55 protein-coding genes (2 of these 55 cut by a window edge) are annotated in these 55,580 nt (G+C 65.3%); 27 read left to right on the forward strand and 28 right to left on the reverse strand.

Annotated features, from left to right (window positions below; translation table 11 throughout):
- Together pdxR (YQ44_RS16230) and YQ44_RS16235 are read right to left on the reverse strand one after the other, a co-directional pair.
- Positions 1-970: the 5' portion of a MocR-like pyridoxine biosynthesis transcription factor PdxR gene (gene pdxR / locus YQ44_RS16230; protein ID WP_071324274.1), read on the reverse strand. 518 nt of this gene lie to the left of the window's left edge; the window shows 970 of its 1,488 coding nt (coding positions 1-970); it begins with the start codon at positions 968-970; its stop codon lies off the left edge, out of view.
- On the reverse strand, positions 967-1,908 hold the full coding sequence (locus YQ44_RS16235) for a hypothetical protein (protein ID WP_071324275.1): 942 nt from the start codon (positions 1,906-1,908) through the stop codon (positions 967-969). The genes pdxR (YQ44_RS16230) and YQ44_RS16235 overlap by 4 nt, the downstream gene beginning before the upstream one ends.
- Positions 1,909-2,071: 163 nt before the next feature.
- On the opposite strand from YQ44_RS16235, the gene YQ44_RS16240 reads away from it, so the two are divergent.
- Both YQ44_RS16240 and YQ44_RS16245 read left to right on the forward strand, forming a co-directional pair.
- The gene (locus tag YQ44_RS16240) at positions 2,072-2,539 is read left to right on the forward strand and encodes an META domain-containing protein (protein WP_071324276.1); all 468 of its coding nucleotides are present in this window, start codon (positions 2,072-2,074) and stop codon (positions 2,537-2,539) included.
- Positions 2,540-2,594: 55 nt separating this feature from the next.
- Positions 2,595-3,305, forward strand: coding sequence for an HAD-IA family hydrolase (locus tag YQ44_RS16245; RefSeq protein WP_071324277.1), 711 nt, complete (start codon positions 2,595-2,597; stop codon positions 3,303-3,305).
- On the opposite strand, the gene YQ44_RS16250 is transcribed toward YQ44_RS16245, so the two are convergent.
- Genes YQ44_RS16250 through ssuE form a run of 5 tightly spaced genes read right to left on the reverse strand, consistent with a single transcriptional unit; the run spans position 3,262 to position 7,740 of the window.
- The gene (locus tag YQ44_RS16250; RefSeq protein WP_071326552.1) at positions 3,262-4,092 is read right to left on the reverse strand and encodes an ATP-binding cassette domain-containing protein; all 831 of its coding nucleotides are present in this window, start codon (positions 4,090-4,092) and stop codon (positions 3,262-3,264) included. The two genes, YQ44_RS16245 and YQ44_RS16250, sit on opposite strands and share 44 nt — an antisense overlap.
- Positions 4,093-4,109: 17 nt before the next feature.
- Positions 4,110-4,901, reverse strand: a complete 792-nt coding sequence (ssuC, locus tag YQ44_RS16255) for an aliphatic sulfonate ABC transporter permease SsuC (RefSeq protein ID WP_071324278.1) — start codon at positions 4,899-4,901, stop codon at positions 4,110-4,112.
- 1 nt (position 4,902) lies between these two features.
- Positions 4,903-6,063 carry an FMNH2-dependent alkanesulfonate monooxygenase gene (gene ssuD, locus YQ44_RS16260; RefSeq protein ID WP_071324279.1) on the reverse strand — a complete coding sequence of 387 codons (1,161 nt, stop codon included), beginning with the start codon at positions 6,061-6,063 and terminating at the stop codon, positions 4,903-4,905.
- A 33-nt stretch (positions 6,064-6,096) separates the two neighbouring features.
- Complete coding sequence (locus tag YQ44_RS16265; RefSeq protein ID WP_071324280.1) at positions 6,097-7,095, reverse strand: sulfonate ABC transporter substrate-binding protein; 999 nt, start codon at positions 7,093-7,095, stop codon at positions 6,097-6,099.
- Positions 7,096-7,119: 24 nt separating this feature from the next.
- Positions 7,120-7,740 carry an NADPH-dependent FMN reductase gene (ssuE, locus tag YQ44_RS16270; RefSeq protein ID WP_071324281.1) on the reverse strand — a complete coding sequence of 207 codons (621 nt, stop codon included), beginning with the start codon at positions 7,738-7,740 and terminating at the stop codon, positions 7,120-7,122.
- A 262-nt stretch (positions 7,741-8,002) separates the two neighbouring features.
- On the opposite strand from ssuE, the gene YQ44_RS16275 reads away from it, so the two are divergent.
- The 6 genes from YQ44_RS16275 to YQ44_RS16300 all read left to right on the forward strand — a co-directional run bounded on the left by YQ44_RS16275 (position 8,003) and on the right by YQ44_RS16300 (position 13,895).
- Positions 8,003-9,217, forward strand: a complete 1,215-nt coding sequence (locus YQ44_RS16275) for an acyl-CoA dehydrogenase family protein (RefSeq protein WP_071324282.1) — start codon at positions 8,003-8,005, stop codon at positions 9,215-9,217.
- 21 nt (positions 9,218-9,238) lie between these two features.
- Entirely contained in the window at positions 9,239-10,066 is an 828-nt protein-coding gene (locus YQ44_RS16280; RefSeq protein ID WP_071324283.1) for a MetQ/NlpA family ABC transporter substrate-binding protein, read from the forward strand.
- Between the two features lie 3 nt (positions 10,067-10,069).
- Complete coding sequence (locus YQ44_RS16285) at positions 10,070-11,461, forward strand: LLM class flavin-dependent oxidoreductase (RefSeq protein ID WP_071324284.1); 1,392 nt, start codon at positions 10,070-10,072, stop codon at positions 11,459-11,461.
- 75 nt (positions 11,462-11,536) lie between these two features.
- Complete coding sequence (locus YQ44_RS16290; RefSeq protein WP_071326553.1) at positions 11,537-12,340, forward strand: hypothetical protein; 804 nt, start codon at positions 11,537-11,539, stop codon at positions 12,338-12,340.
- 65 nt (positions 12,341-12,405) lie between these two features.
- Positions 12,406-13,332, forward strand: coding sequence for a subclass B3 metallo-beta-lactamase (gene bla, locus YQ44_RS16295; RefSeq protein ID WP_071324285.1), 927 nt, complete (start codon positions 12,406-12,408; stop codon positions 13,330-13,332).
- An 83-nt stretch (positions 13,333-13,415) separates the two neighbouring features.
- Entirely contained in the window at positions 13,416-13,895 is a 480-nt protein-coding gene (locus tag YQ44_RS16300) for an META domain-containing protein (protein WP_071324286.1), read from the forward strand.
- 123 nt (positions 13,896-14,018) lie between these two features.
- On the opposite strand, the gene epsC is transcribed toward YQ44_RS16300, so the two are convergent.
- Positions 14,019-14,972 carry a serine O-acetyltransferase EpsC gene (gene epsC / locus YQ44_RS16305; RefSeq protein WP_071324287.1) on the reverse strand — a complete coding sequence of 318 codons (954 nt, stop codon included), beginning with the start codon at positions 14,970-14,972 and terminating at the stop codon, positions 14,019-14,021.
- Positions 14,973-15,162: 190 nt separating this feature from the next.
- On the opposite strand from epsC, the gene YQ44_RS16310 reads away from it, so the two are divergent.
- On the forward strand, positions 15,163-16,338 hold the full coding sequence (locus YQ44_RS16310; protein WP_071324288.1) for a multidrug effflux MFS transporter: 1,176 nt from the start codon (positions 15,163-15,165) through the stop codon (positions 16,336-16,338).
- A gap of 104 nt (positions 16,339-16,442) precedes the next feature.
- On the opposite strand, the gene YQ44_RS16315 is transcribed toward YQ44_RS16310, so the two are convergent.
- Positions 16,443-16,757: a hypothetical protein gene (locus tag YQ44_RS16315; RefSeq protein WP_071324289.1), complete on the reverse strand. Its 315-nt coding sequence runs from the start codon at positions 16,755-16,757 to the stop codon at positions 16,443-16,445.
- Positions 16,758-16,837: 80 nt separating this feature from the next.
- A complete protein-coding gene (locus YQ44_RS16320; RefSeq protein WP_071324290.1) occupies positions 16,838-17,278 on the reverse strand; it encodes a carboxymuconolactone decarboxylase family protein in 441 nt (146 codons plus the stop codon).
- A gap of 104 nt (positions 17,279-17,382) precedes the next feature.
- On the opposite strand from YQ44_RS16320, the gene pdxR (YQ44_RS16325) reads away from it, so the two are divergent.
- Positions 17,383-18,849: a MocR-like pyridoxine biosynthesis transcription factor PdxR gene (gene pdxR, locus YQ44_RS16325; RefSeq protein WP_071324291.1), complete on the forward strand. Its 1,467-nt coding sequence runs from the start codon at positions 17,383-17,385 to the stop codon at positions 18,847-18,849.
- On the opposite strand, the gene YQ44_RS16330 is transcribed toward pdxR (YQ44_RS16325), so the two are convergent.
- From YQ44_RS16330 to trxC, 5 genes are all read right to left on the reverse strand, one after another.
- Positions 18,818-19,411, reverse strand: coding sequence for a DUF1287 domain-containing protein (locus YQ44_RS16330; RefSeq protein ID WP_071324292.1), 594 nt, complete (start codon positions 19,409-19,411; stop codon positions 18,818-18,820). The genes pdxR (YQ44_RS16325) and YQ44_RS16330 overlap by 32 nt on opposite strands.
- A 64-nt stretch (positions 19,412-19,475) precedes the next feature.
- Complete coding sequence (locus YQ44_RS16335; RefSeq protein ID WP_071324293.1) at positions 19,476-19,811, reverse strand: DUF6616 family protein; 336 nt, start codon at positions 19,809-19,811, stop codon at positions 19,476-19,478.
- Positions 19,812-19,835: 24 nt separating this feature from the next.
- On the reverse strand, positions 19,836-20,582 hold the full coding sequence (locus YQ44_RS16340; RefSeq protein WP_071324294.1) for a HEAT repeat domain-containing protein: 747 nt from the start codon (positions 20,580-20,582) through the stop codon (positions 19,836-19,838).
- A complete protein-coding gene (locus YQ44_RS16345; protein WP_198043985.1) occupies positions 20,579-21,088 on the reverse strand; it encodes a MarR family winged helix-turn-helix transcriptional regulator in 510 nt (169 codons plus the stop codon). The genes YQ44_RS16340 and YQ44_RS16345 overlap by 4 nt, the downstream gene beginning before the upstream one ends.
- An 89-nt stretch (positions 21,089-21,177) precedes the next feature.
- Positions 21,178-21,630 (reverse strand): thioredoxin TrxC, encoded by a 453-nt coding sequence (gene trxC, locus YQ44_RS16350; RefSeq protein WP_071324296.1) that lies wholly within the window; start codon positions 21,628-21,630, stop codon positions 21,178-21,180.
- A gap of 194 nt (positions 21,631-21,824) precedes the next feature.
- Here trxC and YQ44_RS16355 point away from each other — a divergent pair, with 194 nt between their 5' ends.
- The gene (locus YQ44_RS16355; RefSeq protein ID WP_232250921.1) at positions 21,825-23,240 is read left to right on the forward strand and encodes a coniferyl aldehyde dehydrogenase; all 1,416 of its coding nucleotides are present in this window, start codon (positions 21,825-21,827) and stop codon (positions 23,238-23,240) included.
- Between the two features lie 22 nt (positions 23,241-23,262).
- On the opposite strand, the gene YQ44_RS16360 is transcribed toward YQ44_RS16355, so the two are convergent.
- Positions 23,263-23,868, reverse strand: a complete 606-nt coding sequence (locus tag YQ44_RS16360) for a LysE/ArgO family amino acid transporter (RefSeq protein WP_071324298.1) — start codon at positions 23,866-23,868, stop codon at positions 23,263-23,265.
- Between the two features lie 214 nt (positions 23,869-24,082).
- Between YQ44_RS16360 and YQ44_RS16365 the strand changes: the two genes are divergently transcribed.
- Entirely contained in the window at positions 24,083-24,973 is an 891-nt protein-coding gene (locus tag YQ44_RS16365) for a LysR family transcriptional regulator ArgP (protein ID WP_071324299.1), read from the forward strand.
- A 107-nt stretch (positions 24,974-25,080) separates the two neighbouring features.
- Positions 25,081-26,088 carry an alpha/beta hydrolase gene (locus tag YQ44_RS16370; RefSeq protein ID WP_071324300.1) on the forward strand — a complete coding sequence of 336 codons (1,008 nt, stop codon included), beginning with the start codon at positions 25,081-25,083 and terminating at the stop codon, positions 26,086-26,088.
- 110 nt (positions 26,089-26,198) lie between these two features.
- Here the strand turns inward: YQ44_RS16370 and YQ44_RS16375 are convergent, their stop codons facing one another.
- The 7 genes from YQ44_RS16375 to YQ44_RS16405 all read right to left on the reverse strand — a co-directional run bounded on the left by YQ44_RS16375 (position 26,199) and on the right by YQ44_RS16405 (position 31,427).
- Entirely contained in the window at positions 26,199-26,828 is a 630-nt protein-coding gene (locus tag YQ44_RS16375; RefSeq protein WP_071324301.1) for a phasin family protein, read from the reverse strand.
- Between the two features lie 271 nt (positions 26,829-27,099).
- Complete coding sequence (locus YQ44_RS16380; RefSeq protein ID WP_071324302.1) at positions 27,100-27,441, reverse strand: DUF2628 domain-containing protein; 342 nt, start codon at positions 27,439-27,441, stop codon at positions 27,100-27,102.
- Positions 27,442-27,468: 27 nt separating this feature from the next.
- A complete protein-coding gene (locus tag YQ44_RS16385; protein WP_156894883.1) occupies positions 27,469-27,840 on the reverse strand; it encodes a VOC family protein in 372 nt (123 codons plus the stop codon).
- A gap of 73 nt (positions 27,841-27,913) precedes the next feature.
- The gene (locus tag YQ44_RS16390) at positions 27,914-28,519 is read right to left on the reverse strand and encodes a pyridoxamine 5'-phosphate oxidase family protein (RefSeq protein WP_071324303.1); all 606 of its coding nucleotides are present in this window, start codon (positions 28,517-28,519) and stop codon (positions 27,914-27,916) included.
- A 10-nt stretch (positions 28,520-28,529) separates the two neighbouring features.
- Entirely contained in the window at positions 28,530-29,801 is a 1,272-nt protein-coding gene (locus YQ44_RS16395) for a YVTN family beta-propeller repeat protein (RefSeq protein WP_071324304.1), read from the reverse strand.
- A gap of 56 nt (positions 29,802-29,857) precedes the next feature.
- Positions 29,858-30,760, reverse strand: a complete 903-nt coding sequence (locus tag YQ44_RS16400) for a creatininase family protein (protein WP_335589224.1) — start codon at positions 30,758-30,760, stop codon at positions 29,858-29,860.
- 238 nt (positions 30,761-30,998) lie between these two features.
- Positions 30,999-31,427, reverse strand: coding sequence for an SRPBCC family protein (locus tag YQ44_RS16405; protein WP_071324305.1), 429 nt, complete (start codon positions 31,425-31,427; stop codon positions 30,999-31,001).
- On the opposite strand from YQ44_RS16405, the gene udk reads away from it, so the two are divergent.
- Positions 31,401-32,399: a uridine kinase gene (gene udk / locus YQ44_RS29570; RefSeq protein ID WP_232250922.1), complete on the forward strand. Its 999-nt coding sequence runs from the start codon at positions 31,401-31,403 to the stop codon at positions 32,397-32,399. The two genes, YQ44_RS16405 and udk, sit on opposite strands and share 27 nt — an antisense overlap.
- A 162-nt stretch (positions 32,400-32,561) precedes the next feature.
- Here udk and YQ44_RS16415 read toward each other — a convergent pair whose 3' ends face one another.
- From YQ44_RS16415 to YQ44_RS16425, 3 genes are all read right to left on the reverse strand, one after another.
- Positions 32,562-34,205 (reverse strand): methyl-accepting chemotaxis protein, encoded by a 1,644-nt coding sequence (locus tag YQ44_RS16415; RefSeq protein WP_071324307.1) that lies wholly within the window; start codon positions 34,203-34,205, stop codon positions 32,562-32,564.
- A gap of 93 nt (positions 34,206-34,298) precedes the next feature.
- Positions 34,299-35,420, reverse strand: a complete 1,122-nt coding sequence (locus YQ44_RS16420) for a patatin-like phospholipase family protein (RefSeq protein WP_071324308.1) — start codon at positions 35,418-35,420, stop codon at positions 34,299-34,301.
- A gap of 312 nt (positions 35,421-35,732) precedes the next feature.
- Positions 35,733-36,647, reverse strand: a complete 915-nt coding sequence (locus tag YQ44_RS16425) for a LysR family transcriptional regulator (protein ID WP_071324309.1) — start codon at positions 36,645-36,647, stop codon at positions 35,733-35,735.
- Positions 36,648-36,754: 107 nt separating this feature from the next.
- On the opposite strand from YQ44_RS16425, the gene YQ44_RS16430 reads away from it, so the two are divergent.
- The 12 genes from YQ44_RS16430 to YQ44_RS16485 all read left to right on the forward strand — a co-directional run bounded on the left by YQ44_RS16430 (position 36,755) and on the right by YQ44_RS16485 (position 53,292).
- Positions 36,755-38,308 carry an MFS transporter gene (locus YQ44_RS16430; RefSeq protein ID WP_071324310.1) on the forward strand — a complete coding sequence of 518 codons (1,554 nt, stop codon included), beginning with the start codon at positions 36,755-36,757 and terminating at the stop codon, positions 38,306-38,308.
- Positions 38,309-38,565: 257 nt separating this feature from the next.
- The gene (locus tag YQ44_RS16435; RefSeq protein WP_071324311.1) at positions 38,566-39,786 is read left to right on the forward strand and encodes a maltoporin; all 1,221 of its coding nucleotides are present in this window, start codon (positions 38,566-38,568) and stop codon (positions 39,784-39,786) included.
- Between the two features lie 444 nt (positions 39,787-40,230).
- Positions 40,231-41,241, forward strand: coding sequence for a substrate-binding domain-containing protein (locus tag YQ44_RS16440; RefSeq protein ID WP_071324312.1), 1,011 nt, complete (start codon positions 40,231-40,233; stop codon positions 41,239-41,241).
- A gap of 242 nt (positions 41,242-41,483) precedes the next feature.
- Positions 41,484-43,124 carry an alpha-amylase family glycosyl hydrolase gene (locus tag YQ44_RS16445; RefSeq protein ID WP_071324313.1) on the forward strand — a complete coding sequence of 547 codons (1,641 nt, stop codon included), beginning with the start codon at positions 41,484-41,486 and terminating at the stop codon, positions 43,122-43,124.
- A 218-nt stretch (positions 43,125-43,342) separates the two neighbouring features.
- Positions 43,343-44,428: an ABC transporter ATP-binding protein gene (locus YQ44_RS16450; protein ID WP_071324314.1), complete on the forward strand. Its 1,086-nt coding sequence runs from the start codon at positions 43,343-43,345 to the stop codon at positions 44,426-44,428.
- Between the two features lie 101 nt (positions 44,429-44,529).
- Positions 44,530-45,750: a maltose/maltodextrin ABC transporter substrate-binding protein MalE gene (malE, locus tag YQ44_RS16455; RefSeq protein ID WP_083411898.1), complete on the forward strand. Its 1,221-nt coding sequence runs from the start codon at positions 44,530-44,532 to the stop codon at positions 45,748-45,750.
- Between the two features lie 141 nt (positions 45,751-45,891).
- A complete protein-coding gene (malF, locus tag YQ44_RS16460; RefSeq protein WP_083411899.1) occupies positions 45,892-47,403 on the forward strand; it encodes a maltose ABC transporter permease MalF in 1,512 nt (503 codons plus the stop codon).
- A 10-nt stretch (positions 47,404-47,413) separates the two neighbouring features.
- On the forward strand, positions 47,414-48,304 hold the full coding sequence (gene malG / locus YQ44_RS16465; RefSeq protein ID WP_071324315.1) for a maltose ABC transporter permease MalG: 891 nt from the start codon (positions 47,414-47,416) through the stop codon (positions 48,302-48,304).
- A gap of 1 nt (position 48,305) precedes the next feature.
- Positions 48,306-49,961, forward strand: coding sequence for an alpha-amylase family glycosyl hydrolase (locus YQ44_RS16470; RefSeq protein ID WP_071324316.1), 1,656 nt, complete (start codon positions 48,306-48,308; stop codon positions 49,959-49,961).
- Complete coding sequence (locus YQ44_RS16475) at positions 49,958-50,869, forward strand: carbohydrate kinase family protein (RefSeq protein WP_071324317.1); 912 nt, start codon at positions 49,958-49,960, stop codon at positions 50,867-50,869. The genes YQ44_RS16470 and YQ44_RS16475 overlap by 4 nt, the downstream gene beginning before the upstream one ends.
- A gap of 94 nt (positions 50,870-50,963) precedes the next feature.
- Positions 50,964-52,250 (forward strand): O-acetylhomoserine aminocarboxypropyltransferase/cysteine synthase family protein, encoded by a 1,287-nt coding sequence (locus YQ44_RS16480; protein ID WP_071324318.1) that lies wholly within the window; start codon positions 50,964-50,966, stop codon positions 52,248-52,250.
- A 49-nt stretch (positions 52,251-52,299) separates the two neighbouring features.
- A complete protein-coding gene (locus tag YQ44_RS16485) occupies positions 52,300-53,292 on the forward strand; it encodes an AraC family transcriptional regulator (RefSeq protein WP_071324319.1) in 993 nt (330 codons plus the stop codon).
- Positions 53,293-53,310: 18 nt separating this feature from the next.
- On the opposite strand, the gene YQ44_RS16490 is transcribed toward YQ44_RS16485, so the two are convergent.
- Positions 53,311-54,114 carry an SDR family NAD(P)-dependent oxidoreductase gene (locus tag YQ44_RS16490; protein ID WP_071324320.1) on the reverse strand — a complete coding sequence of 268 codons (804 nt, stop codon included), beginning with the start codon at positions 54,112-54,114 and terminating at the stop codon, positions 53,311-53,313.
- Between the two features lie 165 nt (positions 54,115-54,279).
- Between YQ44_RS16490 and YQ44_RS16495 the strand changes: the two genes are divergently transcribed.
- Positions 54,280-54,840 (forward strand): TetR/AcrR family transcriptional regulator, encoded by a 561-nt coding sequence (locus YQ44_RS16495; RefSeq protein WP_071324321.1) that lies wholly within the window; start codon positions 54,280-54,282, stop codon positions 54,838-54,840.
- An 83-nt stretch (positions 54,841-54,923) separates the two neighbouring features.
- On the opposite strand, the gene YQ44_RS16500 is transcribed toward YQ44_RS16495, so the two are convergent.
- Positions 54,924-55,580, reverse strand: partial view of an AAA family ATPase gene (locus tag YQ44_RS16500; RefSeq protein ID WP_071324322.1) — the 3' portion only. The gene runs 393 nt beyond the window's last position; the window shows 657 of its 1,050 coding nt (coding positions 394-1,050); the start codon falls outside the window, past its right edge; the stop codon is at positions 54,924-54,926.

The following is a 55,580-nucleotide window of genomic DNA, read 5'->3' on the forward strand; positions in this document are numbered from 1 at the left end:
CGCAGGCCGTCGGCAAGCCCGCGTAGTGAAACTGGCTGTCGTAATCGTCTTCGATGATCCAGCCCTGCCGCTCGGCGGCCCAGGCGGTCAGCGCGAGGCGGCGCTCGAGCGCCAGGGTGACGCCCGTCGGATACTGGTGCGACGGCGTCACATACACCGTGTTGGCGCCGCTGCGGTCGGCGCGCAGGCTGTCCATGCACAGGCCGTGCGCATCAACGGGCACGGGAACCACCGCCAATTGCGCCATCTCGAAGGCCTTGCGCGCGCCGAAATAGCCGGGGTCTTCCATCAGGATCGGACCATGCGCGTCGGCCAGCACCTGCGCGCACAGGTACAGGGCCTGGCGCGTGCTGCTCAGCACCAGCACCTGGCCGGCCGTGGCCCGCGCGCCCCGCTCCAGGTTGACATAGTCGGCGATGGCCTGGCGCAGCGGCTGCGCGCCCTGCGGGTCGCCGTGCAGCAGCATGCTGGCACGGTGTTCGCCCGCGGCCTGGCGCCGCAGCCGCTCCCACACATCGACGGGAAAGGCGCGCGTTTCCGGCAAGCCCGTGGCAAACGCCTTCACGCTTTGCTGGTCGGCCACACCGCCGCTGGCGAGCATCTGTGCGCCCCTGGCGCTGAGCGCTACCGGTGGCGCAGGCAGGGCTGGCCGCGCCGCCGACGGTGCGTGCCTGCCTGCGCCCAGCAAGCTGGCGCCCATCGATTCCGAGACAAAACTGCCCGCTCCCGCCTGGCGCCGCACATAGCCGTCCAGGCGCAGCTGCGCATACGCCATTTCCAGCGTGTCGCGCGACACGCCCAGCGATTGCGCCAGCGCCCGCGTCGCAGGCAGGCGCAGGCCGGGCGCCAGCACGCCATCGAGTATCAGCTGGCGCAAGGCGCGCTGCACGCGCACGCGCAAGTCGAGCGCCGCCAGTTCGGGAGCGGCGAGACGGATTTTCAGGGTGTCGAGCTCGAACCGCGCCGTCATGTCGCCTTCGGCCCGGCGCCGGCGGCCGCCACGGCGGCCATGCTGCTGGCGTGCGAAAAGCCGTGCTGCTGCAGCACGGCCACCAGCTGCTCGCTGGCGCAGCCCAGGCGCAGGTTTTCCGCCACCCAGTCCTGCCACTCGCGGCTGACGTCCGGCATGGGCTCGGGCGCCAGAGCAAGGCCGAGTATGCATTGGGCCAGCAAGCCGTTGATGCGCTTCGTGTCGATCAGATGCTGCACCACCGCGTGGCCCGAATGGGGAAACGGATGCAGGGTGCAGTTGCCAAAGGCGGCCAGGCGCTGCGCGTGCATGGCGTCAAGGTTCACCGATTCGCTGGCACTGGCGCCCGCATTGGCGACGTCGGGCCGCGTGCCGAACACCAGGTGCAGCTGCGTATCGGCCGTCGCCCTGGCGCGGCACAGGGCGGCCAGGTCGTAGTAGCCCGAGCGTGGCGGGTCCTGCGCCAGCGACTCCATCACGGACAGCCAGCGCAGCTCGTGATACAGGCGCGCCTGCTCCACGTCAAGGAAGGACAACGGGCCGAAGGCGACGATCTGCTGCGCCTCGAGCAGCAAGCCATACATGACGGCCGCGTACGCGCCCATGGACTGGCCGAGGGTGGTGACCTGACTCGGTGCGATGCTGCGCACGAGGTCGCGCAAGGCTTGCGCCGTCTCGTCCACATGGCTGCCCAGGCCGGCGATGCGGCGGTGATACCAGGCGTTGCCCGAATCGCGCACGAGTATCTTGTTCAGATGCTGCCCGCTGGCCTGCTCCAGCTTTTTCAGCCTGCCGTAAAAGTCGAAGGCCGGACGCGTCGTCCACGAAACGAAGCCGAAGGCGATGACCAGCGGCGCGCCGGGCACGATGCGGTCCACCAGCACATCGTCGCCAGTGGTGGCGACCAGTCGATTATCCAGCGCTTGCGCTTGCAGCATCGGCCAGGCTCCCCGATCAAGGTTGAAACAGCAGAAAGCATGAGTTTAATGCCAGGACTGGCAAAATGGAAACATTTGCCGCAGCGGTACGCAGGCCGGTGCGGGAAAACTGCTAGTCTTGCGAACATTTCCCTTGAATACCCCTTTTACACAGGAGACTTCCATGCTGCATCGCCTCACGCATCGCCTCAAATACCTGCCCCTCGCGGCCGCCATCGCCATGGCCGGCGGCTGCGCCGTGACGAACGACGGCGCCGCGCCGGGCACCGACCTGACGCCCAGCTACAGCCTGACGAACACCTACTGGAAGCTGACGGAGCTCGATGGCGCCCCGGTGGTCATGGCGCCGGAGCAGGAACGCGAAGTGCGCATCACCCTCACCGACGAGGGCAGGGTCCACGGATTCACGGGCTGCAACCAGGTCATGGGCGGCTACACGCTGGACGGCACGGCCCTGCGCTTCACGCAACTGGCCGGCACCCGCATGGCGTGCCCGCCGCCTTTGATGCAGCTGGAAGGCGCCGTACTGGCCAAACTGAACAGCGTGACCGGCTACCGCTTCGATGGCGAATTCCTGGTCCTGCTCAAGGATGGCGCGCCCGTGGCCAGGTTTGAATCGGTCTACCTGTGAAATAAAAATCGACTGCCGTTACAATGGCTTCCAGCCCATCTTTTGGAAGGAAGCCATGTCCGCCCTGCCCTCGCCGTCGTCTCCATCACTGCCATCGGCCGCCGGCCGCTACCGGGCTTTTCTGTTCGACATGGACGGCACCGTCATCAATTCCATCGCCGCCGCCGAACGCATCTGGGGCACGTGGGCGCAGCGCCAGGGACTCGACGTGGCGGCCTTCCTGCCCACCATCCATGGCGCGCGCTCGGTCGACACCATTGCCAGGCTGCGCCTGCCCGGCATCGACGCGCAGCGCGAGTCGCAGGGCATCACGGATGCGGAAATCATCGATGTGGACGGGATTGTCGAAGTGGCGGGCGCCGGGCGTTTTTTGCAGTCGCTGCCGCCGGCGCAATGGGCCATCGTCACCTCGGCGCCCAAGGCGCTGGCCACGGCGCGGCTGAAGGCGGCCGGCATGCCGATACCGGCCATCATGGTGACGGCCGAAGACGTCAAGGCGGGCAAGCCGAAACCCGATTGCTACCTGCTGGCGGCTGAAAAGCTGGGCGTGGCGCCCTCTGACTGCCTGGTGTTCGAAGATGCCTCGGTCGGCATCGAGGCGGGCGAAGCGGCTGGCGCGAAAGTCGTCGTCGTCACCGCCACGCATGCGCACCCGCTGGCCACGCGCCACCCGGCCATCGCCAGCTACGAGGGCATCGTGGCGACGGTCGATGCCGACGGTTTCATCGTACTGGCGGAGTCGGTTGCAGCACCCGCGACAAGATAGCCTGCTCCAGCGCGGCGAAGGCCGCATGGCCGCGCTGGCGCGGGCGCGGCAAGTCCACCTGCACATCCAGCGTGATCTGCCCCTCCTCGATCAGCAGCACGCGGTCGGCCAGGGCCACCGCTTCGGCCACGTCGTGCGTCACCAGCACGGCCGTAAAGCCGCGCGCCAGCCACAGCGACTCGATCAGCTGCTGCATCTCGATGCGCGTGAGGGCGTCGAGCGCGCCAAGCGGCTCGTCGAGCAGCAGCAATTGCGGCTCGTGCACGAGGGCGCGCGCCAGCGCCACGCGCTGCTTCTGCCCGCCCGACAGGGCCGCCGGCCAGTCGTCCGCGCGCTCGGCCAGGCCCACCGTCCATAGCGAGGCGGCCGCCGCGCCGATGGAACGGGGCAAGCCCAGGGCCACGTTGTCGAGCACCGTCTTCCACGGCAGCAGCCGCGATTCCTGGAACATGATGCGGATATCGGGGGCGCCGACGCCGCTGCCGATGTCGACCGTCCCTTCATCGATGCTTTCCAGGCCCGCGATCGAACGCAGCAAGGTGCTCTTGCCGCAGCCGCTGCGCCCCACGATGGCGACAAACTCGCCCGCTTCCAGCTGCAGGTCGACGTTTTTCAGCACGGGACGGCTGGTGTAGGACTTGCTCAGCTTTGTCAACGCCAACGGCACGCCGCGGCGCTGCAAGGGCGCGGCGGGCGCCGTCTTCGCCTGCGGCGGCGCGCCGGCGGGGTCGTATTGCACGAAATGGGACAGGAAGTCCGTTTCGATCTGGATGGGGGCGAGCAGCATGGTGTCCTCTTCAGTCATTATCGGTAGGCGGGGTTCCAGCGCAGGCAGTGGCGTTCCAGCCGGCGCGAAAACAGATCGGCCAGTTTGCCCAGCAAGGCGTACAGCAAGATCCCCACCAGCACCACGTCCGTTTGCAGGAATTCGCGCGCATTCATGGTCATGTAGCCGATGCCGGCCTGCGCCGAGATGGTTTCGGCGACGATCAGCAGCACCCACACGAGGCCCAGCGAAAAGCGCACGCCGACCAGGATGGACGGCATGGCGGCCGGCAGGATCACGTCGCGGTACAGGGGCCAGCCGGACAGGCCGTAGCTTTTCGCCATTTCGATCAGGCCCTGGTCGGCCGAGCGGATGCCGTGGAAGGTGTTCAGGTAGACGGGAAAGAACACGCCGACGGCCAGCAGGAACAATTTGGCCGTCTCGTCGATGCCGAACCACAGGATCACCAGCGGGATCAGGGCCAGGGCCGGGATGTTGCGCACCATTTGCAGGGTGGTGTCGAGCAGGGTTTCCGCATGGCGGAAGCTGCCCGTCAACAGCCCGAGCAGCAAACCCAGCCCCGCGCCGATGACGAAGCCCACCGTCGCCCGCCACAAGCTCGTTTTCAGGTGCAGCCACAGCTCGCCCGACGCGGCCAGGCTCCAGAAGGCTTTCGCCACGGCCCACGGCTCGGGCAGGATGCGGCTCGACAGCCAGCCCCACTGCGACGCCAGCTGCCAGGCCAGCAGCAGCGCCACGGGCAGGGCCCACGGCGCCAAGCCATCGCGCCACGGCGTGCCGGGCGCGCGTTTGGCGATGCCGGCCGCCATCTCAGGCCGCCTTTTTCTGCGGCGCGGCCGGCACGATGTTGCTGGCCATGACTTCGCCGAAGGGGCCGCTCAAGGATTGCTCGCCCACGGCCTTGCCCTTGCCCAGCAGCGGGAATACCAGTTCGGCGAAGCGGTACGACTCTTCCAGGTGCGGATAGCCCGAGAAGATGAAGGTGTCGATGCCCAGGTCCGCGTACTCCTGCATGCGCGCCACCACGGTCGGGCCGTCGCCGACGAGGGCCGTGCCGGCGCCGCCGCGCACCAGCCCCACGCCGGCCCACAGGTTGGGCGACACTTCGAGCTTGTCGCGCCGCCCGCCATGCAGGGCCGCCATGCGCTGCTGGCCCACGGAATCCATCTTGCCGAAGGCCGCCTGCGCCTTGGCGATGATGTCGTCATCGAGATGGCTGATCAGTTCATCGGCCGCGCGCCAGGCCGCCTCGTTGGTGTCGCGCACGATCACGTGCAGGCGGATGCCGAAACGCACCGTGCGGCCTTTTTTCGCGGCGCGCGCGCGGATATCGGCGATCTTTTCCGCCACGGCGGCCGGCGGCTCGCCCCACGTCAGGTAGACGTCCATCTGCTCGGCCGCCAGTTCGTGCGCCGGCTCCGACGAGCCGCCGAAGTACAGGGGCGGATACGGTTTCTGCACGGGCGGATACAGGGTTTTCGCCCCCTTCACCTGGATATGCTTGCCCTCGAAATCGTAGCCGGCAGCGCCGCCCTCGCCGGCCAGCGTGGCGCGCCACACCTTGATGAATTCATCGGAGATTTCATAGCGTTTGGCGTGGTCGGCAAACAGGCCGTCCGCTTCCAGTTCGCCCTGGTCGCCGCCCGTAACGACATTGATCAAGAGGCGCCCGTTCGACAGCCGGTCGAAGGTGGAAGCCATGCGCACGGCCAGGCCGGGCGTGGACAGGCCGGGGCGGATGGCCACCAGGAATTTGAGCTTTTGCGTCACGCTGATCAATGACGAGGCCACCACCCAGGCGTCTTCGCAGGAGCGGCCCGTCGGCAGCAGCACGCCGTCGTAGCCCAGGGTATCGGCGGCGACGGCCACCTGGCGCAAGTAATCGGCATCGACGGGGCGCGCGCCCTGCGACGTGCCCAGGTAGCGGCTGTCGCCGTGGGTGGGGATAAACCAGAAGACATTCAATGACATGGTGCGCTTTCCTTTGCTTGTTTCTTTGCTTGTTTATTTGGTGCTGGTGGCCAGCTGGCGCGCCGGCAGCAGCGCGTCCTTGACGACGATGGGTTTCGGGATCAGCTTCAGGCTGGAGAACGCGTCCGCCACCCTTTGCTGCGAGGCGATGACGTCGACCGACACGGGTTTCACGCCGTAGGCATAGCGCGAGGCGGCCAGCGCCACGACATCCTTGCTCAAGCCCGTCTGCGCCGAAAGAATCGTCGCCACTTCGTCCGGGTTGTTGCGGCCCCAGTCATCGACCTTGGCCACTTCGTCAAGCACGATGCGCAGGATCTCGGGATTTTTTTCCGCATAGGTGCGCGACGCCAGGTAGAACTGGTAGTTCGCCACCAGCCCCTTGCCATCGGCCAGCACGCGGGCGCCCAGCTGCTTTTCGGCGGCAGCCAGGAACGGATCCCAGATGGCCCAGGCATCCACGCTGCCGCGCTCGAAGGCGGCGCGCGCATCGGCCGGCGGCAGGAACACGGGCTGGATGTCGGCATACACGACGCCGGCCTTTTCCAGCGCTTTCAACAGCAGGTAATGCACGTTCGATCCCTTGTTCAGGGCGATCTTCTTGCCTTTCAGGTCGGCCAGGGTGCGCAGGCCAGAGCCCTTGGGCACGACGATGGCTTCGCTGGCGGGCGACGCCGGCTCATTGCCGACGTACACCAGGTTGGCACCGGCCGCCTGCGCAAAGATGGGCGGCGCCTCGCCAACCGTGCCGAAGTCGATGCTGCCCACGTTCAAGCCTTCGAGCAGCACGGGGCCGGCCGGAAATTCCGTCCATTTCACGCCCACGCCCTGTTCGGCCAGACGCTTTTCCAGCGTGCCGCGGCCCTTGAGCAAGGTCAATGTGCCGTATTTCTGGTAGCCGATGCGTACCTCCCCCCTGGCTTGGGCCTGCGCCGTCACCGGCATGCCGGCCGCCATCACGCCGGCAGCGGCGGCGAACAGCAGGCCCAGGGTGGTACGGCGCGAGAGGCGTTGTGCGTGGCGGTGTGTCATGGCGTTTCCTTGGTCGGTGAATAGTCAGGCGGCTTGAAACCGGGGAGCGTAAGGCTGGTCCTGCAGCGAACGGACGGGCACCGCAATATCGGCTGGCGCGGAAGGACGCCGGCCCTGCAGCACGAACAGGCCGGCCGACAGTTCCTCGATGCCGGCCTGCACGCGCGCGGCGATCGGCGCATCCAGGCTCAGGCCCCGTTCTTCATGCCAGTCCAGCTGTTGCGAATTGGCGTAAATGCTGGTGAAGACCTGCTTGGCGCCCAGCGCATGGAGCACGGGACGCAGCGCATAGTCGAGCGCCAGGGTGTGGGCGTGGCCGCCGCCCGTGGCCAGCGGCAGCACCAGCTTGCCGGCCAGGCCATCTTGCGGCAGCAGGTCCAGGAAGGCTTTCAGCAGGCCTGTATAGGACGCCTTGTAGATGGGCGTGGCGATGACGATGGCATCGGCGTCGGCCACGGCGCGCACGGCGCGGGCGATCGTCACGTCGTCATAGTCGGCCAGCAGCAAGGCGCGCGCCGGCAGGTCGCGCACATGCAGCTTGGCGTAGCTGTGGCCCTGCAGCGCCAGCTGGTCGCCGATATGCAGCAGCAAGCGGCTGGAACTCGATGGTAGCTGGGGGCTACCGCCCAATAACAAGATGCTCATGTAATGCCCGTCCCTGTGCGTTATCGAAAGTGCGAAAGTGGATCTGCCCGGATGCTTGCAGCCTATCGCCATCAGGACTCCGGCAAAACGAATGCTTTCGCGCTTCGATATGCGTTTTCCGACTATCCGCGCCTGACGCCCCGCAAGACATGCCGCAGGCGCCCGCGCGGCTTTTTCCGCATATGCATGCGCGGTTTTCTTCGTGTACGGCGCTCGCCTGGCGGTGCAATATCGGCTGCATCGTCTTTCTGGAATTTCGCCAATGCCTACCGCCTTCCTCCACGCCACCCGCCCCGCCATCCCCACGCCGGAACCACTGCAGGACGCCATCGGCATCGCCACGTCGCTGGCCGCGCGCCTGGCCGAAACGGCGAATGCCCGCGACCAGGCCGGCGGCCATGCGGCACAGGAGCGCGAATGGCTGCGCGATTCAGGCTTGCTGACGTTATCGATCCCCGTGGAATTCGGCGGCCAGGGCGCGTCCTGGCCCCTCGTGTACCAGGTGATCCGCATCCTGGCGCGCGCCGACAGCGCGCTGGCGCACGTCTTCGGCTTTCACCATTTGCAGCTGGCCGGCCTGCAGCTGTACGGCAGCGCGCAGCAGCAGCGCCGCCTGCTCACGCTCACCGTCGACGAGCGCCTGTTCTGGGGCAATGCATTGAATCCGCTCGACAAGCGCGTCACCGCCATCGACACCGAAGACGGCTACCTTCTCGATGGCGTCAAGAGCTTTTCCTCCGGCTCGGTCGGTTCCGACTGGCTGACCGTCTCCGCCTGGCACGCGCCCACGCAGACGGCGCTGATCGCCGCCCTGCCCACGCGCCAGGACGGCCTGACCGTGCAGGCGGACTGGGACGCCTTCGGCCAGCGCCAGACGGACAGCGGCAATGTGCATTTCCAGGGCGTCGCCCTGCCGCGGGAGCTGGTGCTGCAGGCGCCCGCGCAGGCGGCCACGCCGCAAGCCACCGTGCGCTCGCAGATCGCGCAGCTGATCATGGCCAACCTGTACCTGGGCATCGCCGAAGGTGCGTTCGAGGCGGCGCGCCGCTATACGGGCGAGCAGGCGAAGGCCTGGTTCGCCTCCGGCGTGGCGCAGGCCACGGACGATCCCCTGGTACAGCACCGCTACGGCCAGCTATGGCTGCTGCTGCGTCCCGCGCAGGTGCTGGCCGACGCGGCGGCGCAGGAGCTGGAAAGCGTATTTCGCAAGGGACCGCTGGTGACGGCGCGCGAACGGGGATTGCTGGCCGTGGCCGTGGCCGAAGCCAAGTGCCTGGCGCACAAGGCGGGACTGGAGATCAGCAGCCAGATGTTCGAACTGACGGGCGCCCGCTCCACCTCGGCCCGGTATGGCTACGACCGCTACTGGCGCAACGTGCGCGTGCATACCCTGCACGACCCCATCGACTACAAGCTGCGCGACCTGGGACGCTTTGCCCTGAACGGCACCGTGCCCGAGCCGACGGCTTATTCCTGATTCACCCACCAAGGAGCCACCATGACCATCGCCCGCCGCAGCATCGTTCTCACCGCCCTGGCACTCGCCCTGTCCAGCGGCTTCGCCCACGCCAAGGATCCCAAGGACATCACCATCGGCACCAGCGCCGGGCCATATGCGGACCAGATCAAGCTGGGCATCAAGCCTATCCTGGAAAAACAGGGTTACAAGGTCAAGCTGGTCGAATTCAACGACTACATCCAGCCCAATTTCGCGCTGGCCGAGGGCTCGCTGGACGCCAACGTCTTCCAGCACATCGTCTACCTGAAGAAATTCGCGCAGGAGCACAAGCTGGCCCTGACGGACCTGATCACGATACCCACGGCGCCGATCGCCATCTACAGCAAGAAGCACAAGACGCTCGACGACGTGAAGGAAGGCACGACGGTAGGCTTGCCGAACGACCCGACCAACCAGGCGCGCGCGCTGGTGCTGCTCGACCAATTGAAATGGATCAAGCTGCGCGACAATTTCGACCCCGTGCGCGCGTCGGAAAAGGATATCGCCGTCAACACGAAGAAAATCAAGCTGCTGCCGCTGGAAGCGGCGCAGCTGCCACGTTCGCTGGGCGACACCGATTACTCTTTCATCAACGGCAATTACGCGCTGGCGTCCGGGCTGAAACTGACGGACGCGCTGGTGGCCGAGAAAATCTCGCCCAACTACATCAACCTGGTGGCCGTGCGCACGGCCGACAAGGACAAGCAGTTCGCGAAAGACCTGGCGGCCGCCTACCGCTCGCGCGAATTCCTCGACATCACCAACAAGCACTTTGCCGGCTACTCGAAACCCGACTACCAGCAAGCCTTGCAGACGGCGGCGAAGTAAGCCATGAGCAAGACCATACGCTTCAACGCCTTCCAGATGAATACCGTCGGCCACCAGTCGCCGGGACTGTGGACGCATGCGCGCGACCGCAGCCACCGCTACACCGATCCCGGGCACTGGACGGAACTGGCGCGGCTGCTGGAAGCGGGCCTGTTCGACGCGGTGTTCCTGGCCGACGTGCTGGGCGTGTATGACGTGTACCGGGGCAGCCTCGATGCAGCCCTGGAACACGGCGTGCAGGTGCCGCTGAACGACACGCTGGCGCTCGTGCCCATCATGGCGCAAGCCACCACGCACCTGGGCTTCGGCGTCACCTGCGCCCTCACCTACGAACACCCGTACACGTTCGCTCGCCGCATTTCCACGCTCGATCACCTGACGGGCGGGCGCATCGGCTGGAATATCGTCACCGGCTACCTCGATAGCGCGGCGCGCAACCTGGGACTGCAGCAGCAGCTGGGACACGACGAACGCTACGACCTGGCCGACGAATACCTCGACGTCGTCTACAAGCTGTGGGAAAAAAGCTGGGACGACGACGCCGTCGTCAACGACAAAACGCGCGGCATCTATGCCGATCCCGCCAGAGTCCACCCGATCAACCATGCCGGGCGCCACTACCAGGTGCCCGGCATCCATTTGTGCGAACCGTCGCCGCAGCGCACGCCGCTGCTGTACCAGGCGGGCACCTCGCCGCGCGGCACGCGCTTTGCTGCGCGCCATGCGGAAGCGACCTTCGTCAGTGGCCCCAGCAAGACGGTGGTGAAGCGCTACGCCGACGAGCTGCGCGCCGCCGTGCGCCTGGCGGGACGCGACGGCGACGCGCTGCTGATCTACGCGCAGGCGCTGGTCATCACGGGCGCCACCGAAGCCGAGGCGCGCGCCAAGCACGCCGACTACCTGCGCCACGTGAACATCGAAGCGGCGCTGGTGCTGCTGTCCGGCTGGACGGGCGTCGATTTCAGCCGCTATCCGCTCGACGCCACCATCGAATACATCGACTCCGAGGCGGGCCGCTCGGCGCTGGCCTCGTTCAGCCAGGCCGACCCCGATCGCCGCTGGACGGTGCGCGAGGCGGCCGAATACATCGGCCTGGGCGGGCGCGGCCCCGTCATCGTCGGCGATGCGCGCCAGGTGGCCGACCAGCTGGAGGCATGGACAGATGAAACGGGCATCGACGGCTTCAATCTCGCCTTCGCCGTGGCGCACGACAGCATGGCCGACGTGGTCGCCCACATCGTGCCCGAACTGCAGCAGCGCGGGCGCTACCGCACCAGCTACGACGACGGCACCTTGCGCCACAAGGTGTTTGGCCACGGCCCGCGCCTGCCGGCCGGCCACGCGGGGCGCCAGGTCAGCATCGCGCCGGACAACGCCACCCTGGCAGCTGCCTGAACGCCAGGTGGCGGGGCAGTGACAAGCCCTGCCATTCATGTTAGCTTGCCGTGTTAATAATACATGGGCAAGTGCGTGCATTCCTTTTCTTCTCCAGGCAAACCAGCGCCCCTCCTCGCCTGCGGCGTCCTGGCCGCCAGCCTGCTGTGCGGTGGCCAGGCCGCCGCGCAAAACGACGGGCGGGCCGCGCCGGCCGACACCAGCCAGTCCATCCACGTCAGCAGCATACGCGACCCGGAAATCACATCCTACCGCGCGATGGCGGCCGGCCTCGATGCCTTTGACGACCACCATGCAATGGCGCCCATGGCACGCGAAGTGCGCTTCCGGCTCATTCCCGGCCCCGGCATCGCGACCGATGCCCTGCGGGACGCAACCTTGCGCATCGTCGGCAACGAGACGGCGATCAGCGTACCCCTGTCTGCCGATGGCAGCTTTGTGCTGCCCCGCAGCGCGCAAGCCGACAGCGACGACGCGGACCTGGTCACCAACCAGAAAAAAGACCGGTTCCGCTGGCAGGCCAGCGTGCGCAGCGACGACGTACCGCCCGGCATGCGCCGCCTGGGCGACCTGCGCCTGCAATGCCAGGTAAGCAGCGCGATTGCCAGGAAAGAAATGCCGTTCTGGCTACGCGCCCTTGTCGCCGCCAAGCTGCGCGGCACCGACTGGTGCGCCGCCGGCAAGCTCAAGATGGGCACGTACAGCGATCCGGCCATCGCCAGCGCCACCCTGCTCGATGGCGTGCGCCGCATCGCGCTGCCGGTGAACGATACGGGCACGTCCTTCCAGGCCCCCCTGGGCGACAGCCGCTATACGGACGATACCCTGATCGAACTGGTGTACCTCGATGGCGCCGGTGCGCCGCCCGCATCCTTGTGACCATTTGCGTCGCGCCCTGTTCCGTGTCAGCATACGCCACCTTGGCAACACGGATAAGGACTGCAATGCCCCTCACATCTCCACGCGCGCTGGCCGGCCACGGCGCTCTCGCCCTGGCCCTGCTGCTGGCCGGCCAGGCCTCCGTGGCGCTGGCGCAGGTTCCCGCCACAGCGGCCACGCCCGGCTGCGAAGTCTGCGCCGCCTGGAACGCCGACCAGGCGCCGTTCCGCATCTTCGGCAATACCTATTATGTGGGCGTCAAGGGCCTCAGCTCCGTGCTCGTCACGTCGCCGCAAGGCCATGTGCTGATCGACGGCGGCTTGCCGGAATCGGCGCAAAAGATCATCGCCAACATCGCCGCGCTGGGTTTCCGCATCGAGGACGTCAAGCTGATCCTCAATTCGCACGGCCATATCGACCATGCGGGCGGCCTGGCCGAGCTGCAGCGGCGCAGCAATGCGCTGGTGGCCGCCAGCCCGTCGGCCGCACTGGACCTGGCGTCCGGCGAAGTGGGGCCGGACGACCCGCAATACCATGCGCTGCCCAAGTACCCGCCCGTGAAGGACATGCGCCTGGCGCGCGACGGCAGCCATTTCGACGTCGGCCCCGTCAACCTGACGGCGCACGCCACGCCGGGCCACACGCCCGGAGGCCTGAGCTGGACGTGGCAATCGTGCGACGGTCCGCGCTGCCTGAACATGGTGTACGCGGACAGCCTCAATGCCGTCTCGCGCCCCGGCTTCAAGTTCAGCGCCAGCAGCGAGTATCCGCAGGCGCTGGCCGACTTGCGCCACAGCTTCGAGACGCTGGAAAAGCTGCCGTGCGACGTGCTGATCTCGGCCCACCCGGAAGCGTCGCAATTGTGGCAGCGGCTGGAGGCCAGTGCGACGGCAGGCAGCGAAGCCTTCGTCGACCCGCAGGCCTGCCGCGCCTACGTGGCGGCCGCGCGCACCCTGCTCGAAGCGCGCCTGGAGCAGGAAAAGCAGGAATGAGCTTGTCAACCGTGCACGCTGGCGCGGCGCCTATCTGCTAATCTGGCGCCATTCTGTTACCCCTGATTTCATAAGGAATTGCCATGTTCAAGATCGCCACCCTGATTCCCCTGGCCGCCATCGTCGCCTTCACGGCCGGCTGCGCGCAAACCCCGGTGCGCAGCGATGCCGCCGCCGCGGCGCCCGGCGCCACCTCGCCCGCCAGGCCGGCGCCGAAACTGACGGACACGCAGTGGAAGCTGAAGGAATTGAAGGGCAAGAAAATCGTGCGCAAGGCGCCCGAACAGCGCGACGTGACCCTGCTGCTGGCCGAAGGCCGCGCCGGTGGCCACAGCGGCTGCAACCAGATGATGGGCGGCTACACCAGCGATGGCGTCAGCACCCTGAGCTTTGGCCAGATGGCCGGCACCATGATGATGTGCCAGCCGCAGGACATGGAGCTCGAGCGCGAACTGCTGACCACCCTGGGCGAAGTCAATGGCTACCGCTATGCCGACCAGGAATTGCTGTTGCTGAAGGATGGCGTGCCCGTGGCGCGCTATGAAGCGCTGACGGTGAAGTAAAACCCGCACTCCCGCATGTGAAGAGTGCCCGAAAAACGTTCAGGGCAAGGCGCGGCGCCGCAGGCAGTACGCTAGTACGCCAAGGCGCTGCAACGCTGTCATGGACGTTTTCTCGGCCACTCTTCAGTCATTGCGCATCTGCGCCTGCGATACATTGCTCTCCGGCGGCACGCTCTGCGTCAGCCACACATTCCCCCCGATGGTCGACCCCGCGCCGATGGTGATGCGCCCCAGCACCGTCGCGCCCGCGTATATCACCACGTCGTCCTCGACGATGGGATGGCGCGGCGTGCCCTTGATCAGCGCACCGCTGGCATCTGCCGGGAAGCGCTTGGCGCCCAGGGTGACGGCCTGGTACAGGCGCACCCGCTGGCCGATGATGGCCGTCTCGCCGATCACCACCCCCGTGCCATGGTCGATGAAGAACGACGCGCCGATATGCGCGCCCGGGTGGATGTCGATGCCGGTCAGGGTATGCGCGATGTCGGCGATCAGGCGCGCGAGGAACGGTGCACCCAGCGCATGCAGGCGGTGCGCCAGGCGGTGGTACAGGATGGCGATGGTGCCCGGATAGCACAGCATGATCTCGGCCACCGAGGTGGCGGCCGGATCGCCCGCGTAGGCGGCCTGCACGTCCGACACCAGCAGCGCGCGGATGTCGGGCAGGCTGGCGGCGAACGCGCGCGTGATGTCGCGCGCCTGCTGCGCCAGCGCCGCGTCGTCGCTGGCGGCATCGCCCTCGTCGCCGGCGGGCACGGCGTGAGCCGGGGCAGAAAACAGCAGGCCGCGCCGCACCTGCTCGCTGAGGCGGTTCAGGGTGGTGTTCAGGGTATCGCCGACAAAGTAGTCGATGCTTTCATCGGTCAGGTTGGGCCGCCCGTAATGGGTGGGGAACAGGGCCGCCGACAAGCCGTTGACGATGGTGGTCAGGGCTTCGCGCGACGGCAGTTCGCGCACCCTGCCGTTATGGCGGATCTTGTGCTTTTCCTCGCGCGAGGTGCGCAGCGCCTGGATCACGGGACCCAGGTTCCACTGGACCGTGTCGTCGGCGGGTGCTGCGGGACAGATGCTGTGCATGGGGACTCACTTCCGGAAAAACGGCGCGCAGGCCGGGTCGCCCCAGCTTAGCGGCCGGCACTGGCGACACCAACGAAGAATTTCACGCTTGCATATGCGAAAAACGCATATGCCAGGCCAGCAGGGGCGTCGGCAAACCCGATTGCCTCCACTAGCGTAAAATGACGGACTAACAAAAACACTCTTCAACATGACTAAATTATTAACATGGATCCTGGCGGGCCTGGCGATGGTCGGACCGCTTGCAATCGACACCTATCTGCCGTCTTTCCCCGCCATCGCGCAAGATTTCAATGCCAGCCCCCTGCTGGTACAGCAAACCCTGAGCTTTTTCCTGTTCACGTTCGCCTTCATGATGCTGTTTTACGGCACCCTGTCCGACTCGTTCGGCCGCCGCCCCGTGATCCTCGTCTCGCTGGTGCTGTACGTGATCGCCTCCGTGGGCGCGGCGCTGGCGCCGTCGCTGGGCTGGCTGCTGGCCTGGCGCGTGCTGCAGGGACTGTCGGCGGGCGCCGGCTCCGTGATCGGCCGCGCCATCGTGCAGGACCGCTATTCGGGCGCCGCCGCGCAAAAAATCCTCTCGCACATCATGATGGTCTTCGCGCTGGCGCCGGCCATCGCGCCCGTGCTGGGCGGCTGGCTGCAGGTGGGCCTGGGCTGGCGCTGGATCTTCTGGTTCCTCACGGCCTTCGGCGTGCTGATGTTCGTCATCGTCTGGCGCGCCTTGCCGGAAAGCTTGCCGAAGGAGCAGCGCCACGCCTTCCACCTGGGCGACATTGCCGTCAATTACTGGAAAGTACTGTGCCACCGCCAGTTCCTGCTGCTGTCGACGGCCATCGGCGCGGCCTTTGGCGGCTTCGCCCTGTACATCGGTTCGGCCGCCTACTTCATCATCAACATCCTGCATTTGCCGGAGACGGCGTTCGCCTGGCTGTTCATTCCCCTGATCAGCGGCATGGTGATCGGTTCGGCCCTGTCGGCGAAAATCGCCCACCGCTACAGCCAGCGCCAGATGATCTGGGCCGGATTTATTTTGATGCTGGTGGCCGCGCTGGCCAACATCGGCTACAACTACTTCTTTGCCGCCGAAGTGCCATGGGCCGTGCTGCCCCTGTTCTTCTACTCGTTCGCCCTGTCCATCGCCATGCCGCCGATGACCCTGATGGCCCTGAACCACTTCCCCAACAACAGCGGCCTGGCATCGTCGATGCAGTCGTTCATCCAGATGCTGCTGTTCGCGCTCGTTTCGGGACTGGTGGCGCCGCTGCTGTTCGACAGCGCCCTGAACCTGGCGTATGGCGTGATGGCGGGATTGGTGGTGAGCTTGCTGTGCTGGGTATTTGCCCAGGGTAAGGCAGACGCGTAGCTCGGATTAGGCCTGACGGGCCGTAATCCGAAACATGGTTCGCGGGTGAGGTCGGATGACGCAATTGCGCGCCAAGCCGACCTGCGACTTCGTTGAGGATTGCCTCAAGGCCAGGGCGCGGGGGTGACGTCGACATACTGCGCCCCGCCCTGCTCCGGCTCCGGTTCGGCCCCATCGCGCGCGGCCGGCTGGTTCAATGAGCCGGCCGGCGAGCGCAAACTCAGAATTTCCTTGCGCGCCTCGACGAAGTCGGCCGAACTGAGGGGATTTTGCTGGTCCGGCCAATGGCTGACGGCCCATTCCTGCAAGGCTTCAAAGCGCCGCCACAGTTCGGCGATGAAGGCGCGGCGCGCCTCTTCCTGCGATGCTTCAAGTTGCTGCGGCGTCTTGTCGACGGCGTCACCGGTATGTATGTCCATGGCGGCTCCCTGGCTGATAAGTCATCGTGCCAGATTACACGGGGGCCAGCCAGCTGTCTGTTCGAGAACGAACACAGGATTTACTCGGGCATCTTGCGGAAACCCACGGCCAGGCGGTTCCAGGTATTGATGGTGCCGATGGCCAGGGTCACGTTGACCATCTCCGCCGGCGTCAATTGCTCGGCCAGCGCCGCGTACACGTCGTCCGGCGCCTGGCTTTGCGGCAGCAGGGTCAGCGCTTCCGTCCAGGCCAGCACGGCCCGCTCGCGCGGCGTGAAGAACGGCGTTTCGCGCCAGACGGAGACGGCGTACAGGCGGCGTTCCGTTTCGCCGGCCTTGCGCGCGTCGCTCGTGTGCAAGTCCACGCAAAAGGCGCAGCCGTTGATTTGCGACGCGCGCAGGCGGATCAGCTCGAGCAGCGAGTGTTCCACGCCCAGCCTGGCAATCGCCGCTTCCAGCGCGTACATGGCCTTGACGGCGTCCGGCGAAGCTTGTGTGAAGTCGAGTCGTGGCTGTGTCATGATGCATTCCTTGATAGAGTAAAGATGCACTATTGTAGAAGCGCGAACAGCGCGCGCGGCAGGCCAATCCCGCCGAAAAATGGCAGACCACCAGCAGACATCCCATGGAATTACATATCCTGATCGACGGCACGCGCGACCTGGGCGGCCAGCTGTATCGCCAGCTCAGCGAAGCGATCCGCTCCGGCCGCCTGGCCGATGGCCAGCAACTGCCCCCCTCGCGCCTGCTGGCCAGCCAGCTGGGCCTGTCGCGCAAGACGGTGTCGGACGTGTACGACAAGCTTGCCTATGAAAAACTGCTGGTAGGCAAGGTCGGCGTGGGCAGTTTCGTGCAGACGCCGCATGCCTCGCCGCAGCGCCGTCACGCCAGCACGCCGCTGGCCAGCGCGCAGCGCATCGCGCAGTGGGAATCCATGCCGCTGCCCCTGCGCCGGGCGGGACAGGAAACCCCGGCGCGCTATGCCTTCATCGGCGGACGCGCCACGCCATCGCACTTCCCGCAGGATGAATGGCGCGCCTGCGTGCTGCACGCGCTGCGCCAGGATGGCCAGGCGCGCGGCCGCTACAGCTCCGTGGAAGGCTTGCCCGCCCTGCGCACGGCGATCGCCGGCCACGCCGCCTTCAGCCGCGGCATCCATTGCACGCCAGAACAGGTGCTGGTGACGAGCGGCGCGCAACAGGCGTTGAGCCTGCTGGCGCATGCCCTGCTGGAAGCGGGCGATACGGTTGCCGTGGAAGAACCCGGCTATCCCGTGGCGCGCGCCGTGTTCGCCAGCCATGGCGCGCGCGTGACGGGCGTGGCCGTGGACGAGGACGGCCTCGTCGTCGAGCAGATACCCGATGGCACGCGCTTGATCTATGTCACGCCGGCACACCAGTTTCCACTCGGCATGCCGATGAGCATGGCGCGCCGCCATGCCCTGCTGGAGCGGGCCAGGCAACTGGGCGCCATCATCATCGAGGACGATTACGACAGCGCCTTCCGCTACGAGGGCCGGCCCGAGGATTCCCTGCAAAGCATGGACCGCTACGGCATCGTGGCCCATGTGGGCAGTTTTTCCAAGATCATGCTGCCGGAATTGCGGCTCGGCTATGTTGTGCTGCCGCAAGCCATCGTGGCCGCCGTGCAAACGGTGAAATACCTGGACGATTGCCATACGGCCAGCCTGGGCCAGCACGCGCTGGCCAAGTTCATCCAGGATGGCCATTTGCTGCGCCACATACGCCGCTGCCACGACATCTATGCGGGACGGCGCGAACGGCTGCAGCACTGGTTCAACGGCCCGCTGGCGCCCTGGTTCCGCCTGGTGCCGGCCAGCGCCGGCTTCCACGTGGCGGCCGTGGCGCAGGCGCCGCTCGACATCGCCGAACTGCTGCGCCGGGCGCGCCTGGCCGACGTCAGCCTGTATGCGCTGTCGAGCTTTTACCATGGTCCGGCGCGCCATGAAGGCTTGTTCCTCGGCTATGGCGCCATCGACCGGCTCGATATCGACACGGCGCTGGCCATCGTGCTGGCCATCCTGCAGGAAATCGCTCCCCTCAGCGCGCCTGCCAGCGGTAATGCCCCGTGACCGGATAGCTGAACAGGATATTTTCCTCGCGCGCCCCTTCGCCGATGTTGTGGATGATGAGCGGCACGCCATTCCACGACTGCCTGTCGCTGACGATGCCGATATGCGTGAGATTGCGCGGCAGGCGCCACGTGACGATGTCGCCGGCGCGGTAAGCGCCCGCCTTCTCGCTGGGCCGCAGGCTGGTGCCGTGGCGCGCAAAGAAGGTGCCCAGGTTCGGCACGCGGCGATGGTCGATATTGCGGTCCGGCCCCTTCATCTGCCAGCGCCCCTGCTGCTGGTACACCTGCCACGCCTTGCGCATGTCCTCGTGCACGAGCACCTGCAAGTCCTGCCCCAGCTGGCGGTAGGCGCGCACCACCACATCCGTGCACACGCCCCGCTCGAGGGGCACGTCGCCGCCCGGATAGGCGAGGCGCTCGTAGCGCGGGTCATACCGCACGGTCACGCCCACCTGGCTGCGGGCCGCGGCGACGAGGGCTTGCGGCGTGGCGGCCGGGGCGGCGTGCGGCGCCAGCGGCAAGAGTGTAAACAGCAGGATGGGGAGCAGTCTGGACGGCATGACAGTCAGGTAATTATGGCAATACGGCAAACTTTACCCGATGCGGGCGCAAAGCGCCGTTTACCTAGAGCGCTGCCAGCTGCGCCAGGTGGGCGGGAAAATCCACGGCCGGGCCGGCCGCATTGATGGTATCGAAATAATCATGCCAACCCGTGGCGGCGATCCCCGCCAGCAAGGCGTCGAGCGCCGCCTCGTGCGGCAAGCGCCAGACGGCATAAAATTGCTGGGTCGCCCCATGCAACTTGCCGCCATCGACGGCGCCCATGGCCAGCGCCTCGGCGCCGCTGCCCGACAGGGCCGCCATGCCGGCGCCCACCGCGGCGAAATACGCCTGGCGCGCGGCGCCATCGAGGGCCAGCCAGGCCGGTTTCGGGCTATACAGTTCCAGCAGATAGTGCATGTTTTCTCCTTGAGTGATCCATCGTCAGGCCAGCGAACGCCGGGCCCGCTTGCAGATGCGCTGCGTGGCGGCGTTGCTGCCGTCCGCCAGCCATTGCCCGCACAGGTCGCGTACCCACTCCGGCTGGCTCTTGGCCGCATCGTTGAGCCAGTTCGCCACGGAATCCTGCACATAGACGGCCGGGTCGGCCCGCAACGGCTGCAGCAGCGGCAAGGCCAGCTGCGGCTGCTGTTTTAACCGGGCGATATGCGCGCACCACACGCCGCGCGGACGCAGCGCTTCGCAGGCAAAGCGGCGCAGGCGTTCCGACGGCTCCGCCGTCCACGGCGCCAGCAGCGCGATGGCCTCGTCCAGGCTCGCCGCCAGCCGGGGCCGCAGCGCCAGCCAGGCCCATTCGCGCACGCCGAAGTGCCCATCGTCGGCCAGCGGACGCATGGCGGCCAGCTGTTGCGGCAAATCCAGGTCAGGCCGGGCGGCGATGGCGAAACAAACCCAGCCCCGCACCGTGTCGGACGCATGCGCCTGCAGCGGCGCCAAGTCCACCCGGGTATCGAGCAGCAATTGCGCCGCCAGCGCCATGCGCCTGGTGATGCCTGCCCCCGCCTGCGCCCGCATCAGGGCCAGCCTGTCCTCGCCGATGGTGGGCACGGCCGCCGCCAGCAGCATGCTGAAATCGATGGCCAGCCCCTCCGTCAGGGTGGCGCTGGCCACCGCGCCCCCGTTCAACAGGGCCAGCCGCGCGGGCGCGATGTCGGCGACGCCTTTGCTCATGCCGCGCCCCGGTCTGTTTTGCGCCAGGCTTTTTCCAGCAGGGAACTCAACACGTGCATTTCTTCAGGCGTGAAATCGGCAAACAGGCTGGCGATCCACTGCGCGTGTTCATCGACGAGCGTCGCGGCCGCCGTTGCCCCCTTGGCGCTCAGACGCACCAGCAGCTTGCGCCGGTCAGCCTGATCCGCGTGGCGCGCCAGGAAGCCATCGCGCTCGAGGCCGTCGAGCAAGCCCGTGATGGTGCCGCGCGTCACGCCGGCCCGCTCGGCCAGTTCGTGCGGCGAGAGCCCCTGTGGCACGTCACGCAGCAGGAACAGCAAGACAAACTTGCCTTCCGACAGGCCGTGCCGGCCCAGGCGCGTGGCGCAATCGCCATCGATGGCGGACGCCAGGCCCAGCACTTCAAAGCACAGGCGCAGGTGTCCGATGGCTTCCGGCATGGCCGCGCCGGGCGCGCGACGTTGCACGTCGTCCAGCAGGGCCGTGTATTTCTGTTCGAGTTTTATCATATGGCGCAATATAATATGGCGCCATACTTATTGTCAAATAAAAAAGCACGACGGTTGCCCGGCGTGCCTGCCTGCGTGCTGCGTGCTTAGCCGCGCGCCTTGTCGCGCGCCCAGGCGATGATGGCATTGGCGTCGATGGCACCAGGCTGGCGCGCCACTTCCACGCCATTGCGGAACAGGGCCAGGGTGGGAATGCTGCGGATATTGAAACGGGCGCCCAGGTCTTGCGACGCTTCCGTATTGACTTTGACCACGCGGAACGCCGGCTCCAGCACTTTGGCGGCCTGGACATAGAACGGCGCCATGCTGCGGCAGGGACCGCACCAGGGCGCCCAGAAGTCCACCAGCACGGGGATGTCGCTGCGTCCGATATGCTTGAGGAAACGGGCGCTGGCCAGGTCCACGGGCTGGCCCGTGAATAAATCCTTCTGACACTTGCCGCACGTGGGCTGCTCGCTGAGGCGGGCTGGCGGCAGGCGGTTGACGGCGTCGCAATGGGGGCAAACGATGTGCAGGGAGTCTGGCGTGGTCGAGGTCATGGCTTTCCTGAATACATGCCGTGGAATCGGCAAACCAGCATTTTACGGCCAATTGCGCGCAAGCCTCGTGCATGCGCACGATTGACGATAGACAATGATTGCTGGATCCGCAATACTGCAAAATGCGCATCGTTGCCGGATTGCAGTACCCTGCCATGCCAACGACGCCAGCCTACGCGAGGAAACCCATGCACATGACCGATCCCCCGGCGCACGCCGTGCTCGACGCTACCCTGGCGCGCCAGCGTGCCGCCTATCTGGCGCACCCGGTGCCGTCGCTGGCCGAGCGCAGGCGCGATTTACTGACATTGCAACGGTTTATCCGCGAGCACAAGGCGGCACTGTGCGCGGCCATCAGCGCCGACTATGGCAACCGTTCCGAACACGAAACCTTGCTGGCGGAGATCTTTCCTGCCATCGACGGCATCGACCATGTGCTCAAGCAGCTGAAGAAATGGATGCGGCCGCAGCGGCGCGCCGTGGACTGGCGCAATTTTCCCGGTGCCCGCAACCGCGTGATCCCGCAGCCGCTGGGCGTGGTCGGCGTCATCGTGCCGTGGAACTTCCCCGTGAACCTGAGCCTGGTGCCCTTGACCTACATCTTCGCCGCCGGCAACCGCGCCATGGTCAAGATGAGCGAGAATTCGCGCCACCTGGCCCGGCTGCTGATCGAGACCATGCCCGCCTACTTTCCAGCGGAAAAACTGCAGTTTTTTGAAGAGACGGGCGGCGTGGGCATTGCTTTTTCTCGATTGCCATTCGACCACCTGCTGTTTACGGGCTCCGGCCAGACGGGCCGCGCCGTCATGGCGGCCGCGGCACAGAATCTGTGTCCCGTGACACTGGAGCTGGGCGGCAAGGCGCCGGCCATCGTCTGCCCCGACTTTAATCTGCGCACGGCGGCCGAGCGCATCCTGTTCGTCAAGTACCTGAACGCGGGGCAGATCTGCACCAGCGTCGACCACGCCTGGCTGCCGCAGGACAGCATCGCCGCCTTCGTGCAACATGCGCGCGACATCGTGCCCGCGCGCTATGCGCGGCTCGATACGCCCGATTACACGTCCATCATCGATGCGCCATCGTTCGAGCGCCTGCTGCAGGCGCTCGACGAGGCGCGCGCGCGGGGGGCGCAAGTCATTTCGTTGCTGCCGGGACCGGCCTATGACCGCGCCACGCGCAAGATCGCGCCCCACATCGTGCTCGATGCGCCCGCCGACAGCCTGCTGCTGACGCGTGAAATCTTCGGCCCCATCCTGCCCGTGCGCGGCTACACGACGCTGGAAAGCGTGATCGACAGCATCAATGGGGGACCGGGCCCGCTGGCCATCTATCCTTTCAGCAACCAGGGCAAGACCGTGCACATGCTGATCGAGCGCGTGATGTCGGGCGGCGTTTCCGTCAACGACGCCCTGTTCCATGTGGGCCAGCACGACTTGCCGTTCGGCGGCGTGGGCGAGTCCGGCATGGGCCACTACCACGGCGTCGAAGGCTTCCAGACGTTCAGCAAGCTGCGGCCCGTGTTCTACCAGGCACGCTACAGCCCTTTGACACTGCTGCGGCCGCCGTATGGCAAGCTGGCCAGCCGCGTGCTGGGCTTCCTGACGCGCTGAGGCGCATCAGGAAGCGTCCTGCTTACAGGAACAGCGAGGCGGCGATGGCCCACATGACGAGGGCGATGATGCCGTCGAGCACGCGCCAGGCCATGGGCTTGGCAAACACGGGCGCCAGGTAGCGGGCGCCAAAGCCCAGCAGGAAGAACCACAGGGCCGAGGCCATGATGGCGCCGCCGGCAAAGTAGAAGCGTCCCATGCCTTCATGCTGGCCGCCGATCGAGCCCAGCAGGATGACCGTGTCGAGGAAGGCGTGCGGATTCAGCAGGCTGAACGCCAGCGCCGCGCCAATCACGGCCCAGTAGCCTTCCGGCGACTTGGCGGCCGATACCGTCATGGCCGTGGGGCGCCACGCGGATTTGGCGGCGCGCAAGCCATAGGCGATCAGGAAGGTGGCGCCGCCGGCCTTGGCCCACAGCAGGAAATTGGGGTTGTCGGCAATAAACGTGCCCATGCCGGCCACGCCGGCCGTGATCAGGATGGCGTCGCACACGAGGCACACCAGGATGCAGGTGAGCACGTAATGGCGCTTCAAGCCCTGTTTGAGCAAGAATGCGTTTTGCGTGCCGATGGCCACGATCAGGCTCGCTCCGAGCCCCATGCCTTTCAAGAAAATTGCGCTATCCATATCGATTCCTTTCCATTGCTTTCCATTGCTTTCCATCACGCGCACGGCCGCCCACGCTCTGCCGGTAATGGCAAAGTCATCAGAAGTAGGTGGAGGGTGTAGCGGTACCTGTCAGGCCGCGCTGCGGAGTGGAGTTGTTACCCTATTTCAACAGTGTAAAGAAAAAGTAAATATAAGTATAATGAATGATTCTAAACATATATAAGAGAAACTTATGCGCGTCGTCGACTACCGTGGATTGGCCGCCCTCGACGCCGTGATCGGCCTGGGCAGCTTTGAAAAGGCCGCGCATGCGCTGGCAATCAGCCAGCCGGCCGTGTCGCAGCGCATCCGCACGCTGGAAAACCTGGAAGGCACCTTGCTGATCATCCGCAGCCACCCGCCCGCGCCGACGGAAGCGGGCCAGCGCCTGATCGCCCATTACCGCCAAGTCAAGCTGCTGGAAGCGGCGCTCGACGCCCAGCCCGGCCCCACCACGCAGCTGCCGGCGCTGGCCATCGCCGTCAATGCCGACAGCGCCGCCACCTGGATACCGGAAGCGCTGGGGCCGCTGCTGACGCCGCCATCGTGCCTGCTCGACATCCGCCTCGATGACCAGGACCACACGCTGAGCCAGTTGCGCGAAGGCCGCGTCTTTGCCTGCGTCACCAGCGCCACCGACCTCGTGGCCGGCACCACGGCCACGCCGCTGGGCGGCATGCGCTACCTGTGCGTGGCTTCGCCCGCATTTGCGCAGCAATGGTTTCCCCATGGATTTACGGTCGACGCCGTCAGCCAGGCGCCCGCCATCACGTTCGGCAGCAAGGATGCGCTGCACGAACGCTACCTGCAGCACCGCCTTGGCTACACGGGCCGCTATCCGCACCATGTGCTCGGCTCGGCGCGCGACTTCGTGCGCTTCATCGAAGCGGGTTATGCCTATGGCATGGTGCCCCTGCTGCAGGCGGAAACGGCGCTGGCCGCCGGCAGGCTGATCGACGTGGCGGCAGGCCAGGCGCTCGACGTGCCGCTGATCTGGCATGCGTGGGATATCCAGACGCCGCTCACGCGCACGCTGTCGGACGCCGTCATCGCCACGGCCCGCAAGTGGCTGCTGCAAGACTGAATGTTATCTCCTGATTAATTATCTATGCCACTTTGCAACAATTGCGTGCATGCCACGCCCTGCTTGGCCTACACTGCAAGCATAATGCATAAAAACAAGGGGCAAGCATGACGATCCTGCGCACTACCCTGCTCGGCTTGCTGGCTGCAATTCCGCTGGCTGCCGGCCTGATTGCCTGCTCACCCTTGACAGCCATCAATGCCCTGTCGTCCGGCAGCGCCTCGCAAGTCACGCGCGGCCTGGCGTACGGCCCCCTGCCGCGGCAAAAACTCGACGTGTATGCGCCCAAAAACGCTGCCGGCCCCGTGCCCGTGGTGGTCTTTTTTTATGGCGGCAACTGGACTTCGGGCGAGCGCGCCGACTATGCCTTTGTCGGCCATGCGCTGGCCTCGCGCGGCTACCTGGCCGTGATCGCCGACTACCGCCTGTATCCAGACGTACACTACGCTGACATCCTGCAGGACGCGGCCCGCGCCGTGGCCTGGGCCGCGATGGAATCGAGCCGCCATGGCGGCGACCCGACGCGGCTGTTCGTCATGGGGCATAGCGCTGGCGCCTACAATGCGGCCATGGTGGCGCTCGACGCCAGCCTGCTGGCCCGTCACGGCATGCGCCCGCAAGACTTGCGCGGCTGGATAGGCCTGGCCGGTCCCTACGACTTCCTGCCGATCGAAAACCCCACCGCCCGCCCCGTGTTCTTTTACCCGGACACGCCCGTGTCTTCGCAACCGATCCACCATGTAACAAGGGCGGCACCACCGGCCCTGCTGATCGCGCCGGCACCGGGCCACGACAAACTGGTCAATCCGCAGCGCAACACGGGCGGCCTGGCCGGCGCCTTGCGCGCCCTGCACCGGCCCGTCACGGAACGCTATTTCGACAGGGTCAGCCACGCCTCGCTGGTGGCGACCCTGGCCGGCCCCTTGCGCGGCCTGGCGCCCACGCTCGACGATATCAGCGCCTTCATCGATGCCCACGGCAAGGCGGACACGGCGGATTCGACGGATACGCCGCCAATCCCGGCCACGCGCGCTTCCACTCCGGTGCCGGCAAACGCCGTCACGCGGGCCGCCGCAACGCAACTGGCCCCCGACGACAAAACGCCCGCCCCCTGAGGGACGGGCGCTGCACCAGTCAAGCAAGCCCGACACTGCTGAACGGCTCTTGCCGGCGCCGCCAAGGCTCGGCCCTTGGCGGCACGGCCAGGCCGCCGGCAGCGGCCCGCTTACTCTTTACGGCTGGCGCTGCTGGTGCTTTTGCTTTGCGCGCTGCTGGCTTGCGCCGCGCCGCTTTCGCTGCCGGCCGACTGCTGGCTGCCCTGGTGGCTGGCGCTTTGCAGGCTCTGGCCGTCGCGGCTTTGCGCACCGCGCTGCTGGTCACGGTTGGCGCCGTTCTGGTGGTAAGCCTGGAACGGCTCGGCGATGCGCTGCATGGCTTCCTGCTGCTTGCGCACGTTTTTCTCCGTTTCTTCCGATGCCGTGCGGGCCACTTCCTCGGCCAGCGCCTTGGCCGTGCGGCTCGTTTCAGTCACATGCTGCTCGGCCACGTTGGCCAGTTCGACCTGCGTATCGGCGGCCAGGCGCGACACTTGCTGCTGGTATTTGCGCAGTTGCTCGGCGGCAGGCTGGCCCGATGCGGCGGCGACCTGAAACACATCTTCCACGCGCTCGACCGTCAGCAAGTTCTGGCTGGTGATCGTGCTCTCTTCCAACAAGCCTTGTGCCAGTTGCATGTTCAAATCATTAAATTGCTGTGCCGACTGGAACAGCGACTTCGACAGGCCATTAAAGAACGCCAGTTGGGCTTCCAGGTGGTTTTTGGCGGCAGGAGTAACACTACGGGAATATGGATACATGGAGTTTCCTCATTAAATGACGGTTGGGATGAACTGCTTGTGTGACGGCCCGGCCATGCAAGCTGCAAGGAGAATGACCAAGCTGTGCCACGAGACGCGAAAAACATATCCGGTTGGCGGGAAGATGCTTTACAACGCGAGTCCCAAGGCTACGTGAGCACCGCCGGCGAGGCATGATCTGGATCAAAGGTGCGCTAGGCTGCGCAGAAAGTTTTGGCTGGACGGCTCACTCTTGCCGAGCGTCAGTGTCAGGATGGAAAATATATGCCAGTCAGTATCCATACCGCAGGCCGGCGCCCGGCACGACGGGCGCATAGCCATGGTTGCGCAGCGAGGCCTCGAGCCAGCGGTTGCCATACCAGCCGCGCGCCAGCAGATAACTGAGTTCCGCGCTCATCATCAGCAGCATCAGCGGCCCGATGCGCAACTGCGTGGCGTACTGGCTGCCGAACCACAGGCACAGCTCCATGGCCAGCATGGGCAGCAACAGCCACCAGCGGCGCTTGGCCACGGCCCACAGGGGACCGAAGAAAAACGCGGGCCAGGAAAAGCCGTCGCTCACGTACGCGTAGCGACCGCCAGCGTCGGCATACAGGGTGGCGCCCGGTTTCATGCGGTACTCTTCAGATGAGGGGCGATATCAATCCTCGGGGGCATGGCAGACGGCTTCGATATTGTGGCCGTCCGGGCCCAGCACGAAGGCGCCGTAGTAATTCGGGTGATAGATGGCGCGGATGCCTGGCGCACCGTTATCCTTGCCGCCAGCGGCCAGCGCGGCCGCGTAAAAGGCGCGCACCTGGGCCCGGTTCTCCGCAGTAAAGGCGATATGCATGCCGGCATGCGGCGCGCCGCCCGCACCGAACCAGAAATCCGGCTTGCCGTCCTTGCCCAGGCCAACCCAGCCCTGCACTTCCAGCACCACCGAAACACCCAGGGGCGCCAGGGCCGCTGAAAAGAAGGCCTTGCTGGCCGCCGTATCGCTGACGTTTAAACCGATGTGATCAATAATCATGGTGACCTGTCATGGATGTTAAAAAAACAGGATCGTAGTATGCGCCAGCGCCGCGCCCTTGCCAAGCCCCCCGCTACAGGTCCGGCGCATAGCGGGCGGCCATCTGTTCCTGCGTTTCCACCGGGCCAGTGCCGCCCGTCTGCTCCTGGATCATCTGGCCCATCGTCGGCAAGACGCTGCGTTCGACCTGGGCCGCGCCATCCCACAGGCGCGAACGCATGAGGGCCTTGGCGCAATGCAAGTAGGCTTCCGCCACGCGCAGGCGCATGACCAGGCGCGGCGGGTTGCGCTCGCCGGCAAAGTGCGCCAGCAGCGCGGCATCGTCGCTGAGGCTGGCCTCGCCATTCACGCGCAGGGTTTCATCGACGCCGGGAATCAGGAACAGCAGCCCCGCCCTGCCCGACTCGGCGATGTTGCTGAAGCTGTCGAGCCGGTTATTGCCTTTGGCATCGGGCAGCAGCAGGGTATGGCGATCGAGCACCTGCACGAAACCGGGCGCGCCGCCGCGCGGCGAAGCGTCCAGCTGCCCCGTGGCCGCGCCCGTCGCCAGCACGACGAACGGCGACAGGCCGATGAATGCCACGCAATGCGGGTCGAGATGGTCGAGCTGCTTGCTCAGCGCCCGCCCCTGCGCGGGCGGATAATGCGCGCGCAGTTGCTCCACGGAATCGATGCGCATGCGGCAGCGACTAGCGCAGGTTGCCCGTATGACCGAGCGAATAGCGGCCCGGCTGCGGCCACACGGTCAGGCCGTGCGGCTCCTGCCCCACTTTCACTTTCGCCACGTCGCCATTGCCCGTATCGATGCGGTAAACCACATCGTCGAAACGGCCCGACAGCCACAGATACTTGCCATCGGCGCTCACGTTACCCATGTCGGGACTGCCGCCGCCGGGAATCGGCCAGTTCGACACGACTTTTTCCGTGGCGAAATCGATCACGCTGACGCTGCCCTTGCCCTTCGGCTTGCCATGGATGCGGTGCGTGCCGCGGTTGGCCACGTATAACTTTTTACCGTCACGGCTGGGATACAGGCCATGCGCGCCCACGCCCGTCTGGATGAAGCCGATTTCCTTCAGGGTGGCGCCATCGACGATGTGCACGCCGTCGGCGTCCATGTCGGCGATATAGAATTTCTTGCCGTCCGGCGAGATGCGTATGTCTTGCGGCATGCCCTTCTTGACGCTGCAGATCTCGTTCGCCGGGCCGCCCACGGGGCCGGATTCGGCAAAGCGCTTGGCCGGCATCTGCAATTTCAGGTAGCCGTCGACCTTGCGCCCCACCAGGTCGATCTTGGCGATGGTGCCGTCGAACTCGCAGGTGAACATGGCGTAGCGGCCGTCGTTCGAGAAGTCGGCATGGTTGATGCCGCCGCACTGGGGCGTGTCGATCGAATACTGCACGGCCATGGTCTTTGGATCGCGGAAATCGAGGCGGTGGCGCGCCTCGGCCACGACGATGGCCGACTTGCCGTCCGGCGTGTAGTACATATTATACGGATCGTCCACGGGCACTTCCTTGCCCGGCTTGCCCGTCAGCGGGTCGATCGGCGTCAGGCTGCCCTTGTCCGTGCGCTCGGCGTTATTCGCCACCCACAGCGTGCGCAAGTCCCACGACGGCACGACGTGCTGCGGGCCGCTGCCGACCTTGAACTTGTCGACCACTTTCAGGGTCTCCTGGTCGATCACGTAGACATCGTTCGAGCGCAGGTTGGGCACGTAGACACGGCGCAAATGATCCTTGACGACGGGATTCATATTGCTGCTGGCAATGCTGCCATACACGTTTTTCGGGTCGACCAGCGGCGGCATGCCCGGCAGCGGCGAATACGCGGCGGCGGGGGCGACTGCCGCCGGGGCCGGCGTACTGGCGCCGGTGACCTGGCTGGCCACACCCAGGCCTGCCAGTGCGGCAGCCAGGGCGGACAGGGTAACAATGGTGCGTCGTTGAGATTTTTTCATGTAAGTTCGCGTCTTTTCGTTGCAAAAGCCGGAAGTTCAACACTTCCAGCGGAAGATTATTTATTGCGTTGCAGCAGTTGCCTGATAGCCGCCACCGAGGTGTCCACCTGCAGCTTGACGCCAATCTGGCCCAGCTCTGCCGTAGCACGCGTGGCATCGCCGCGCACGCCATCGGCCACGCCCGGCTTCGGCCCATGGGCCATGGCCTCGCTGCGCACGAGCGACGGATCCGTCGCCAGCATCAGCGCCGCATCCGCCAGGCCCGCATGCAAGCCGATCTCGGCACTGCTATGGCCGCGCTTTTGCAGCTCGGCAATGTAGGCCGTTTGCGTGATGTCATAGTAATCGAGCAAGGCGTAGGCGCGCGCCGCGTTGGCGCCGGCCGTCTTGCCCCAGGCACGGTTGAGCTTATTCGCCACGTTCTGCTCGTTCTTCTGGTAACCGCCGTGGTCGCCGAGGAAAATGATGTCGCGGAAACCATGCTGGCGCAGGCTGGCCGCCGCGCCTTCCAGCACGGCCTCGAAGGCGGCGGGCGGAATCGACAGCGTGCCGGCATGGCGCATGTGGCCGGCCGGCGGGGAAATCGCCCCTTCCGGCACGTAGGAAACGACGGGCGCGACGATGGTATTGCCGAGCTTTTGCGCGATCTGGCGCGCCAGCAGGCCGGCGCGCACATTGTGCTTGCCCAGGGCGATGTAGGGACCGCTCTGCTCGACGCCGCCTATCGGTATCAGCACGGTGGTGGCGCCATGGTCGATGCGGCTGCGCAATTCCGTGCTGGTCAGCTCTTCCAGCATGACCTTGTCGCCGGCAGGCGCGGCCGCCATGGCCGGCGTCGCGGCCAGCAAGCACGAAAACGTCAGGGCGAACAGGGAAACGAGGGGCTTGCGTGAAATGCGGAGCGTGGATGGCGCGCGGGGCGCAAGGGACACATTCGGCAAAGGGAACTGCAGAGTCATAAGCCAACATCTTTCCAGGATCAAAGCGTGACGCCGTGCCCGGCCTTGCCAGGCAAGCTGGCTGCCACGCAAGAATTGTATTCCATCATGACGGGAACGGCACGTTAATTTGACGCGCTGCTTTGCAAGGAATTGACGAAGAGCAGCTAACTATGACGTGCCGTCCCCCATCCACAGGGAAAAAGCCGCGCCTGAAAATGTGGCTATGCAGCAGTGCACGGCCATGCAAGATCAGGCGTCATGACTGGGCGTCGCGTTTCTCGGCGTAGGCTTTCAGCGAGCGCATGGTCTTGGGAAGTCCTTCCCTAACCTGCCTGGCAACCCCTGGCCCGAACAGAAAGGCAAGGGCTCCAGTGAACCACACGCGGTGAGCGACGAGCGATCCGCCATCCACCGTGGCCACCGTGTGCTCGAAGTGTATGCGGAACAGGGGGATGTAGCCTTCGACAGTGAACGAACGGCCTGCGGAGCGCTCCGTGACCACCATCGGAATGCCCATCCCCTTGCTGGGAACGATGCGGCCACGCGTGCCGACGGCAAATGGCCCATTGAGCCGCGCTTGCTTTGTATCCGGATCCCACAGGTGCCATCGGTCGACCTCGCTCCAAACCTGATCGATGACCGTGGATGGCACGGCAATGTGGATGCTTTCTTCAATATGCGTCAATTGGGGAATCTCCCTATCATTTTAATCAACGTTACGGGCCGCCGGGCCGGCACCGCGCAAGGCCTGGCTGCCTGGCTCCGGCTGCAGGGCTTGCATGCCGGCAGGCGATCCCTGACAATTATCAGTCCAACGATGGCATACCTGGCAATGCCGCTGCTTTTCCTTGCTCCGGCAGAAAATACGTGCCGCGATTACAGGATACACTGTTATTTTCTTGCCAGATCAATACAATTGCATTGTGCTGCCACGCTGGCCCTTATCGCAGACAAGGCTGCATCAAGACTGCAGCCGGCCCCTGTCGGTCCGCCCGCGTTTCCGGTATCATTCGGCATGAATAATATTCCTTTCCAACCATTTATCATTGGTGTCGCTGGCGGAAGCGGCAGTGGCAAATCTACAGTCTCCCAGCAGGTACTCGCGTCGTTTGGCGCCGACATGGTCTCGGTCGTGATGCAGGACGACTACTATTGCGACCAGACCCATCTCAGCCCGGAAGTTCGCCGCCAGCAGAATTACGATCATCCGCAGGCCTTCGAGTGGCCATTGCTGGTGCAGCACATCCAGGCCTTGCGCAACGGCGAAGCGATCGAGATGCCGGAGTACGACTTCACGCTGCACAACCGCTCCAGCAGGACCATTCCCGTCAAGCCCGCCCCCGTGATCGTGATCGAAGGCCTGTTTGCCTTGTATGACGAGGACTTGCGCGACATGATGTCGCTGAAGATCTTTGTCGACACCGCCTCCGACGTCCGCTTCATCCGCCGCATGCAAAGGGACATTACCGAACGCGGCCGCTCGGTGGAAAGCGTCATCGAGCAATATCTGGAAACAGTCCGCCCGATGCACAAGCAATTCATCGAGCCAACCAAGCGCAATGCCGATGTCATCTTGCCGCATGGCGCCAATGGCCCTGCGGTCGACATGATTACCGCCAAGGTGGCCAGCGTTATCGGCCAGTTGAAGCGCTCCTGACCTCATCCAACAGATGCCTGCCGCATGCCCGGCTGCCCGCTATCCGGCGCCGGACTTGGGCATTTGCCTGAAGACTCACTGAAGGCAACGCTGGCAGCGCGCCCACATTTGACAGCACCACGGCAAAAGAAAAACCCCGGCATGCCGGGGTTTTTGCCATGTTTAAGCCCGGGCGCTGCGGCCGGGCAACGCCAGCCGCCGGCTGGCGGCCGCCGCCGGGGCCGGCAAGCCGCCCGCCACTTTCAATGCTTTCCCTTGGGCATCGCCGCGCAGGCGGAACACGGCCACCACGTCGACCAGTTCGACGGCGCGCTCTTGCAGCGAAGATGCGGCCGCGGCCGCCTCCTCCACCAGGGCCGCGTTTTGCTGGGTAACTTGATCCATCTGGGAAATGGCCTGGTTCACCTGCTCGATGCCGGCGCTCTGCTCATGGCTGGCATTGGCGATGTCGCCCATGATGTCCGTCACGCGGCGGATGCTGGCGACGATTTCTTCCATCGTGGCACCTGCCTGGTCGACCAGCACGCTGCCCGTATTGACTTTCTCGACCGAATCCTCGATCAAGCCCTTGATTTCCTTGGCCGCCGCCGCCGAACGCTGGGCCAGATTGCGCACCTCGGTAGCCACCACGGCGAAGCCACGGCCCTGCTCGCCCGCACGGGCCGCTTCCACTGCCGCATTCAACGCCAAAATATTGGTTTGGAAGGCAATGCCGTCGATCACGCCGATAATGTCGGCGATCTTCTTCGCCGATTCGTTGATCGAGCCCATCGTGCCCACCACTTGCGCCACCACGGCGCCACCCTTGCGCGCCACGTCCGAGGCGGACACGGCCAGCGAGTTGGCCTGGCGCGCATTGTCCGTATTCTGGCGCACGGCCGACGTCAGCTCTTCCAGGCTCGATGCCGTTTCTTCCAGGGACGATGCCTGCTGCTCGGTGCGCACGGACAAGTCCGCGTTGCCGGCGGAAATCTGCGCGGCCGCCACGCTGACCGTATCGGCCGAGGTGCGCACGGTGGCGATCACGCCGACGATGCGCTCGAGGAATTTATTGAACGCGGTGGCCGTGCGGCCCACCTCATCCATGCGCTCGACGGGCATGGCGGCGGACAGGTCCAGCGAGGCGCTGACGCGCTCCAGGGTATGTTCGATATTGCCCAGGCCGCCGCTGATGGTGCGGTAGATATGCCAGGCCAGCGCGCCCGTCAGCAGCACGGCCACGCCCAGCACGGCCAGCATGGTGTTGAAGGCCGTGTCGTAGGCGGCCAGGCTTTCGGCCTTCACGTCGTCGACCAGCTTGTTGTTGTAGGCGATATGGTCATCCATGCTTTTCTTGGCGGCGGCAGCCGTGATGGCCAGTGGCGTGCCGGCGAGCAAGGTGGCGCGCACGCCATCCATGTCGCCCGCGTAGGCGGCGGCAAAGAATGGCGCCAGCGCGCGGCGGTACGCTTCCATGGCGGCCTGGTCGGCGTCGAGCATCTTGCTGTCCGTCGCGTCGTACAGGCGCTCGGCGCGGTAAGTGGCGATGACCTTGTCGAAATTGCTGTTGGCGTCGGCCACGGCCTTGTCCAGCGCCGTCTTGTCGGCCAGGTTCGAAAATACGGACAGGCGGTAGCCGGCCAGGCGCGAGTCGGCCAGGAAACCCTTGGCGGCATTCAAGCCCTGGATGCTGGGAATGATGCGATTTTGCACGGTGTCGAAACGTTCCTGGGCGCGCTGCAGCTGCATGGCGCCGCCGGCACCCAGCACCAGCAGGGCCAGCAAGGCGATGGCGAGGGTCAGGATTAATTGCTTGGTAATATTCATAATGGCTTCACAGTAAAAAGGCAACCTGGCGGCGCCAGGCGGGACAGGAAAGCTGCCGATCAGGTGGCCGGAAAAAATCGGGTGGAACCGGTCTTACGCCGCCAGCGGCGCGGCGTCTGGCGTACGGCGCAGCAAGTCGCCATGCTGGCGGCAAAACGCCAGGCCCGCCTTGTGGCCCACGTCGAACAGCAATTGCATGTTCGAACTGGACCAGTCCAGCGTGTCGGGCCAGTGCTGCTCGGGTATGCCGTCCATCAAATCGAGTTTCAGCAGGCGCCGCTTGGGCTGGCCCGTGCGCGCATCCGTGTTGTGCTCGAGTTCGAACAAGCGCAGTTCGCTCTTGGAAATCTTCACCAGCGGCGTGATGATGGAGCGCACCCAGGCGTCGTACAGGTTGCGCGGCTTGCGCAGCAGGCGCTCGTCGCCGAGGATGTCGAGGATCACCAGGGTGTCGGCGTCAGCATGTTCGCCCTTGCCTTCGATAAACGGGTCGAAATTGAGCGTATCGAGGGCCGCGCCCTCGATGTAGTCGTCGCCCGCGATGGTCGTCGGCGCATACAGGAAGGGAAACGACAGCGCCGCGCGCACGTGGATAGGCTCGATCTCGTGCTTGCCCCAGATTTGCATGCGGTGCGCGCTGAGGTTGTAGGCATTGATGTAGAAATCGGGGCGCATCTGGGCCACGCCCGAGAAATCCACGGCTTTTTCCAGGAACGGCAGGTGCGCGCACAGGCCCAGGCTCTTCGCCGACAGGTCGGACGGCGACAGCGACGACACCATCAGCTTGCCCCAGTCCGACCACGCGGTCGGCACGCCCGCAAACGTTTGCTTGAACGCCTGAAAAAATGGATTGTTGGCCGGCGCCTGGAAGGCGTCACGGAAAGTGCTCGCGTGCATGCCCGGCTTCTGGAACACCTTGTAGTTGATCGGGATCATCTTGTAGATGCTGTCGGCCACGCCCGTGTCGGCCCAGCTCTGCAGCGCCTGGCGCGGCGTCGCGTCGTGCGGCGTCGTGTAGAGCAAGCCCATCAACACACCGGCGCCGGAGGCGGAGATGACGTCGAATTCGATGCCTTCGTCGAGAAACGCGGCCAGCGCGCCCGCGATCAGGGTTGAATTTGGTGCGCCGCCACCGAGCAGCAAGCCCGTCTTGCGGGCCGGTTTTTGCGTGGCGGCTGGCGCCGGATTTGGCGGCGTCGTCGTTACTGTCTTCATGCACACTCCCTGAGCGGAACAGGGCTCGCGCCCCTAATTGTTGGTTACTACACGCTTATTACGCCTATTCATGTCCATGTTCCCGCAACCATCGAACACATGCAATGTTGCAGAAACAGATATGAAATTAACATAAATAAATTCCACATGGCAATTTAGATAACGCATAACCGGTATTCAGGAAGGGCATAAGCTGATGCTGCGCGGCATAGCGTGGTGCGTCGCAGCAAATAAAAATTCTGCAACGTTAGGAAAAATCTCTTTTGAGTAGGAATATTCCTCAACCGGCCGCCACGGCGGCTGCCGAGCCCGTCAGCGTACGGGAGGGGGGGCGGAAAAATGCAGGTGGGTACACAGATGGTCAACAAACACGCGGATTTTCGGCGACAGGTGGCGGCTCGATGGCCACAGCACCCAGAACTTGCTGGAGTGCAGCAGGTACTCCGATAGCACGGCTTGCAGCTCGCCCCGCGCGACGGCGTCACGCACGATGAAATCCGGCAGGTAGGCCAGGCCCACGCCCTGCGTGGCGGCGCCGATCAGCGCTTCGATATTATTGCAGGTCAAGGCGGTCGGCAGGCGCAGTTCGCCGCCGCTGTCGCCGTCGGCGCGCTGCACGGCCCACTCCTGCAATTTGCCCGTGGTGGGAAATTTATAGCGCACGCAGGCATGGTGTTCCAGCGCGCGCGGCGTGGCCGGCACGCCGTGGCGGGCGAAATACGCGGGCGCGCCGATGATGGCGAAGGCGAAGGGCCCCAGTTCGCGCGCCATCAGCCGCGAATCGGTGAGCGTGCCGCTGCGCACGGCCACGTCGACGCCTTCGGCCACCACGTCGACCAGGCGGTCATTGAAGTCGAGGTCGAGTTCGATTTCCGGATACCGCCGCGTAAACTCGGCCAGCAGGGGCAGGATGATGCGGTAGCCGATCACGGGCAGGCTGACCTTGAGCTTGCCGCGCGGGGCCTCGGCCAGGTGCGACAGTTCCGCTTCGGCATCACCGAGATCGGCCAGGATGCGCTGGCAGCGCTCATAGAACAGCGCGCCTTCGTTGCTCAGGCTGATGCGCCGCGTGCTGCGGTTGAGCAGTCGCACGCCCAGCTTTTCCTCGAGCCGCGCCACGCTCTTGCCCACGGCCGAGGCCGACACGCCGAGCAGCCTGCCCGCAGCCACGTAACTGCTGGTTTCGGCCGCGCGCACGAAGGCGGCAATGCCGTTCAGATTATCCATTCCGCCCCTATTCAGGATTTTTTGTCCGTTATGAGTGGATTTTCAGCCACTTTTTCATTGATTGCGTCCATATTATCATCAGATTCCCTCTTTCTGGAATCACTCCCATGGATACGAATCACCTTGCCGAAGCGGCTTCCCCGCGCCGGCGCGCCCTCGTGCTGGCCGCCGTCTGCCTGGCCGCGCTATGCATGCCGCTCAGTTTTACGGGACCGGCCATCGCCATTCCCGCCATCGCCGGCGAGCTGCACGCCAGCCCCCTGGCGCTGGCGTGGATCACGAATGCCTTCATGCTCAGCTTTGGCGGCTGCCTGATGGTGGCCGGCGCGCTGGCCGACCGCTACGGCCGCAAGCGCGTGTTTGTGCTGGGCATGAGCGTGTTTTCCGCCGCCGCGCTGGCGCTGGCGGCTGCGCCCGGCATCCTGCTGCTGGACCTGCTGCGTGCCGCGCAGGGGCTGGGCTGCGCCATGGCCTTGTCCAGCGGCCTGGCGGCGCTGGCGCAGGAATTCGACGGCCCGGCCCGCGCGCGCGCCTTCAGCCTGATCGGCACGGCCTTCGGCGTGGGCCTCGCCTTCGGCCCCTTCCTCGCGGGCGTGCTCATCGCCCGCACGGGCTGGCGCGCCATCTTCCTCGTGGCGGCGGGAGCGGGCCTGATCGCCCTGCTGGCCGCCGCGCGCGCCATGCGCGAGTCGCGCAACCCGCAGGCGCAGGGCGTGGACTGGCCCGGCGCGCTGACGTTTACGGGCGCGCTGTCGCTGTTTACCTATGGCTTGCTGCAGGCGCCCGATAGCGGCTGGGGCAGCGCCGCCAGCCTGGGCTTGCTCGGCGGCGCGGCCGTGCTGCTGGCCGCCTTCATCCGCGTCGAGCGGCGCGCCGCGCGCCCCATGCTTGACCTGTCGCTGTTCCGCCTGCCCGCCTTTGCCGGCGTGCAATTGCTGGCCGCCGCGCCCGCTTTTTCCTTCGTCGTGCTGCTGGTGCTGCTGCCGGCCCGCTTCATCGGCATCGAAGGCTACAGCGCCTTTGACGCTGGACGCATGATGATCGCCCTGTCGGCGCCCATGCTGGTGCTGCCTGTCCTGGCCGGCATGGCGGCGCAGCGCATTGCCCCCGCGCACATCTGCGCCAGCGGCCTGCTGCTGGCGGCAGGCGGCCTGCTGTGGCTATCCGCCTGCGCGCCGGGCCAGGCGCCCGCCACCCTGCTGGGACCGCTGCTGCTGATCGGCTGCGGCATCAGCCTGCCCTGGGGCTTGATGGATGGCCTGGCCATCAGCGTCGTGCCCGTGGAACGGGCCGGCATGGCGGCCGGCATCTTCAATACGACGCGCGTGGCCGGCGAAGGCCTGGCGCTGGCCATCGTCAGCGCCCTGCTGGGCACGCTGACGGCGGCCGCGCTGGCCACTGTGCCCGGCATCGTCCCTCACCAGGCGGCATTGGCGGCGCCGTTCCTGGCGCTGGGCGAACTGCGCCATGCGGGCCAGTTGTTGCCGCAAGCGGGCGCCGCCGACCTGGCGCAGGCGTACGGCACGGCCTTCCGCCACCTGCTGTATGTGCTGGCAAGCATTACGACAACCTCGGCCCTGCTGATCCTGGCTTTCCTGCGCCATCCGGCCGATGCGGCGGCCAGCACGGCCGCCGCGCCCGCCTGCAAAGTGCCCAACTAGGCGCCGTCGCCCGGCACGACTCCCCTCCCGCAAGACCCGGCGGCGCCAACGCGCCGCCCCCCCTCCCTGATGCTTCCCCGCAACACCAAGCAGGTTTCAAAGGCATGCCGAGGATTTCAAGGATAAAACGAGTTTACTTATCAAAGCGCTTTGAACTATACTCAAAGCGCTTTGAAACAAAATTAAAGCGCTTTGGTTGTGCGAATTGCTGCGCACCGATCCTGCAGTCATAAACCTATAAAAACACTGGAGACACGATGAACAAATTTTTCTTGAAGGCTTTGCCCGCCGCAGTCGTCATGACCTTGAGCGCGTCGACCGCGCAGGCCGCCCTGCCAATCGACTTCGGCGGCTACATCCGCTCGGGCTTCGGCACCAGCAGCGAAGGCGGCAAGGAAGCCTGTTTCGGCCTGGCCGGCGCCTCGTCCAAGTATCGCCTGGGCAATGAGTGCGAAACCTACGGCGAGCTGAAATTCGGCGGCGAAGCTTTCAAGGCGGCCAACGGCACCACCTTCCGCATCAATACCCTGGTGGCGTTTTCCGTCAACCAGAACCAGGACTGGGAACAAGCGGACCCGGCCTGGCGCGAAATGAACGTGGTAGCCGACAAGATCGGCACGGGCGCCTTCGCCGAGGCGCGCGCCTGGGTCGGCAAGCGCTATTACGACCGCCAGGACGTGCACATCACCGATTACTACTTCTGGAACAACAGCGGTCCGGGCGCCGGCCTGGAAAACATCGACCTGGGCATGGCCAAGCTGGCCTACGCCGTCGTGCGCACGGCCGATGACGGCGACAGCAAGCGCATGGGCCTGTCCCACGACCTGCGCTTCTCCGGCATCAAGGTCAACCCCGATGGCGAACTGACGCTGGGCGTGCAATACAACCAGAAACGCAACGCGGACGGTGCCGCGCCGATTGCCAGCGGCCATTTGCTGACCATCATGCATACGCAAGGCAATCTGCTGGGCGGCTACAACAAGGTGGCTTTGCAGTTCGGCAAGGGCAGCGGCGCCAACACGGGCGGCTTCAGCCTGGGCGCCGGCAAGGATGACAAGGTCGTGCGCCTGACGGAACAGCTGATGATCCAGCCGAAAGGCGCCTGGTCGGGCATGGCGACGTTTGTCTATGAAGACAAGGAAACGGCGGGCGTCAGCAGCAAATGGACGTCGATCGGCGCGCGTCCCGTCTACCACTTCACGGACAACTACAGCCTGGCCGTGGAACTGGGCCACGACATCGTCAAGCCGGAAGGCGACAAGACGCGCAACCTGACCAAGCTGACCATCGCGCCGCAACTGTCGGCCGGCAACAGCTTCTGGTCGCGCCCCGTGCTGCGCGCCTTCTACACCTACGCCAAATGGAACAAGGCGGCCCAGTCCGCGGCCGCGGCGGAAACGGCGCTGTCGTCGACGGGCGTGTTTGGCGGCAAGACCAATGGCAGCACGGTCGGCGTCCAGGTCGAAAGCTGGTGGTAAGAGCATCTGAAAAACGTCCATGGCGGCGTAGCAAGGGTTTGCCGTACTAGCGTACTGTCAGCACCCTTGCGCCTGGCCCTGAACGTTTTATCAGACGCTCTTTGTTCAGAGGCATCAAACACAGGCTGGCGTCTGCGGGCGTCTGCCAGTGGCAGCAACACCGCCCGCTTTCAAAGGGGCACGCAGTAACCGGATGCACCAGCGCGCCGCTGCACGCGATGGCCGGCAGCTTCAATGTAGTGATTCAGCAGTATCCTCTTTTAGCGCGGGCGCCCCTGGGTTTGCCCGCGTATTTTTTTGGGCGCCGCCGCCGGCTGTCACGACCCTGATCATTCCGGCATTTATCAGATAAACTACCCGTCATCGCACCGCACCGCCTCCGCCCACCGGCAGGATGCCGGCAGCGGCAAGACTCACCCAGGATAGACCCCGACTGCAGCATCCATGAACCTCAAAAATCTCGCCAAAACGCTAGGAATTTCCGAAACCACCGTCAGCCGCGCCTTGAATGGCTATCCGGAAGTGAGCGAACGCACGCGCGAACGGGTGCTGGCCGCCGCGCAGGCGGCCGGCTACCGCCCCAACCCCATGGCCCGCAGCCTGGCCGTGGGACGCACCAACATCGTCGGCATCATCTACCCGCTGATGCCGAACGACCTGGCCGACCCCATGTTCATCGAGATCGTGGGCGGCATGTCGGAAGCACTGGAAGCGCAGCAGATGGACATGATGATCGCGCCGGCGTCGGCCAACAACGAATTCCACACCTATGAACGCATGGTCAAGGGGCGCCGCATCGACGGCCTGGTGGTCGGACGGACAAAACCGTTCGACGAGCGCATCGCCTACCTGGCGCAGCAGGGCATGCCCTTCGTCGCCCATGGCCGCACGCAGCTGAACCAGCCGCACGCCTGGTTCGACTACGACAATGAAGCCGGCATGCGCCTGGCCGTCGAGCGCCTGGCGTCGCTGGGTCACCAGCGCATCGGCCTGATCAGCGCCACGCCGGACCTGAACTTCGTGCGCCAGCGCGTCGACAGTTTCCAGGCAGCGATGCAGGCGGGCGGCCTGGCCGTCGATCCCGACAACCTGGTCGACAACGCGCACGACCGCCGCGCCGGCTACCAGGCCATGCAGCGCCTGCTGGCGCGCTCGCCCCGCCCTACCGCCGTCATCGTCGACAACCACATGTCGGGCGTGGGCGCCGTGCGCGCGCTGCTCGACGCGGGCATCGCCATCGGCCGCGACATGTCGCTGATCGTCTGGGGCGTGATGGAGGATTCGCTGGCCGGCCACAACGTCACCACCGTCGTCCAGCCCGACCCGCGCGGCGCCGGCGCGAAGATGATCCACATGCTGCTGGCCCTGATGGACGGCACGCCCGCCACCGAGCTGCAGGAACTGTGGCCGTGCGAACTGCTGCCGGGCGAGTCGGCCGGGCCCGTGCCGAACTAGGCGTTTTCCGCCCCTCCCCCACACCGCCGGCCGCCTGGCCGGCGGCGCCGCCATCGCTTCCTGAATTACCCCCATAAAAAAATCGTATGTCTGTATCGTGTATCGCTTTACTTTTCAAAGCGCTTTGAACTATACTCATTTCACACCCAAAGCGCTTTGAATTCTAAAATAAGACGATCACCGACCAACCAGCAGCGCGCGCCCTGATAGCTGACGCTACAGGCACTTTTAAGAAATCATTCATGCCTACCATCCAGAACAACCTCGCCCACCTGCCAGCCGACTGGTGGCGCAGCGCCGTCATCTACCAGGTCTATCCACGCAGCTTCCTCGACAGCAATGGCGACGGCATCGGCGACTTGCCTGGCATCACCTCGAAACTCGACTACATCGCCGCCCTGGGCGCCGACATTGTCTGGATCTCGCCCTTCTTCACGTCGCCGATGAAAGACTTCGGCTACGACGTGGCCGATTTCTGCGACGTCGACCCCATGTTTGGCACCCTGGCCGATTTCGACCGCCTGGTGGCGCGCGCCCATGAACTGGGCTTGAAAGTGATGATCGACCAGGTGCTGTCGCACTCGTCCGACAACCACCCGTGGTTCGTGGAAAGCCGCTCCAGCCGCGACAACCCGAAAGCCGACTGGTATGTGTGGGCCGACCAGAAACCCGATGGCACGGTGCCCAACAACTGGCTGTCCGTGTTTGGCGGCTCGGCCTGGCAATGGGAGCCGCGCCGCGGCCAGTACTATCTGCACGACTTCCTCGCCAGCCAGCCCGACTTGAACTTCCACAACCCGGCCGTGCAGCAGGCGCAGCTGGACAACCTGCGTTTCTGGCTGGAGCGCGGCGTCGACGGTTTCCGCTTCGACTCCTGCAACTTCCCGTATCACGACCAGCAGCTGCGCAATAATCCGCCCGCCGCGCAGCGCGACGCCAGCAGCGTGTCGGCCATCAACCCGTACGGCATGCAGTCGCATGTGTACGACAAGACGCAGCCGGAAAACATCGCCTACCTGCAGCGCGTGCGCGCCGTGCTGGACGAATATCAAGCCATTTCCATCGGCGAAGTCGGCGACGACAATGCGCTGGCGACCATGGCCGCCTACACCACGGGCGGCGACAAGCTGCACATGGCCTACAGCTTCAACTTGCTGACGGCGGAGTTTTCGGCAGCGCATATCCGCACGCAGGTCGAAGAGTTCGAGGCCAAAGTGGCCGACGGCTGGGCATCCTGGTCCGTGGGCAACCACGACAGCGTGCGCGTCATGACGCGCTGGGGCGGCGAGCAGCCGTCGCCATCCTTGGCCAAGGTGGTGCTGGCCGTGCAGGCCGCGCTGAAAGGCACGCCGTGCCTGTACCAGGGCGACGAGCTGGCCCTGACGGAAGCGGACCTGCCCTTCGAAGCCCTGCAAGACCCGTACGGCATCCCATTCTGGCCCCAGTTCAAGGGCCGCGATGGCTGCCGCACGCCGATGCCATGGGTAGCCGATGCGCCGCACGGCGGCTTCAGCGAAGCGAAACCCTGGCTGCCCGTGCCGCCCGAGCACCTGCAGCGCGCCGTCGACGTGGAAGAACGCGACGCCGCCTCGCCGCTGCGTTTCGCGCAAGCCATCCTCGCCTGGCGCCGCACGCAGCCGCAATTGCTGCGCGGCGAGATCGCCTTCTTCGACGCGCCGGAACCCGTGCTGGCTTTCCGCCGCGACCTGGCAGGTCACCCATCCGTGCTGGCCGCCTTCAACCTGGGCACGGACGCCGTCACGTTCACCTGGCCAGATGCGGCGCAAGCGGCCGGCCTGGCGGGCCACGGCTTGCCAGGCAACAAACAAGGCAGCCAGATCACCCTGCCCGCGCATGGCGGCTGGTTCGGCACGCTGGCGTAAATCGCAGGCTTTGGCGGCCATGCCGCCAATTACAATAACGAGCCCCGCGCATCAGCGGGGACGAACAACAGAGTATCAGTGCTTGGCAAGATCGTCGCGGGCGGATGAAAGTTGTGGCTGAGAAGCGCAGCTGTGCGAATGCACAGCGAGCATCGCCAGCCGCAGATGTCGACGCGCAATAGATTGGGCCAGGCACATTCAGTGAGAATGAGGACGACATGGCTGGACTGAAATTGGCAGGACTGAAGAAAGCGTATGGCGACGTGCAAACCCTGCACGGCATCGACCTGGAGATCGCCGACGGCGAATTCATGGTCTTCGTGGGCCCATCGGGTTGCGGCAAGTCCACCTTGCTGCGCAGTATCTGTGGCCTCGAGGAAATCAGCGGCGGCGATTTATTCATCGGCAAGACCCGCATGAACGACGTCCCCCCTGCCAAGCGCGGCATCGCCATGGTATTCCAGAGCTATGCGCTGTACCCGCACATGAGCGTGGCGCAAAACATGGCCTTCGGCCTGAAGCTGGCCGGCATGAACAAGGTGCAGATCGCCGACGCCGTGCAGCGCGCCGCGCAGATCCTGCGCATCGAGCCTTTGCTGGAACGCAAGCCCAAGGATTTGTCGGGCGGCCAGCGCCAGCGCGTGGCCATCGGCCGCGCCATCGTGCGCAAGCCCGACGTCTTCCTGTTCGACGAACCGCTGTCCAACCTCGACGCCTCGCTGCGCGTGCAGATGCGCATCGAACTGGCGAACCTGCACCGCGAATTGCGCTCGACGATGATCTACGTCACGCATGACCAGGTCGAGGCGATGACCCTGGCCGACCGCATCGTCGTGCTCAACGCGGGCCGCATCGAACAGGTGGGCGCACCGCTCGAGCTGTACCACCACCCCGCCAACCTGTTCGTGGCCGGCTTCCTCGGTTCGCCGCGCATGAATTTCCTCAAAGGCAAGATCCACAGCTATGCGGACGGCGTGGCCATGATCGCCACGACGGCCGGCGGCATGCTGCAGGCGGCGCTCAGGCAGCCATTGGCCAGCGGCACGCCCGTCACCATCGGCGCGCGCCCCGAACACGTGCAGGCGTGCGCGCCCGGCGCCGCATCCGCCATCACGGCCAGCGTGCAGGCGGTGGAAAAACTGGGCGACATCAGCTACCTGTATGTGCAGGTGCCTGGCGGCGACGAGCCGCTGGTGGTGCGCGCCGACGCGGAAACGGACTGGGCCATCGGCCAGCAGGTGGCGCTGCAAGTGGCCCCGGCCCGCGTCCACGTGTTCGACGAGCACGGCCAGACCCGTACCTGACGCCTTGAATTTTGCGGGCCAGGCGCTACAGGCGCCGCCTGGCCTGGTTACATGGGTTCAGCCTTGATACACACCTCATAAAAATACAACTGGAGATCGACATGTCCATCACACACCCGAAACGCAGCTTTATCAAAACCACCCTGATCGCCGCCGCCCTGGCCGGCATCGGCAACCTGGCCGCCGTCGGCATGGCCAATGCGGCCGAAGCGGGCACCCTCCTGATCTGGATCAATGGCGACAAGGGCTACAAGGGCCTGGCCAAGGTTGGCGAAGAATTCACCAAGAAGACGGGCGTCAAGGTCGTCGTCGAGCACCCGGAAGATGCGCCGAACAAATTCCAGCAGGCGGCCGCCGCCGGCAAGGGTCCGGACATCTGGATCTGGCCGCATGACCGCATCGGCACCTGGATCGACGCCGGCCTGCTGCAGCCATTGACGCCAAGCAAGGAAGCGCGCGCCGCCATCCTGCCGCTGGCGTGGAACGCGTTTACGGTCGGCGGCAAGACCTGGGGCTACCCGATGTCGATCGAGGCCGTCGCCCTCGTCTACAACAAGGACCTGGTGCCGAATCCGCCGAAAACCTTCGAGGAAATCGCCGCGCTGGACAAGAAACTGACGGGTCAGGGCAAGAAAGCCATCCTGTGGGACTACACCAACACCTATTTCACGTGGCCGCTGCTGGGCGCGGGCGGCGGCTTCCCGTTTGAAGTCAAGGGCGACGGCCGCTACGATGCGGCCAAGACGGGCGTCAACAACGCCGGTTCGCAGGCGGGCGTGAATGCGCTGATGGCCCTGATCAACAGCGGCGCCATGCCGAAGGGCGCCGGCTACGCCGAGATGGAAGCCGGCTTCAACCAGGGCAAGATCGCCATGATGATCAACGGTCCATGGTCGTGGGACAATGCGCGCAAGTCGAAGATCAACTTCGGCGTGGCAACGATTCCTACCGTGGCAGGCAAGACGGCCACGCCGTTCGTGGGCGTGCTGGGCGCGATGATTTCGAAAGCCAGCCCGAACAAGGACCTGGCGACGGAATTCCTGGAAAACCAGATGCTGCAGATCAATGGCCTGAAAACCATCAATGCCGACGTCCCGCTGGGCACGCCAGCGAACAAGGTGCTGTTCGCGGAGTTGAAATCGAACCCGAACATCCAGGCCACGATGGAAAGCGCGCAGGCGGGCCGCCCGATGCCGAACAACCCGGAAATGGGCCGCTTCTGGTCATCGATGCAATCGGCGCTGGAAAACATCACGCAGGGCCGCCAGAGCACCAAGGAAGGCCTGGACGCGGCGGCGAAGCGGATCACGACCGCCAATTAAGCAGGTCAAGGCGTAGGTCGGATTAGGCCCGAAGGGCCGTAATCCGACACCAGCAGCCAACAATGTTGTCGGATTACGCAGCATAGCCGCCAATCCGACCTACGCCATCTCGTATCACTCCATCTTCACAGGTATCCCATCGTGCGCAAGTTTATCGGCCCTACGGTATTGACCATCAGCATGGCGCTGGGTCTGTATCTGCTCTTCATGTTGTACATCTCCGGCCAGACCATGCTGGCCGCCGTCTTCCTCGGCTTGCTGACCCTGACGACGTTCGTCTTCACGTCGCCGCGCGCCTACGCCTACCGCTACCTGTTTCCCGGCATCACGGCGGTGATCGTCTTCGTGCTGCTGCCGCTCGTGTACACGGTGTCGATCGGCTTTACCAATTTCAGCTCGCGCAACCTGCTCACCTATGAACGGGCCACGCAATACCTGCTCGACGAGACGCAGCGCGTGGAAAGCACCGGCTATGCGCTGACCGTGCATCGCGAAGACAAGGAATACCGGCTGCGCCTGGAAAGCCCGGACACGGGCGAAGTGCTCTTGACGCCGCCGCTGGCCCTGAAGAGCGCCGTGCCCCTGAAAGTGGAAGTGGCGCCGCTCGATCCCGTGCAGGCGCCCGTGCTGGCTGCGCCGCTGCCCATCAAGGACATCATCGCCCTGCAAAAGGACTTGAAGCTGCTGACCCTGGTCATGCCGAACAGGATAGAGCTGCGCATGGTGGGCTTGCGCGAATTCGGCCCCGTCGCGCACGTCTACAAGCAATTGCCGGACAAGACCCTGAAGAAGATCGCCACGGGCGAACTGGTCAAGCCGAACTTCAAGACAGGGTTCTACGAAATGCCGGACGGCACGAAACTGGAACCGGGTTTCAAGGTCAACGTCGGTTTCGCCAATTTCGTGAAAATCTTCTCCGATGAAGCCTTCCGCGGTCCCTTCCTGCGCATTTTCGTCTGGACCATCGTCTTCGCCCTGATCAGCGTGGCCACCACGACGGGCCTGGGCATGGTCTTGGCCGTCCTGCTGAACTGGGATGCGCTGCGCTTCCGCGGCCTGTACCGCACCCTGCTGTTCCTGCCGTACGCCGTGCCCGGCTTCATTTCCATCCTCGTCTTCAAGGGCTTGTTCAACAACAACTTTGGCGAAATCAACCTCGTGCTCGACGCCCTGTTCGGCATCAAGCCCGCCTGGTTTTCGGACACCACGCTGGCCAAGGCGATGATCCTGATCGTCAATACCTGGCTCGGCTACCCCTACATGATGGTGGTGTGCATGGGCCTGATCAAGGCGATTCCGTCGGACCTGTACGAAGCCTCGGCCCTGGCCGGCGCGGGACCGCTGACGAATTTCTTCAAGATCACCCTGCCGCTGATCATCAAGCCGCTGACGCCGCTGATGGTGGCCAGCCTGGGCTTCAATTTCAACAACTTCGTACTGATCAGCTTGCTGACGGGCGGGCGTCCCGATTTCCTCGACACGACCCTGCCGGCCGGCACGACGGACTTGCTGGTGTCGTATACCTACCGCATCGCGTTCGAGGATTCGGGCCAGAACTTCGGCCTGGCCGCCGCCATCTCGACCCTGATCTTCTTCCTCGTGGCCGCGATTTCGCTGGTCAACATGCGCCTGACGCGCATGAACAAAGCATAAAGGACAGACCATGGCTATCGTTGTCGACCGTTCCAACCGCTGGCGCATCCTGGCGGCCCATGCCGCCGTGATCGCGCTGATCGCGCTGGTGATGTTCCCCTTCCTGATGATACTGTCGATTTCGCTGCGGCCCGGCAATTTCGCCTCGGGCAGCCTGATTCCGCCCGAAATCAGCTTCGAACACTGGCGCCTGGCGCTGGGCATGTCTTACCAGGCGGCCAACGGCGCCCTGGTCGAGCCGGACTTCCCCGTGCTGCTGTGGCTATGGAATTCCATCAAGGTGGCCACCATGAGCGCCACCGTCACCGTGCTGCTGTCGACCACCTGCGCGTATGCGTTCGCGCGCATGCAGTTCCGCTTCAAGTCGCAGACCCTGTCCGCGCTGATGCTGCTGCAGATGTTTCCCGCCGTGCTGGCCCTGGTGGCCATCTACGCCATCTTCGACTTGCTGGGCAGCTATGTGCCGTGGCTGGGCATCGACCACCACGGCAGCCTGGTGCTGGCCTACACGGGCGGCATCGCCATGCATATCTGGACCATCAAGGGCTATTACCAGACCATCCCCATCGAAATCGAGGAAGCGGCCAAGGTCGACGGCGCCACGCAGTGGCAAGCCTTCGTCTACGTGCTGCTGCCGATGACGGTGCCCATTCTGATGGTGGTGTTCCTGCTGTCCTTCATCGGCGCCATCATCGAATACCCGATCGCTTCCGTGCTGCTGCACGAACAGAACAACCTGACCCTGGCCGTCGGCTCGAAACTGTTCCTGTACGAGCAAAAATACCTGTGGGGCGACTTCGCGGCGGCGGCCATCCTGTCCGGCTTGCCGATCACGGCCGTCTTCCTGCTGGCGCAAAAATGGATGATCTCCGGCCTGACGGCTGGCGGCGTGAAGGGCTGACATGCGGCGCACCCTGACTACGCTGGCCGCCCTGCTTGTGTGCGCTTCGGCGCAGGCAGGGAAGCAGGTTTCAGCAACATTCTCCGACAACCCCATCGTCTATTTTGCCGTGACGGACCGTTTCGCCAACGGCAATCCCGGCAACGACCACAGCTATGGCCGCGCCGCCGACCCCGAGGGCGGCAATATCGGCAGCTTTCACGGCGGCGACATCGCCGGCATCACGCAGCAGCTGAAGGCCGGCTATTTTCAAGCACTGGGCATCAACGCCCTGTGGATCACGGCGCCCTACGAACAGATCCACGGCTGGGTCGTGGGCGGCAAGCAGCAATTCCGGCACTATGCCTACCATGGCTACTGGGCCCTCGACTACACCACCATGGACGCCAACATGGGCACGCGCGAGGAATTGCGCGAGATGATAGCCACGGCGCACGCGCAAGGCATCCGCGTGCTGTTCGACGTCGTGCTCAATCATCCAGGCTACGCGGACCTGCGCACCCTGGCGCAGTACAAGGTGCCCGTGCTGTGGCCCGGCCACGAAACAGCCACCTTGCGCGATTATCACAGCTACCTCGACTACAACAACTTCGAATTCAGGCAATGGTGGGGCCCGGACTGGGTGCGCGCCGGCCTGCCCGGCTATCCCGACGGCGGCCAGGACGATTTCACCATGCAGCTGGCCTACCTGCCCGATTTCCGCACGGAGAGCGGCAAGGCCGTGGGCCTGCCGCCGATTTTGCAACGCAAGGCGGATACGCGCGCCGTGGCCCTGCCCGGCGCCAGCGTGCGCGACTACCTCGTCCACTGGCTGGCCGACTGGGTGCGCGAATTCGGCGTCGACGGCTTTCGCGCCGACACCGTCAAGCACGTGGAGCCGGCCAGCTGGCTGGCCCTGCGCGCGGCCGCCACCGATGCGCTGGCCGACTGGAAGGCGCGCCACCCTGAACAGAAGATCGACGACGCGCCGTTCTGGATGACGGGCGAAGCGTGGGGCCATGGTCCCGAGCGCAGCGGCTGGCACGACGCGGGTTTCGACTCGATGATCAATTTCGACTTTCAACACCGCGCCGGCGGCGACTGGAAAACGCTCGATGGCGTCTACCGCCAGTATGCGACCTTGCTGGGCAAGCGCATAGGCAATGAACCCCGCCACGACATCCTGTCGTACATCTCGTCGCACGACACCAGCCTGTTCCCGCGCGAGCAGTTGAAACACGGCTTGTCCGCCCTGCTGCTGGCGCCCGGCGGCGTGCAGCTGTTCTACGGCGATGAAAGCGGCCGCCAGCCTGGCGCGGCGCCCATCGGCGACGAACAGCAGGCGACGCGGTCAAGCATGAACTGGACTTCGCCCGATGCGGCCACCCTGGCGCATGCGCGCAAGCTGGGCCAGTTCCGTTTGCGCCATCCGGCGCTGGCGCGCGGCGAACACCGCTTCATCAACGACAAGCCATACGCGTTCGCCCGCGTGACGCAGGACGATGCCGTCATCGCCGTGCCGGAGGCGCAAGGCGCCATCGACCTGAAGGTGCACGGCGTGTTCGCCGACGGCGCCCCGCTGCGCGACGCTTACACCAATCAAACCTACATCGTCAAAGATGGCGCCGTCGCGGTGAACGCGGGCGGCACCGTCCTGCTGGAGAAAACTGCACCATGAGTACCTACGATATCTTAGTGGTCGGCGGCGCCGGCATCGACACCATCGTGCGCGTCCCCGACCTGCAACTGCCGGTGGCCGATTCCGTGCACGTGCCGCCCATCCTCGACTACGTGGCGCACACGGGCAATGGCGTGGCGCTCGGCTGCCACGCGCTGGGCTTGCGCTGCAAGTTCATCGATTTCATCGGCGACGATGCGCAGGGCGCGGCCATCCTGCAGCGTTACAAGGCGGCCAAGCTCGATTTCTCGCACATCATCGAGCCGTCCGGCACGCGGCGCAGCGTCAACCTGGTCGACCCGCAAGGGCGCCGGATGTCGCTGTACGACGGCCGCCACCCGGAAGGCGTGCGCATGCCCGCCGCGTTTTACCTGCCCTACCTGGGCCCCGCGCGCCACGCGCACTTTTCCATCATGGGCTGGGTGGCCGATCTGTTTGACGACGCGCGCGTGTGCGGCACCACCGTGTCGACCGATTTGCACGACTGGGATGGCGTCAACCCGCACCATCAGGTCTTTGCCCTGCGCGCCGACCTGGTCTTCCTCAGCACGGCCGCGCTGGGCGCGCGCGCGGAATCCGTCATGCGCGGGATTGTCTCGGCCGGCCGCGCGCAGGCCGTGATCGCCATGGCGGGCGCCGATGGCGCCTACCTGCTGGAGCGCGGCAGCGACGAGGTGCGCCACTTCCCGTGCGCGCAACTGGACTTGCCCGTGATCGACACGAATGGCGCCGGCGACTCGTTCGTCGCCGCCTTCCTGCAGGCGTGGCTCGATGGTGCGGGCATGGACGCCGCCATGCGCCGTGGCGCCATCGCCGGCGCGTTTGCCTGCGCCCAGCATGGCACGCATGAACGTTTCATCGGACTGGCGGAGCTGCATGACTTATATCAAGACCGCACTAGCTTATGACTTAATATTCTATCAAGCGTGATAGCTTGGCAAGTGGCTCATGGCACAATGGCTGCGGATTTCACCACCGCATACCATAGCAACCGGAGACACCATGAGAATCGAAACCCTGGCCGTGCATGCCGGCTACACCCCAGACCCCACCACCAAGGCGGCCGCCGTTCCCATCTACCAGACGGTGGCCTACGCCTTCGACAACGCCCAGCATGGCGCCGACCTGTTCGACCTGAAGGTGGCCGGCAATATCTACACGCGCATCATGAACCCGACGCAGGACGTGCTGGAAAAGCGGGTCGCGGCGCTGGAAGGCGGCGTGGCCGCGCTGGCCGTCGCTTCGGGCATGGCGGCCATTACCTACGCGATCCAGACCATCGCCGAAGCGGGCGACAATTTCATCTCCGCCAGCCAGCTGTATGGCGGCACCTACAATCTGTTTGCCCACACCCTGCCGCAGATCGGCATCGAGGTGCGCTTCGCCGATGCGCGCCAGCCCGAGACCTTCGCCGCGCTGATCGACGCGCGCACCAAGGCCATCTTCTGCGAATCGATCGGCAACCCGCTGGGCAACGTCACCGATGTGGCCAAGCTGGCCGAGATCGCGCACGCGCACGGCATCCCGCTGATCGTCGATAACACGGTGCCCAGCCCCTACCTGTTCCGTCCCATCGAGCATGGCGCCGACATCGTCGTCCACTCGCTGACCAAATACCTGGGCGGCCACGGCACCACCGTGGGCGGCGCCATCGTCGACAGCGGCAAGTTCCCGTGGGCCGAACACAAGGAGCGCTACAAGCGCCTGAACGAGCCGGACGTGTCCTACCACGGCGTCGTCTACACGGAAGCGTTCGGCCCCGCCGCCTTCATCGGCCGCGCGCGCGTCGTCCCGCTGCGCAATATGGGCGCCGCCATCTCGCCGCTGAGCGCCTTCCAGCTGATCCAGGGCATCGAGACGCTGGCCCTGCGCATGGACCGCATCTGCGACAACACCCTGGCCCTGGCCAGGCACCTGAAAAACCATCCGAAAGTCGCGTGGGTCAATTACGCGGGCCTGGAAGACCACCCTGACCACGCGCTGGTGAAGAAATACATGCACGGCCGCGCCTCGGGCATCCTGTCCTTCGGCCTGAAGCTGGCAACTGGTGAAGACCCACGCGCGGCCGGCGCCCGCGTGCTCGACGCCCTGCAGCTGTTCACGCGCCTGGTCAACATCGGCGACGCCAAGTCGCTGGCCACGCACCCGGCCTCCACCACGCACCGCCAGCTCAATCCCGAAGAACTGGCCAAGGCGGGCGTCTCGGAAGACATGCTGCGCCTGTCCGTCGGCATCGAGCATATCGACGACTTGCGCGAAGACCTGGAGCAGGCCTTGAACGCGGCCTGAGACCCTTTTTCAAGCCGCAGCGAGGGGAGTTCATGCCATAATCGGCCGCATGTCCTCCCCTCCTACTCCCCCTGTGCAGCCGGCGTCCGGCCAGTTCCGCGCCGAGTACGCGCGGCGCATGAACGCCGTGCTCGACCATATCGACCGCCACCTGGACACGCCGCTGGACCTGGCGCAGCTGGCCGACGTCGCGCATTTTTCCCGCTTCCATTTCCACCGCGTGTTTGCCGCCTGGATGGGCGAAACGCTGGGCGACTATGCGCGCCGCCGGCGCCTGGAAACGGCCGCCTTGCGGCTCGCCTGCCGCCCCGGCGAAGCGATACTGGACATCGCGCTGGCGACGGGCTTCGGCTCCGGCGAGGCGTTCGCGCGCGCCTTCAAGCTGAAGTTCGGCTGCACGCCGACGGCCTGGCGCGCCGGCGTCGCCGCGAAAAACGCTGCCATGCTCGCGGCCATGCGCCAGCGCCGGCAAGATAGCAATCCTGATCAGGCCTTGCGCAATGCCGGTCAGGAAAACGGGCCGGACTTCCAGCACCATGGGCACTCCAATTCACTTTACAGAGAGAGTCCCATGCAAGTCACCATCCTCGACCTGCCGCCCGCCACCGTGGCGTGCCAGCGCCATATCGGCCCTTACGGTCCCGCCATCGGCGCCTTCTGGCGCGACACCGTCGCGCCATGGATGCAATCGCACGGACTGGGCGACGCGACCTGCTACGGCATCGGCCATGACGATCCCAGCCTCACGCCGCCGGACAAATGCCGCTACGACGCCTGCGTCGCCGTACCCGACTCTTTCCAGCCAGGCGGCAGGGCCAGCATCACCACCCTGCCGGGCGGACGCTATGCGGTGGCGCAATTCAAGGGACCGTCCAGCGCCATCGCCGAAGCGTGGACGCGCATGGCCCGCGAATGGATGCCGGCCAGCGGCCTGCAATGGGATGAGCGCCCCTGCTTCGAGCGCTTTTCCGCCGCCACGGCGCTGGACCCGGCCACCGGCGAATTCTCTTGCGAGATCTGCATCCCCGTGCGGCCGCTGTAGCTTCTGCTCGCGCGCGTATCAGCCCGCGATGGCATAGCGCGATGCCGGCTTGCCGCGCATCGCGCCCGCGAACAGGGCCAGGCGGGCCGCGTCAAAACGCTCCCACAGTTCCTTGTCTTCCACGGAGGGCAGGGTCACCAGCTCGCCCTGGTCGAGGCCCGCCAGCGCCGCGTCGACGCAGTCTTCCGCGCGCATGATGGTGGCCTGGTCCAGCTGCGCCAGCGGCACGCCGCTCAATTCCCAGATTTCCGTCGCCGTCGAGGCAGGCAGCACCAGCTGCACCACGATGCCCGTGCCGGCCAGTTCCTGCTGCAGGCCGCGCGTGAAATTCATCACATAGCCCTTGGTGGCGCTGTAGATCGTGCTGACCGGCAAAATGTGGAAGGACAGCACGGAGCCGATATTGATGATGGTGCCGCTGTTGCGCAGCTTGAATTGCGGCAGCACGGCATAGCTCAGCTCCGCCACGGCCGTCACGTTGACCTTGTCCATGGTGGCGATCCCCGCTTTCGGGGTATCGAGTACCGGCGCCAGGGTCGAGGCGCCCGCATTATTCACCAGCATGGTGATGGCCGGATTGGTGGCCAGTTCATCGGCCACGCGCTGCAGGTCGGACGGCGCGGACAAATCGGCCGCCATGGCGCGCACGGCCACGCCGTATTTTTCCGCCAGCGATTTGGCCAGCACGCCCAGGCGCTCGACCCGGCGCGCCACGAGGATCAAATCAAAGCCGCGGCTGGCCAGGCGGTCCGCATACACGGCGCCCAGGCCCGACGAGGCGCCGGTGACGAGGGCCGTGCCTTGTGTATTGATTGTACTCATGATAAATCCTTTGCAAGTTGACTAGTTTCAAATAAATCACGTCCAAGCATGATAGGTATCATGCTTGGCACCGATAATAAACATGACCATCATCATATTTAATATCAAGCATGACGTACGTAATGTATGATGTCAACAGAAATTATTGATTCACGGGAGAACAGCATGCGATATCCAGCGGCCGAGACGGCGGAAAAACACCAGCGCATCCTGACGGAAGCGGCCCGCCTGTTCCGCGAACAGGGCTTTGACGGCGTCAGCGTGGGACAGATCATGAAGGCGACGGGACTCACGCATGGCCCCTTCTACAACCATTTCTCCTCAAAGGAAGCGCTGATGGCGGAAAGCACCCTGCACGGCTCGGCCCATTCGCGCGCGGCGCTCGATGCGGCCACGGCCAGCCCGGAGGCGATGCGCCAGTATGTGCGCGATTATGTGAGCACGGCCCACCGCGATGCGCCCGGCAATGGCTGCCTGCTGGCCGCGCTGGCCGGCGACGTGCGCAAGCAGCCGGCCGTGCGCCCCGCCTTCACCTTCCACCTGAAAACCATCATCGGCAAGCTGGCCACGCACTTCCCGTGGCAGAAAAGGCGCAATCCGCGCCAGGACGCCATCGTCATGCTGTCGGCCATGGTGGGCGCCGTGGCGCTGGCGCGCGCCGTCGACGATGAGGCGTTTTCAGATGAGATCCTGGCTGCGGTAAGCGCTGCGTGCGCAGAGGCGTAGGGCGGATTAGCGGAGCGTAATCCGACATCACCACATACGCTCACAATGTCGCCGGATTACGCGGCGTACGCCGCAAATCCGCCCTACGGCGCCAACAGCAATTGCGCCACCTGCCTGACCCTGTCGGCCACCGTGCCGGACACAGTGACAAAGGCGATGCCGCGCCGCGCCAGCTCGGCCTGGTACCACGCATGCTGGCGCGCGCGAAAATCCCCGTCGCGGCGCGTGCCATCCTGGATGAACGGGAAATCGGGCGCGCACAGCACGACCAGGTCGTAACGATGTTCGGCCAGCTGCGCCAGTTCCGCCTCGGCCTTGCCAAACATCTCGACGCAGTAAAAATACGTGGTCAGGGGCGAGGTATCGCAAAACAGCCAGCGCCGCGCCTGCCCGGCGGCCGCGGCTTCGCGCCTGAGCTGCTCCCTGCCTATCATCAGCAGATCGTCGTAGGCCAGGATGCCGTCCTGGCTTTCCCACAGCTCGCGGCCATATTCGGCCACCCAGCCCGTGTCGCAATGCGCCGCCAGCGCTGCGGCCAGGGTCGTCTTGCCGCTCGACTCGCCGCCAAGCACGCACACGCGCCGCACAAAACTGGCGCGGACGAGCGGCGACAGGAAGGCGCCGTGCGCATGCGGGTCTTGCCGCACCTGCGTGCCGGACACGGGCACCAGACTGCGTGCCTGGTCCACGCTCACATGCGCCACCGCGCCCATCGCGTAATGCCGCTGCAGCACCTGCGC

Origin of the sequence: Janthinobacterium sp. 1_2014MBL_MicDiv, assembly GCF_001865675.1 — a bacterium.
GTDB lineage: Bacteria > Pseudomonadota > Gammaproteobacteria > Burkholderiales > Burkholderiaceae_D > Janthinobacterium.

Excerpts from the sequence above, each read along its gene's own strand:
- YQ44_RS16235 (WP_071324275.1), bottom strand. The coding sequence starts at position 1,908 with ATGCTGCAAGCGCAAGCGCTGGATAATCGACTGGTCGCCACCACTGGC.
- YQ44_RS16240 (WP_071324276.1), top strand. The coding sequence starts at position 2,072 with ATGCTGCATCGCCTCACGCATCGCCTCAAATACCTGCCCCTCGCGGCC.
- YQ44_RS16245 (WP_071324277.1), top strand. The coding sequence starts at position 2,595 with ATGTCCGCCCTGCCCTCGCCGTCGTCTCCATCACTGCCATCGGCCGCC.
- YQ44_RS16250 (WP_071326552.1), bottom strand. The coding sequence starts at position 4,092 with ATGCTGCTCGCCCCCATCCAGATCGAAACGGACTTCCTGTCCCATTTC.
- ssuC (WP_071324278.1), bottom strand. The coding sequence starts at position 4,901 with ATGGCGGCCGGCATCGCCAAACGCGCGCCCGGCACGCCGTGGCGCGAT.
- ssuD (WP_071324279.1), bottom strand. The coding sequence starts at position 6,063 with ATGTCATTGAATGTCTTCTGGTTTATCCCCACCCACGGCGACAGCCGC.
- YQ44_RS16265 (WP_071324280.1), bottom strand. The coding sequence starts at position 7,095 with ATGACACACCGCCACGCACAACGCCTCTCGCGCCGTACCACCCTGGGC.
- ssuE (WP_071324281.1), bottom strand. The coding sequence starts at position 7,740 with ATGAGCATCTTGTTATTGGGCGGTAGCCCCCAGCTACCATCGAGTTCC.
- YQ44_RS16275 (WP_071324282.1), top strand. The coding sequence starts at position 8,003 with ATGCCTACCGCCTTCCTCCACGCCACCCGCCCCGCCATCCCCACGCCG.
- YQ44_RS16280 (WP_071324283.1), top strand. The coding sequence starts at position 9,239 with ATGACCATCGCCCGCCGCAGCATCGTTCTCACCGCCCTGGCACTCGCC.
- YQ44_RS16285 (WP_071324284.1), top strand. The coding sequence starts at position 10,070 with ATGAGCAAGACCATACGCTTCAACGCCTTCCAGATGAATACCGTCGGC.
- bla (WP_071324285.1), top strand. The coding sequence starts at position 12,406 with ATGCCCCTCACATCTCCACGCGCGCTGGCCGGCCACGGCGCTCTCGCC.
- YQ44_RS16300 (WP_071324286.1), top strand. The coding sequence starts at position 13,416 with ATGTTCAAGATCGCCACCCTGATTCCCCTGGCCGCCATCGTCGCCTTC.
- epsC (WP_071324287.1), bottom strand. The coding sequence starts at position 14,972 with ATGCACAGCATCTGTCCCGCAGCACCCGCCGACGACACGGTCCAGTGG.
- YQ44_RS16310 (WP_071324288.1), top strand. The coding sequence starts at position 15,163 with ATGACTAAATTATTAACATGGATCCTGGCGGGCCTGGCGATGGTCGGA.
- YQ44_RS16315 (WP_071324289.1), bottom strand. The coding sequence starts at position 16,757 with ATGGACATACATACCGGTGACGCCGTCGACAAGACGCCGCAGCAACTT.
- YQ44_RS16320 (WP_071324290.1), bottom strand. The coding sequence starts at position 17,278 with ATGACACAGCCACGACTCGACTTCACACAAGCTTCGCCGGACGCCGTC.
- pdxR (WP_071324291.1), top strand. The coding sequence starts at position 17,383 with ATGGAATTACATATCCTGATCGACGGCACGCGCGACCTGGGCGGCCAG.
- YQ44_RS16330 (WP_071324292.1), bottom strand. The coding sequence starts at position 19,411 with ATGCCGTCCAGACTGCTCCCCATCCTGCTGTTTACACTCTTGCCGCTG.
- YQ44_RS16335 (WP_071324293.1), bottom strand. The coding sequence starts at position 19,811 with ATGCACTATCTGCTGGAACTGTATAGCCCGAAACCGGCCTGGCTGGCC.
- YQ44_RS16340 (WP_071324294.1), bottom strand. The coding sequence starts at position 20,582 with ATGAGCAAAGGCGTCGCCGACATCGCGCCCGCGCGGCTGGCCCTGTTG.
- trxC (WP_071324296.1), bottom strand. The coding sequence starts at position 21,630 with ATGACCTCGACCACGCCAGACTCCCTGCACATCGTTTGCCCCCATTGC.
- YQ44_RS16355 (WP_232250921.1), top strand. The coding sequence starts at position 21,825 with ATGACCGATCCCCCGGCGCACGCCGTGCTCGACGCTACCCTGGCGCGC.
- YQ44_RS16360 (WP_071324298.1), bottom strand. The coding sequence starts at position 23,868 with ATGGATAGCGCAATTTTCTTGAAAGGCATGGGGCTCGGAGCGAGCCTG.
- YQ44_RS16365 (WP_071324299.1), top strand. The coding sequence starts at position 24,083 with ATGCGCGTCGTCGACTACCGTGGATTGGCCGCCCTCGACGCCGTGATC.
- YQ44_RS16370 (WP_071324300.1), top strand. The coding sequence starts at position 25,081 with ATGACGATCCTGCGCACTACCCTGCTCGGCTTGCTGGCTGCAATTCCG.
- YQ44_RS16375 (WP_071324301.1), bottom strand. The coding sequence starts at position 26,828 with ATGTATCCATATTCCCGTAGTGTTACTCCTGCCGCCAAAAACCACCTG.
- YQ44_RS16380 (WP_071324302.1), bottom strand. The coding sequence starts at position 27,441 with ATGAAACCGGGCGCCACCCTGTATGCCGACGCTGGCGGTCGCTACGCG.
- YQ44_RS16385 (WP_156894883.1), bottom strand. The coding sequence starts at position 27,840 with ATGATTATTGATCACATCGGTTTAAACGTCAGCGATACGGCGGCCAGC.
- YQ44_RS16390 (WP_071324303.1), bottom strand. The coding sequence starts at position 28,519 with ATGCGCATCGATTCCGTGGAGCAACTGCGCGCGCATTATCCGCCCGCG.
- YQ44_RS16395 (WP_071324304.1), bottom strand. The coding sequence starts at position 29,801 with ATGAAAAAATCTCAACGACGCACCATTGTTACCCTGTCCGCCCTGGCT.
- YQ44_RS16400 (WP_335589224.1), bottom strand. The coding sequence starts at position 30,760 with ATGACTCTGCAGTTCCCTTTGCCGAATGTGTCCCTTGCGCCCCGCGCG.
- YQ44_RS16415 (WP_071324307.1), bottom strand. The coding sequence starts at position 34,205 with ATGAATATTACCAAGCAATTAATCCTGACCCTCGCCATCGCCTTGCTG.
- YQ44_RS16420 (WP_071324308.1), bottom strand. The coding sequence starts at position 35,420 with ATGAAGACAGTAACGACGACGCCGCCAAATCCGGCGCCAGCCGCCACG.
- YQ44_RS16425 (WP_071324309.1), bottom strand. The coding sequence starts at position 36,647 with ATGGATAATCTGAACGGCATTGCCGCCTTCGTGCGCGCGGCCGAAACC.
- YQ44_RS16430 (WP_071324310.1), top strand. The coding sequence starts at position 36,755 with ATGGATACGAATCACCTTGCCGAAGCGGCTTCCCCGCGCCGGCGCGCC.
- YQ44_RS16435 (WP_071324311.1), top strand. The coding sequence starts at position 38,566 with ATGAACAAATTTTTCTTGAAGGCTTTGCCCGCCGCAGTCGTCATGACC.
- YQ44_RS16440 (WP_071324312.1), top strand. The coding sequence starts at position 40,231 with ATGAACCTCAAAAATCTCGCCAAAACGCTAGGAATTTCCGAAACCACC.
- YQ44_RS16445 (WP_071324313.1), top strand. The coding sequence starts at position 41,484 with ATGCCTACCATCCAGAACAACCTCGCCCACCTGCCAGCCGACTGGTGG.
- YQ44_RS16450 (WP_071324314.1), top strand. The coding sequence starts at position 43,343 with ATGGCTGGACTGAAATTGGCAGGACTGAAGAAAGCGTATGGCGACGTG.
- malE (WP_083411898.1), top strand. The coding sequence starts at position 44,530 with ATGTCCATCACACACCCGAAACGCAGCTTTATCAAAACCACCCTGATC.
- malG (WP_071324315.1), top strand. The coding sequence starts at position 47,414 with ATGGCTATCGTTGTCGACCGTTCCAACCGCTGGCGCATCCTGGCGGCC.
- YQ44_RS16470 (WP_071324316.1), top strand. The coding sequence starts at position 48,306 with ATGCGGCGCACCCTGACTACGCTGGCCGCCCTGCTTGTGTGCGCTTCG.
- YQ44_RS16475 (WP_071324317.1), top strand. The coding sequence starts at position 49,958 with ATGAGTACCTACGATATCTTAGTGGTCGGCGGCGCCGGCATCGACACC.
- YQ44_RS16480 (WP_071324318.1), top strand. The coding sequence starts at position 50,964 with ATGAGAATCGAAACCCTGGCCGTGCATGCCGGCTACACCCCAGACCCC.
- YQ44_RS16485 (WP_071324319.1), top strand. The coding sequence starts at position 52,300 with ATGTCCTCCCCTCCTACTCCCCCTGTGCAGCCGGCGTCCGGCCAGTTC.
- YQ44_RS16490 (WP_071324320.1), bottom strand. The coding sequence starts at position 54,114 with ATGAGTACAATCAATACACAAGGCACGGCCCTCGTCACCGGCGCCTCG.
- YQ44_RS16495 (WP_071324321.1), top strand. The coding sequence starts at position 54,280 with ATGCGATATCCAGCGGCCGAGACGGCGGAAAAACACCAGCGCATCCTG.